Annotated in this window: 54 protein-coding genes and 1 pseudogene (2 of these 55 only partly in view); 17 read left to right on the forward strand and 38 right to left on the reverse strand. The window is 62.9% G+C overall.

Features of this window, described 5'->3' with window-relative positions:
- On the forward strand, positions 1-663 hold the 3' portion of the coding sequence (gene mazG, locus DH08_RS21140) for a nucleoside triphosphate pyrophosphohydrolase (RefSeq protein WP_192181220.1). Its footprint begins 162 nt before the window's first position; only the last 663 of its 825 coding nucleotides appear in the window; its start codon lies off the left edge, out of view; its stop codon occupies positions 661-663.
- A 6-nt stretch (positions 664-669) separates the two neighbouring features.
- Here the strand turns inward: mazG and hflX are convergent, their stop codons facing one another.
- The 8 genes from hflX to dusB all read right to left on the reverse strand — a co-directional run bounded on the left by hflX (position 670) and on the right by dusB (position 10917).
- Positions 670-2061: a GTPase HflX gene (gene hflX / locus DH08_RS21145; RefSeq protein WP_192181157.1), complete on the reverse strand. Its 1392-nt coding sequence runs from the start codon at positions 2059-2061 to the stop codon at positions 670-672.
- A complete protein-coding gene (gene hfq, locus DH08_RS21150) occupies positions 2062-2307 on the reverse strand; it encodes an RNA chaperone Hfq (RefSeq protein ID WP_006202172.1) in 246 nt (81 codons plus the stop codon).
- Positions 2308-2451: 144 nt separating this feature from the next.
- Positions 2452-3315 carry a D-amino-acid transaminase gene (locus tag DH08_RS21155; protein ID WP_192181158.1) on the reverse strand — a complete coding sequence of 288 codons (864 nt, stop codon included), beginning with the start codon at positions 3313-3315 and terminating at the stop codon, positions 2452-2454.
- A gap of 103 nt (positions 3316-3418) precedes the next feature.
- Complete coding sequence (gene ntrX, locus DH08_RS21160) at positions 3419-4780, reverse strand: nitrogen assimilation response regulator NtrX (protein ID WP_006202174.1); 1362 nt, start codon at positions 4778-4780, stop codon at positions 3419-3421.
- The gene (locus DH08_RS21165) at positions 4770-7103 is read right to left on the reverse strand and encodes a sensor histidine kinase NtrY-like (protein ID WP_428338792.1); all 2334 of its coding nucleotides are present in this window, start codon (positions 7101-7103) and stop codon (positions 4770-4772) included. Before DH08_RS21165 ends, ntrX begins: the two co-directional genes overlap by 11 nt.
- Positions 7104-7295: 192 nt before the next feature.
- Positions 7296-8756: a nitrogen regulation protein NR(I) gene (gene ntrC, locus DH08_RS21170; protein ID WP_192181160.1), complete on the reverse strand. Its 1461-nt coding sequence runs from the start codon at positions 8754-8756 to the stop codon at positions 7296-7298.
- Positions 8753-9898: a two-component system sensor histidine kinase NtrB gene (locus DH08_RS21175; RefSeq protein ID WP_192181161.1), complete on the reverse strand. Its 1146-nt coding sequence runs from the start codon at positions 9896-9898 to the stop codon at positions 8753-8755. The genes ntrC and DH08_RS21175 overlap by 4 nt, the downstream gene beginning before the upstream one ends.
- Positions 9895-10917: a tRNA dihydrouridine synthase DusB gene (gene dusB / locus DH08_RS21180; protein WP_192181162.1), complete on the reverse strand. Its 1023-nt coding sequence runs from the start codon at positions 10915-10917 to the stop codon at positions 9895-9897. Before dusB ends, DH08_RS21175 begins: the two co-directional genes overlap by 4 nt.
- A gap of 243 nt (positions 10918-11160) precedes the next feature.
- Between dusB and DH08_RS21185 the strand changes: the two genes are divergently transcribed.
- Together DH08_RS21185 and DH08_RS21190 are read left to right on the forward strand one after the other, a co-directional pair.
- Complete coding sequence (locus tag DH08_RS21185) at positions 11161-12381, forward strand: bifunctional 2-C-methyl-D-erythritol 4-phosphate cytidylyltransferase/2-C-methyl-D-erythritol 2,4-cyclodiphosphate synthase (RefSeq protein WP_192181163.1); 1221 nt, start codon at positions 11161-11163, stop codon at positions 12379-12381.
- The gene (locus DH08_RS21190; RefSeq protein ID WP_192181164.1) at positions 12378-12866 is read left to right on the forward strand and encodes a CinA family protein; all 489 of its coding nucleotides are present in this window, start codon (positions 12378-12380) and stop codon (positions 12864-12866) included. The genes DH08_RS21185 and DH08_RS21190 overlap by 4 nt, the downstream gene beginning before the upstream one ends.
- Here the strand turns inward: DH08_RS21190 and DH08_RS21195 are convergent.
- From DH08_RS21195 to eno, 11 genes are all read right to left on the reverse strand, one after another.
- Positions 12863-13318, reverse strand: coding sequence for a type II toxin-antitoxin system RatA family toxin (locus DH08_RS21195; RefSeq protein ID WP_192181165.1), 456 nt, complete (start codon positions 13316-13318; stop codon positions 12863-12865). The genes DH08_RS21190 and DH08_RS21195 overlap by 4 nt on opposite strands.
- 12 nt (positions 13319-13330) lie before the next feature.
- Positions 13331-14296: a lipoyl synthase gene (gene lipA / locus DH08_RS21200; protein ID WP_192181166.1), complete on the reverse strand. Its 966-nt coding sequence runs from the start codon at positions 14294-14296 to the stop codon at positions 13331-13333.
- Between the two features lie 136 nt (positions 14297-14432).
- The gene (locus DH08_RS21205; RefSeq protein WP_192181167.1) at positions 14433-14690 is read right to left on the reverse strand and encodes a GlsB/YeaQ/YmgE family stress response membrane protein; all 258 of its coding nucleotides are present in this window, start codon (positions 14688-14690) and stop codon (positions 14433-14435) included.
- Positions 14691-14792: 102 nt separating this feature from the next.
- Entirely contained in the window at positions 14793-16238 is a 1446-nt protein-coding gene (gene lpdA, locus DH08_RS21210; RefSeq protein WP_192181168.1) for a dihydrolipoyl dehydrogenase, read from the reverse strand.
- 19 nt (positions 16239-16257) lie between these two features.
- Complete coding sequence (locus DH08_RS21215; RefSeq protein WP_120015286.1) at positions 16258-16896, reverse strand: SGNH/GDSL hydrolase family protein; 639 nt, start codon at positions 16894-16896, stop codon at positions 16258-16260.
- Positions 16893-17318, reverse strand: a complete 426-nt coding sequence (locus DH08_RS21220) for a hypothetical protein (RefSeq protein WP_192181169.1) — start codon at positions 17316-17318, stop codon at positions 16893-16895. Before DH08_RS21220 ends, DH08_RS21215 begins: the two co-directional genes overlap by 4 nt.
- A gap of 14 nt (positions 17319-17332) precedes the next feature.
- A complete protein-coding gene (locus tag DH08_RS21225; RefSeq protein ID WP_192181170.1) occupies positions 17333-18700 on the reverse strand; it encodes a pyruvate dehydrogenase complex dihydrolipoamide acetyltransferase in 1368 nt (455 codons plus the stop codon).
- Between the two features lie 18 nt (positions 18701-18718).
- Positions 18719-20104, reverse strand: a complete 1386-nt coding sequence (locus DH08_RS21230; RefSeq protein WP_192181171.1) for a pyruvate dehydrogenase complex E1 component subunit beta — start codon at positions 20102-20104, stop codon at positions 18719-18721.
- Positions 20105-20119: 15 nt separating this feature from the next.
- Entirely contained in the window at positions 20120-21151 is a 1032-nt protein-coding gene (gene pdhA / locus DH08_RS21235; RefSeq protein ID WP_192181172.1) for a pyruvate dehydrogenase (acetyl-transferring) E1 component subunit alpha, read from the reverse strand.
- Between the two features lie 195 nt (positions 21152-21346).
- On the reverse strand, positions 21347-21670 hold the full coding sequence (locus DH08_RS21240; protein WP_192181173.1) for an FtsB family cell division protein: 324 nt from the start codon (positions 21668-21670) through the stop codon (positions 21347-21349).
- Between the two features lie 136 nt (positions 21671-21806).
- Positions 21807-23081, reverse strand: a complete 1275-nt coding sequence (gene eno, locus DH08_RS21245; protein ID WP_192181174.1) for a phosphopyruvate hydratase — start codon at positions 23079-23081, stop codon at positions 21807-21809.
- Positions 23082-23280: 199 nt separating this feature from the next.
- Here eno and DH08_RS36950 point away from each other — a divergent pair, with 199 nt between their 5' ends.
- Complete coding sequence (locus DH08_RS36950) at positions 23281-23403, forward strand: hypothetical protein (RefSeq protein ID WP_281034914.1); 123 nt, start codon at positions 23281-23283, stop codon at positions 23401-23403.
- Between the two features lie 72 nt (positions 23404-23475).
- Here DH08_RS36950 and DH08_RS21250 read toward each other — a convergent pair whose 3' ends face one another.
- From DH08_RS21250 to DH08_RS36955, 6 genes are all read right to left on the reverse strand, one after another.
- Positions 23476-23841: a PRC-barrel domain-containing protein gene (locus DH08_RS21250; RefSeq protein WP_006205401.1), complete on the reverse strand. Its 366-nt coding sequence runs from the start codon at positions 23839-23841 to the stop codon at positions 23476-23478.
- 87 nt (positions 23842-23928) lie between these two features.
- Positions 23929-24132, reverse strand: a complete 204-nt coding sequence (locus DH08_RS21255; protein WP_019858016.1) for a dodecin family protein — start codon at positions 24130-24132, stop codon at positions 23929-23931.
- 73 nt (positions 24133-24205) lie between these two features.
- Positions 24206-25036, reverse strand: coding sequence for a 3-deoxy-8-phosphooctulonate synthase (kdsA, locus tag DH08_RS21260; protein ID WP_192181175.1), 831 nt, complete (start codon positions 25034-25036; stop codon positions 24206-24208).
- The gene (locus DH08_RS21265) at positions 25033-25911 is read right to left on the reverse strand and encodes a VOC family protein (protein WP_192181176.1); all 879 of its coding nucleotides are present in this window, start codon (positions 25909-25911) and stop codon (positions 25033-25035) included. Before DH08_RS21265 ends, kdsA begins: the two co-directional genes overlap by 4 nt.
- A gap of 290 nt (positions 25912-26201) precedes the next feature.
- The gene (locus tag DH08_RS21270) at positions 26202-26489 is read right to left on the reverse strand and encodes a Dabb family protein (protein WP_192181177.1); all 288 of its coding nucleotides are present in this window, start codon (positions 26487-26489) and stop codon (positions 26202-26204) included.
- A 103-nt stretch (positions 26490-26592) separates the two neighbouring features.
- Positions 26593-26727: a hypothetical protein gene (locus DH08_RS36955; protein ID WP_282595053.1), complete on the reverse strand. Its 135-nt coding sequence runs from the start codon at positions 26725-26727 to the stop codon at positions 26593-26595.
- Between the two features lie 336 nt (positions 26728-27063).
- Between DH08_RS36955 and DH08_RS21280 the strand changes: the two genes are divergently transcribed.
- The 3 genes from DH08_RS21280 (at position 27064) to DH08_RS21290 (ending at position 31488) form a co-directional block, all read left to right on the forward strand.
- Positions 27064-28335, forward strand: coding sequence for an SAM-dependent methyltransferase (locus DH08_RS21280; protein ID WP_192181178.1), 1272 nt, complete (start codon positions 27064-27066; stop codon positions 28333-28335).
- A 253-nt stretch (positions 28336-28588) separates the two neighbouring features.
- A complete protein-coding gene (locus tag DH08_RS21285) occupies positions 28589-28882 on the forward strand; it encodes a hypothetical protein (RefSeq protein ID WP_192181179.1) in 294 nt (97 codons plus the stop codon).
- 557 nt (positions 28883-29439) lie between these two features.
- Positions 29440-31488: a family 16 glycosylhydrolase gene (locus tag DH08_RS21290; RefSeq protein WP_192181180.1), complete on the forward strand. Its 2049-nt coding sequence runs from the start codon at positions 29440-29442 to the stop codon at positions 31486-31488.
- 373 nt (positions 31489-31861) lie between these two features.
- Here the strand turns inward: DH08_RS21290 and DH08_RS21295 are convergent, their stop codons facing one another.
- Both DH08_RS21295 and DH08_RS21300 read right to left on the reverse strand, forming a co-directional pair.
- Positions 31862-33841: a bifunctional 2',3'-cyclic-nucleotide 2'-phosphodiesterase/3'-nucleotidase gene (locus DH08_RS21295; RefSeq protein ID WP_192181181.1), complete on the reverse strand. Its 1980-nt coding sequence runs from the start codon at positions 33839-33841 to the stop codon at positions 31862-31864.
- 139 nt (positions 33842-33980) lie between these two features.
- Positions 33981-35246, reverse strand: coding sequence for an NAD(P)/FAD-dependent oxidoreductase (locus DH08_RS21300; RefSeq protein WP_192181182.1), 1266 nt, complete (start codon positions 35244-35246; stop codon positions 33981-33983).
- A 167-nt stretch (positions 35247-35413) separates the two neighbouring features.
- Between DH08_RS21300 and DH08_RS21305 the strand changes: the two genes are divergently transcribed.
- The 3 genes from DH08_RS21305 (at position 35414) to DH08_RS21315 (ending at position 37687) form a co-directional block, all read left to right on the forward strand.
- Positions 35414-36091 carry a 5-formyltetrahydrofolate cyclo-ligase gene (locus DH08_RS21305; protein WP_192181183.1) on the forward strand — a complete coding sequence of 226 codons (678 nt, stop codon included), beginning with the start codon at positions 35414-35416 and terminating at the stop codon, positions 36089-36091.
- A gap of 117 nt (positions 36092-36208) precedes the next feature.
- Entirely contained in the window at positions 36209-36847 is a 639-nt protein-coding gene (locus DH08_RS21310) for a hypothetical protein (RefSeq protein WP_192181184.1), read from the forward strand.
- Between the two features lie 3 nt (positions 36848-36850).
- The gene (locus DH08_RS21315; protein ID WP_192181185.1) at positions 36851-37687 is read left to right on the forward strand and encodes a peptidoglycan-binding domain-containing protein; all 837 of its coding nucleotides are present in this window, start codon (positions 36851-36853) and stop codon (positions 37685-37687) included.
- Positions 37688-37692: 5 nt separating this feature from the next.
- On the opposite strand, the gene DH08_RS21320 is transcribed toward DH08_RS21315, so the two are convergent.
- Positions 37693-38166 carry an Lrp/AsnC family transcriptional regulator gene (locus DH08_RS21320; protein ID WP_006205413.1) on the reverse strand — a complete coding sequence of 158 codons (474 nt, stop codon included), beginning with the start codon at positions 38164-38166 and terminating at the stop codon, positions 37693-37695.
- Positions 38167-38324: 158 nt separating this feature from the next.
- Here DH08_RS21320 and ald point away from each other — a divergent pair, with 158 nt between their 5' ends.
- Positions 38325-39440: an alanine dehydrogenase gene (gene ald, locus DH08_RS21325; RefSeq protein WP_192181186.1), complete on the forward strand. Its 1116-nt coding sequence runs from the start codon at positions 38325-38327 to the stop codon at positions 39438-39440.
- Between the two features lie 409 nt (positions 39441-39849).
- On the opposite strand, the pseudogene DH08_RS21330 reads toward ald, so the two are convergent.
- The 7 genes and pseudogenes from DH08_RS21330 to DH08_RS21360 all read right to left on the reverse strand — a co-directional run bounded on the left by DH08_RS21330 (position 39850) and on the right by DH08_RS21360 (position 45212).
- Positions 39850-40318 (reverse strand): annotated as a pseudogene (locus tag DH08_RS21330) (DUF1203 domain-containing protein).
- 77 nt (positions 40319-40395) lie between these two features.
- Positions 40396-41199 (reverse strand): 4-hydroxy-tetrahydrodipicolinate reductase, encoded by an 804-nt coding sequence (gene dapB / locus DH08_RS21335; protein WP_192181187.1) that lies wholly within the window; start codon positions 41197-41199, stop codon positions 40396-40398.
- A 111-nt stretch (positions 41200-41310) separates the two neighbouring features.
- On the reverse strand, positions 41311-41868 hold the full coding sequence (locus DH08_RS21340) for an OmpA family protein (RefSeq protein WP_192181188.1): 558 nt from the start codon (positions 41866-41868) through the stop codon (positions 41311-41313).
- Positions 41869-41976: 108 nt separating this feature from the next.
- A complete protein-coding gene (locus tag DH08_RS21345) occupies positions 41977-42540 on the reverse strand; it encodes a GNAT family N-acetyltransferase (RefSeq protein ID WP_006205418.1) in 564 nt (187 codons plus the stop codon).
- Between the two features lie 5 nt (positions 42541-42545).
- Positions 42546-43397, reverse strand: a complete 852-nt coding sequence (gene sseA / locus DH08_RS21350; RefSeq protein WP_192181189.1) for a 3-mercaptopyruvate sulfurtransferase — start codon at positions 43395-43397, stop codon at positions 42546-42548.
- 37 nt (positions 43398-43434) lie between these two features.
- Positions 43435-44178: an alanyl-tRNA editing protein gene (locus tag DH08_RS21355; RefSeq protein ID WP_192181190.1), complete on the reverse strand. Its 744-nt coding sequence runs from the start codon at positions 44176-44178 to the stop codon at positions 43435-43437.
- Positions 44178-45212, reverse strand: a complete 1035-nt coding sequence (locus DH08_RS21360) for a cysteine synthase A (protein WP_192181191.1) — start codon at positions 45210-45212, stop codon at positions 44178-44180. Before DH08_RS21360 ends, DH08_RS21355 begins: the two co-directional genes overlap by 1 nt.
- A gap of 223 nt (positions 45213-45435) precedes the next feature.
- Between DH08_RS21360 and DH08_RS21365 the strand changes: the two genes are divergently transcribed.
- Both DH08_RS21365 and DH08_RS21370 read left to right on the forward strand, forming a co-directional pair.
- Positions 45436-46257, forward strand: coding sequence for an SDR family oxidoreductase (locus DH08_RS21365; RefSeq protein WP_192181192.1), 822 nt, complete (start codon positions 45436-45438; stop codon positions 46255-46257).
- A 153-nt stretch (positions 46258-46410) separates the two neighbouring features.
- Positions 46411-47385: an alpha/beta hydrolase gene (locus DH08_RS21370; RefSeq protein ID WP_192181193.1), complete on the forward strand. Its 975-nt coding sequence runs from the start codon at positions 46411-46413 to the stop codon at positions 47383-47385.
- Between the two features lie 93 nt (positions 47386-47478).
- Here DH08_RS21370 and DH08_RS21375 read toward each other — a convergent pair whose 3' ends face one another.
- Positions 47479-48894, reverse strand: a complete 1416-nt coding sequence (locus DH08_RS21375; RefSeq protein ID WP_192181194.1) for a DEAD/DEAH box helicase — start codon at positions 48892-48894, stop codon at positions 47479-47481.
- Between the two features lie 408 nt (positions 48895-49302).
- On the opposite strand from DH08_RS21375, the gene DH08_RS21380 reads away from it, so the two are divergent.
- Both DH08_RS21380 and waaF read left to right on the forward strand, forming a co-directional pair.
- Positions 49303-50835 (forward strand): acyl-CoA carboxylase subunit beta, encoded by a 1533-nt coding sequence (locus DH08_RS21380; protein ID WP_192181195.1) that lies wholly within the window; start codon positions 49303-49305, stop codon positions 50833-50835.
- 48 nt (positions 50836-50883) lie between these two features.
- Complete coding sequence (gene waaF, locus DH08_RS21385; RefSeq protein WP_192181196.1) at positions 50884-51909, forward strand: lipopolysaccharide heptosyltransferase II; 1026 nt, start codon at positions 50884-50886, stop codon at positions 51907-51909.
- 17 nt (positions 51910-51926) lie between these two features.
- Here the strand turns inward: waaF and DH08_RS21390 are convergent, their stop codons facing one another.
- On the reverse strand, positions 51927-53930 hold the full coding sequence (locus DH08_RS21390) for a hypothetical protein (protein ID WP_192181197.1): 2004 nt from the start codon (positions 53928-53930) through the stop codon (positions 51927-51929).
- Positions 53927-55459, reverse strand: coding sequence for an NAD(P)H-hydrate dehydratase (locus DH08_RS21395; protein WP_192181198.1), 1533 nt, complete (start codon positions 55457-55459; stop codon positions 53927-53929). The genes DH08_RS21390 and DH08_RS21395 overlap by 4 nt, the downstream gene beginning before the upstream one ends.
- 356 nt (positions 55460-55815) lie before the next feature.
- Between DH08_RS21395 and DH08_RS21400 the strand changes: the two genes are divergently transcribed.
- Both DH08_RS21400 and glnA read left to right on the forward strand, forming a co-directional pair.
- Positions 55816-56154 (forward strand): P-II family nitrogen regulator, encoded by a 339-nt coding sequence (locus tag DH08_RS21400; RefSeq protein WP_006205430.1) that lies wholly within the window; start codon positions 55816-55818, stop codon positions 56152-56154.
- Between the two features lie 51 nt (positions 56155-56205).
- Positions 56206-57007, forward strand: partial view of a type I glutamate--ammonia ligase gene (gene glnA, locus DH08_RS21405; RefSeq protein WP_192181199.1) — the 5' portion only. 608 nt of this gene lie beyond the right edge of the window; the window shows 802 of its 1410 coding nt (coding positions 1-802); it begins with the start codon at positions 56206-56208; its stop codon lies off the right edge, out of view.

Consider the following 57007-nt stretch of genomic DNA (forward strand, 5'->3'; position numbering starts at 1 on the left):
CTTGACGATCTGCGCGAAGAGCTCGGCGATCTCCTGCTGCAGGTCGTCTATCATGCGCAAATGGCGGAAGAATCAGGCGAATTCGCCTTCGGCGACGTAGTCCAGGCCATCACCACGAAGATGATCCGCCGCCATCCGCATGTCTTCGGCGACGAAGAAGCGCGCAGCGCCGGCATGGCCAAGGGCATGTGGGAGAAGATCAAATCGCAGGAGAAAGCCGAGAAGCGAGCTGCCCGTATCGCCCGCGGCCACGATCCGGAAGACCACGGCAAGGGGTTTCTGGACAGTGTGCCGGTCGCCCTGCCCGGCTTGACGCGCGCCTTGAAGCTTCAGGAGAAAGCGGCCCGAGTCGGCTTCGACTGGAGCGAAGCGGCGCCTATCCTCGACAAGATCGAGGAGGAGATCGCCGAGCTGCGCGAGGCTCTCGCCAAGGGCGACGCGGCACCCATCAAGGACGAGTTCGGCGACATGCTATTTGCCATCGTCAATCTCGGGCGACACCTCAAGCTCGACGCCGAAGCAGCACTCAGCGGCACCAACGAGAAATTCCGCTCGCGCTTCCACTATGTCGAGCGGGCGCTGGAAGCCTCCGGCAACACGCTGGAAAAGGCGACGCTGGACGAGATGGAAGCGCTCTGGCAGCAGGCCAAGGGCGCGAAATAACCAGGCTTACCCGTTGTTTTTACGGTGCAATCGGCTCTCGACCTCTTGCCGGGCGCTGTGCGTGGCCTTGAGCGAGATGGTCGCGCTGCCATCCTCATTGTCGGTCCGCGAAACGACATCGCCATTGCGGTAGAGCCAGTCGACGAGGCCGAACTGCGCCGGTTCGATCGTCACCGTCAATTCCCCCAGTTCGCCCGCCATCCGCGTCTCGATCAGCGCCTTCAGCGCGTCGAGCCCTTCGCCGGTGATGGCGGAAATAGCAATGGGCGGCGCCTTGCTGCCGTCATTACCATCGGCCAGCAGCCTGGCGCGGTTGCCCTCGTCGAGCAGGTCGATCTTGTTCCAGACTTCGATGACGCGCTTGGCATCGCCGGCATCGACGCCAAGGTCGGCCAGGATGCGCTCGACATCCTCGGCCTGCGCGGCCGTGTCGGGGTCGGAGATGTCGCGCAGATGGATGACCAGATCGGCCTCGACCACCTCTTCCAGCGTTGCCCGGAAGGCCGCGACCAGATGCGTCGGCAGGTCTGAGATGAAGCCGACCGTATCCGAAAGAATGATCGGCGTGCCGTGCGGCAGGCGCACGCGGCGTAGCGTCGGATCGAGCGTGGCGAACAGCATGTCCTCGGCCAGCACTCCTGCCCCGGTCAGCTTGTTGAACAGCGTCGATTTTCCGGCATTGGTGTAGCCGACGATCGCCACAACCGGGAACGGCACCTTCTTGCGCTTGGCACGGTGCAGGTCGCGGGTGCGGCGCACCGTTTCCAGCTCATGCTTCAGCTTGATGATCTTGTCCTGCAGGATGCGCCGGTCGGATTCGATCTGCGTTTCGCCGGGACCGCCGAGGAAGCCTGCGCCGCCGCGCTGGCGTTCGAGGTGGGTCCAGCTGCGCACCAGGCGGCCCTTCTGGTAGTTGAGATGGGCAAGCTCCACCTGCAGCGTGCCTTCCTTGGTCCGCGCGCGCTCGCCGAAGATCTCCAGGATGAGCCCGGTGCGATCCAGCACCTTGGCGTTCAGTTCCTTCTCCAGATTGCGCTGCTGCACGGGCGTCAGCGGATGGTCGACGATGACCACTTCGGCGTGGCCCTCTTTGACGATCTCGGCGAACTCCTCGACCTTGCCGCTGCCCAGCAAGGTCGCCGGGCGCGGATCGTTGACGGTGGCCACGGCCGTGTGGATCAGATCGAGGTTGATGGCGCGGGCAAGGCCGACCGCTTCGTCGTGGCGGGCCTCGGCCGAACGCGTCAGCCGCGGACGGTTCGACTCATCGTCGCTGCGCTGATGGCGGGTAAGCACAGGCACGATGACGACAGCCCGGGTCGGGCCTTTGGCTTCCGTCCCCGGCTGATGTGCCAATTTTCCGCGGACGCTGCGGTCCGCGTCTTTCTCACGAGCCAATCAGGCGCCCTGGCTTTCCTCGCCATCGAACATCTGAACCGGCTGGCTCGGCATGATCGTGGAAATGGCGTGCTTGTAGACAAGCTGGGAATGGCCGTCTCGACGTAGCAACACACAAAAATTGTCGAACGAAGTGACGACGCCGGTCAGCTTCACGCCGTTGATGAGGAAGATGGTGAGTGGATTTTTGCTCTTGCGAACTGAATTCAGGAACAGGTCCTGAAGGTTTTGCGATCGTTCCGCCATTGTTCTTGTCTTTCGCCGATCCCCTTCGGTTTGCAGCCAATGCGCCAAATTACCGGGCGCATGTCAAGCACGCAAACACCCTCTTGCCGTCAGTAACGACAAGCAGAACGAGATAAATTGATGTTCATTCCACCTGTGCGGTTATCAGGCTGGACTTTTTTCCGCAACGTCAAAAAAGGCTTGGCGCAACGAAAGTGTTACTGAGCCGGGGTGGCCGTTGGCGACGGGAGCACCGTCAATTGCCACCACCGGCATGGCGATCGTGGTCGCCGAACTGATGAAAGCCTCCCGCGCCGCCTTGGCTTCAGCCACCGAAAAGCCCCGCTCTTCGACCTTCAGGCCGAGCTTGGCGGCGACCTCGAACAGCGTCGTGCGGGTAATGCCGCGCAGGATGCCGTGCTCGGCCGGCCGCGTCACCAGCACCCCATCCCTGGTGACGATCCAGGCGTTCGACGAGCCACCTTCCTTGACCGTGCCGTCAGTGTCGATGAACCAGGCCTCCTGGGCGCCGGCCTCCTTGGCCTTCTGTTTGGCGAGCACGTTGGGCAGCAAGCCGACGGTCTTGATGTCGACCCGGTCCCAACGGTTCTCCGGCACGGTGATCACCTTGATGCCGGTCTCCGCCCTTTTGGCTGCAGCGGCCGGATCGGCCTTTCTGGCGGTCACCACCAGGGACCGCCTGGTGTCCGCCGCCGGGAAAACAAAATCGCGGCTGGCGACCCCGCGCGTCACCTGGACATAGACCAGGCCGTTGGCGACCTGGTTGCGGCGCACCACCTCGCGCAGGATAAGCGGCAGCACACCGCGCGTGACGGGCCACTCGATCGACAGCTCGTTCAACGAACGGTCCAGCCGTGCCAGATGGCGCGGCATGTCGACGATGAAGCCGCGCGCCACCTCGCAAACCTCGTAGACGCCGTCGGCGAATTGATAGCCGCGATCTTCGATGTGCACGGATGCGTCGGCATGGGCGACATAGCGCCCGTTCACATAGGCAATACGCGGCATGAGAAACCCTCGAGAAACGTCCCGGCCTTCTTAGGCGATTCCGCCGTGGCCGTAACCGGCAATCGCGTGGACCAGACCGGCCGGCCTCACGCGGGCCCCGCGGTCAGACGCCGAGCGACTTCAACTTGCGGTGAAGTGCCGAGCGCTCCATGCCGATGAATTCGGCCGTCTTCGAGATGTTGCCGCCGAAGCGGTTGATCTGGGCGATCAGATAGTCCTTCTCGAACTGTTCGCGCGCCTCGCGCAGCGGCAGCGCCATGATGTGCTGGTCGGACTGGTTCGGCGTGCGCGGCATGACGTCGCCGATCTCGGACGGCAACAGGTCGGCGGTAATCGGCGCATCGACATTGTCGCCGCGCGCCAGGATCATCAACCGTTCGACATTGTTGCGCAGCTGGCGCACGTTCCCCGGCCAGTTGTGCGCCTGCAGCACCGCCAGCGCGTCGTCGCCGATGCGGCGCGGCTTGATGCCGGCCTGGCGCGCGATCTGCTTCATGAAATTGTCGACCAGATACGGAATGTCCTCGCGCCGCTCGGCCAGTCCCGGAACCATGACCGGAACCACCGCCAGGCGATGATAGAGGTCCTCGCGGAAACGGCCGTCGGCAATCATCGCTTCCAGGTTCTGCGAGGTCGACGAGATGATGCGGACGTCGACCTTGACCCGTTTGGTGCCCCCTACCCGTTCGAACTGCTGCTCGACCAGCACGCGCAGGATCTTGTTTTGCGTCTCGCGCGGCATGTCGGCCACTTCGTCGATATAGAGGATGCCGCGATGCGCTTCCTCCAGCGCACCGACCTTGCGCTCGGTGCCGTTCGATTCGGTGCCGAACAGCTCGATCTCCATGCGCTCGGGCGTGATGTTGGCAGCGCTCAGCGTCACGAACGGTGCACCCTTGCGCGTCGACAGCGCATGGATGGCGCGCGCCGCCAGTTCCTTGCCCGAACCGGAAGGGCCGATGATCATGACACGGCTGTTGGTCGGCGCGACCCGCTCGATCGTCTGGCGCAACTGGCTCATCGCCGACGACATGCCGATCAGGTCGAAGGTCTCGCCGCTGCGCTGCTTGAGGTCCGAGACTTCGCGCCGCAGCTTCGAGGTTTCCAGCGCCCGTTCGGCGATGAGAATGAGCCGGTCCGCCTTGAACGGCTTCTCGATGAAATCATAGGCGCCGCGACGGATGGCCGACACCGCCGTTTCGATATTGCCATGGCCGGAGATCATCACCACCGGCAAGGTCGGATGCATCGTCTTGATCTCGTCCAGCAATGCCAGACCGTCCAGGCGCGAGCCCTGCAGCCAGATGTCGAGGAAAATCAGCCGCGGCGCTCGATCGGCGATTGCCGCCAGCGCACTGTCGGCATCGAATGCCGTGCGGGTTTCGTGACCTTCGTCGCTCAGGATTCCGGCGACGAGTTCGCGGATATCTTCCTCGTCATCGACGATGAGAATGTCAGACGCCATTACCGACCTTTTCAGTTTCTCTTTCGTTTTCCGCCTTGCTCTCGCCGCGCGACGGCGCGGCAGCAGCAGAAGGCGGCAGGATGATGCTGATCATTGCACCCCGCCCGCCATGGAAATCCCCTGGCGCGTCATGCAGTTCAAGCCGGCCGCCATGGTCCTCCACGATCTTCTTGACGATAGCGAGGCCGAGACCGGTCCCCTTCTCGCGTGTCGTCATATAGGGCTCGAGCAGCCTTTGGCGATTCTCGCGCGGCAAACCTTTGCCATTGTCGATGACGTCGATTCTGATGGCGCCATTCTGCCGTCCGGCTTGAATCCGGATTGTGCCGTCCGAACGATCTTTTGCATCAAGTCCGTCAATGGCCTCGGCAGCGTTCTTGATGACGTTGCCGAACGCCTGCGCCATCAGCCGGCTGTCGAAGGTACCCTTGAGCGCCTCGTTGCCGAAAATCCGCTCGAAGGCGATGTCGGAACGGCTGACCTCGATCAGGAACGAGGCCTCGCGCAGCGATTCGCGCAGATCGATGGCCTTCATCTCGGGTTTGGGCATGCGCGCGAAGGCCGAGAACTCGTCGACCATTCGGCCGATATCCTCGACCTGGCGGATGATGGTGTCGGTGCATTGATCGAAGACCTCGCGGTCTTCGGTAATGACCTTGCCGTAGCGGCGCTTGATGCGCTCGGCCGACAGCTGGATCGGCGTCAGCGGGTTCTTGATCTCGTGCGCAATGCGCCGCGCCACGTCGGCCCAGGCCGACGAACGCTGCGCCTGGACGAGGTCGGTGATGTCGTCGACGGTCACGACATAGGATTTCTCCTCCGCCCCGTCGTCGCCCGCCTCGATGGTGATCTGCACGTTGAAGGTCCGCTCCGCGCCGGCGCGGTAGAAGGTCACCTGCTCGCGATAGACCGGTTTGCCCGACTTGCGGCCGATCTCGAAGACACGGCCGACATGCGGCAACACCGCCGAAAGGTTCTGCCCGAGTGCTGCGGTGGCCGAAATGGCCAGCATCGTCTCGGCCGAGCGGTTGACGATGGTGACGATGCCATAGGGATCGACGCCGATGACGCCGGCGGTGACGCCCGCCAGCACCGCTTCCGAAAAGCGCCGCCGCTCGTCGATCAGGTCCTTGGCGGACAAGATCTCGTTGCGCTGCGATTTCAGCTCCAGCAGCATCTTGTTGAACGTGTCGCCCAGCGAGGCGACGTCGCCGTCGGAAGGCCTGACCGGCACCGCAACGTCGAGATTGCCAGTGGCGACCTCGTCGGCTGCACCAATCAACTGGCGGATCGGCCGCACCAGCCGGTCGGCGACGGCGATGCCGGTCCAGATCGCCGACAGGATGATGATCAGCGTCAGCGACAGATAGGGCAGCGCGAAGGCCACCTGCGAGGTGCGGCGATTGTCTTCCAGGCCGCGATACTCGTCGGTGTTGGATCGGACGATCTGACGTGCCTTGATCACTTCGGGATCGACCAGGCGGATCGTGTAGAGGTAGAGCCCTTCGATTTGGCGCAGCTTGACGATGGCGCCCATGATGTTGCGCGTCTTCGGCTCGATCAGCACCGGCTTGCCGTCGGCGGCGCTGGTCACGGCACCTTCCGGCGGCTCCGGCATGGCGAAATCCGCATCGGTCTTGGCGCTCATGACGAAGGAGCCGTCGGGCTTGATCAGCGCCGCATGCGCCAGCGACCGGCCAACCGCTTCCTTGTTCATCAGGTCGAGAAAACCGGTCCGGTCGAGGCCGTAGAGCGTGCGCGACGCGTCGAGATCGTAAGCCATCGACAGCGTCGTGCCCTGAAGATTGCGGGCGTTTTCCTGGACATAGGCGTCTGCAATCGACAGCGACGAATTGACGATCGTCTTGGTGCGGATCTCGAACCAGCGGTCGAGGCCGATATCGAGCGTGATCGAGGCGATGATCGCCACCATGATGGCCGGGATGGCGGCGACCAGCGCAAACATCGCCACAATGCGCACATGCAGCCGCGACGCCGCCTTGCCGTGCCGGCGCGCCATCACGATGCGGTGAACTTCACGGCTGACCAGCGCGATCAGGAACAGGACGAAGACGGCATTGAGCGCAATCAGCGCCAGCGTCGTCCTCTCGTTCGGTACGATCGGCGTGGCGCCGACCAGGATGGCAAAGGAAATCGCCGCCGTGACCAGCGCACCGGCAATCGCCACAACGCCAGGCAGCGCCAGCAGCCGGCGCCTGTCTTCGACACCGTGCCTGCTGAAAATCGGTTCGTTCAGTGTAGGGGCCTGAGTCGCCATGTCGCCGTTTAGAGCCAGTGATTGCGTTGGATCTATGCAACGCATTGTGGCGATTATGCAACAAGTGTGGCCGGGACGGAAATCTTTCCCCGGCTCATTCGCCTAAAGCGCCGGCTCCAGGACCTTTTTGTCCACAGGCACTACAGCGTATTCTCGAAAAGTGGAATCCGGTCTTCGGAAACAATCACGCTCAAACAAGGAGATAGAGCCCATCCCGACTCTATGGGATCAAACGCTCTAAGCCGGCCTTGAGGACTTGTAGACGTTGACGCCGAGCTCGCGGATCTTCTTGCGCAGCGTATTGCGGTTGAGCCCCAAGAGTTCGGCAGCCTTGATCTGATTGCCGCGCGTCGCCGTCATCGATGCCAGAACCAGCGGATATTCGACTTCGGATAGAATGCGCTGGTAGAGACCGGCCGGCGGCAGGTCGCCGGCAAAGGATGCGAAATAGCGCTGCAGGAAATGCTCCACCGCCTGGCCGATCGACAAGTCGTCCGGAATGAGATTGCCGCCGCCCGGAACGACCGGCCGCTCACCGGTCTTCAGCTCGGCCTCGATGATCTCGGCGGAGATCTCGTCCTGCGAATAGAGCGCGGCCAGCCTGCGCACCAGGTTTTCCAGCTCGCGCACATTGCCCGGCCACGGATAGCGCTTCATCAATTCGATGCCGCCGGTCGAGATGCGCTTGGTCTGCAGGCCCTCGCTGGCGCCGAGCTTGAAGAAATGCCGTACCAGGTCGGGAACGTCCTCGGAGCGCTCGCGCAGCGCCGGCAACCTCAGCGGCACGACATTCAGGCGATAGAAAAGATCCTCGCGGAACAGCCCCTGGTTGATCAGCGTGCGCAGATCCTTGTTGGTGGCGGCGACGATGCGCACGTCGGTCTTGATCGGCGTGCGCCCGCCGACCGTGGTGTATTCGCCCTGCTGCAGCACGCGCAGCAGGCGCGTCTGCGCTTCCATCGGCATGTCGCCGATCTCATCGAGGAACAGCGTTCCGCCTTCCGCCTGCTCGAAGCGGCCGGTGGAGCGGTTCTGCGCCCCGGTGAAGGCGCCCTTCTCGTGGCCGAACAGTTCCGATTCGATCAGGTCGCGGGGAATCGCCGCCATGTTGATGGCCACGAACGGTCCGCCACGGCGGCGGCCATATTCGTGCAGCGCCCGCGCCACCAGTTCCTTGCCGGTGCCCGACTCGCCTGAAATCATCACCGTCAGGTCGGTCTGCATCATGCGCGCCAGCATGCGGTAGATGTCCTGCATGGCGGCCGAGCGGCCGACCAGCGGCATCGTCTCCGGTTGCTCGTCGGCGCGCGCGTCGATTTTCGGCCGTCTCGGCTCGGCCAGCGCCCGGTTGACGATGCTGAGCAGCTCGGTCAGGTCGAACGGCTTCGGCAGATATTCATAGGCGCCGGTTTCGGAGGCCCGGATCGCGGTCATGAAGGTGTTTTGCGCACTCATGACGATGACCGGCAGCTCCGGCCGCGCTTTCTTGATGCGCGGCAGCATGTCGAAGGCGTTCTCGTCGGGCATCACCACATCGGTGATCACCAGATCGCCCTCGCCCGCCGCCACCCAGCGCCACAGTGTCGAGGCGTTGGAGGTCACCCGCACCTCATGGCCGACGCGCGACAGCGCCTGGTTGAGGACCGTGCGGATGGCCGCGTCGTCGTCGGCGACCAGAATATTGCCGCGAACGGTCATTTGCGGTCTCCTTCATTGTCATCGTCGGTGCCGAACGAGGTTTGCTTCCAGGCCGGCATCAGTATGCGGAATGTGGTTGCGCGCGGCGTTGAATCGCATTCGATGATGCCGCCATGCTCGCCGACCAGCTTCGCCACCAGCGCCAGGCCGAGGCCCGAGCCGTTCGGCTTGGTGGTGATGAAGGGATCGAACAGGATCGGCAGGATATCTTCCGAGACACCGGGGCCATTGTCGCGCACGCAGAATTCCAGCGGCAACGAGACGCGGTCCTGCGTTCCCGGCACCGAAACGCGGATGCCCGGCCGGAAGGCGGTGGACAGCACGATCTCGCCGCCCTGCGGGTCGCTGCCGATCGCCTCGGCGGCGTTCTTGACCAGGTTGAGGAATATTTGGATCAGCTGGTCGCGATTGGCGAAAACCGGAGGCAACGATGGATCGTATTCCTCCAAGATCTTGATCCGCTTTGCAAAACCGTTCTTGGCAATTGCCTTCACATGGTCGAGCACGACATGGATGTTGACCGGGTAGCGGTCGATCGGCCGCTCGTCGGAAAACACTTCCATGCGATCGACGAGCGATACGATGCGGTCGGTCTCGTCGGTGATCAGGCGGGTCAGCGCCCGATCCTCGTCGGAGGCGGAGAGTTCAAGCAATTGGGCAGCACCCCGAATACCCGACAGCGGGTTCTTGATCTCATGGGCAAGCATGGCGGCCAGCCCGGTGACCGAGCGCGCCGCGCCGCGATGCGTCATCTGCCGGTCGATCTTGTCGGCCATCGAGCGTTCCTGGAACATCACCACGACCGAGCCTGGAAACTCCGGCACCGGCGCGACGTAGAGGTCGACGACCTTTTCGATGCCGAGGCGCGGCGACGAGACATCGACGCGGTATTCGTTGACCGGCGCCAGGCGTTCGCGCACCTGGTCGACCAGCGTCAGCAGCGGACTGCCGAAAGGCACCAGCTTGGACAGCGTGTTGCGGGCCAGCATGGTGGCGCTGGAGCGAAAGAAATCCTCGGCGTCGGCATTGGCGTAGGTGATGAAGCCTTCGCCATCCACCATGATCACCGGGCGGCGGATGGTGTTCAGCACGATCTGGGCGGCATCCACCATGTCCGCCTCTTGAGCAACTGTGGCCTTCATGCAGCGCTCCGCTGGGTCACTGGTTCGCCGACGATCGAGAACGCGTTGCGCAGTTCGGCAATGACCCTGGCTGGCTCGAAGGATGTCAAAATGACCTTGCGCTGGTCGGGACCGACGCCGGCGGCGTGGCGTTCGAGGTACCAGCCAAGATGCTTGCGCGCCTGGCGCAACCCGCTTTCGCTGCCATAGAGCGTCAGCATGTCCTCATAATGGGCGATGATGTAGTCGGCGAGAGCCCGCGGGCTTTCCGGAATGCCTGTTGCCTCGCCGCCGGCCGCCGCGATGTTGCCTGCAATCCACGGCGCACCATAATGCGCGCGGCCGACCATCACCGCGTCGGCGCCCGACTGCTCCAGAATATCCGCCGCCTCGCCGGCCGAACCGACATCGCCATTGGCAACGACCGGGATCGACACCGCTTCCTTGACACGCGCGATGGCGCCCCAGTCGGCCTTGCCCTGGTAGAACTGGCAGCGCGTGCGGCCGTGTACTGTCACCATTCGGATGCCGGCCTGCTCGGCGCGACGCGCGAGCATCGGCGCATTCAGCGCCCCTTCGTCCCAGCCGAGCCGCATCTTGACCGTGACTGGCACTTCGACGGCGCCGACCACCGCCTCGATCAGCGTCAGCGCGTGATCGAGATCGCGCATCAGCGCCGAACCGGCATAGCCGCCGGTCACCTTCTTGGCCGGGCAGCCCATGTTGATGTCGATGATGTCGGCGCCCTCGCCCTCGGCTATGCGCGCGCCTTCGGCCATGTGCACGGCCTCGCGGCCGGCGAGTTGCACCATGTGCACCGGCAATCCGGAATGGCGGATGCGCAGATCGCAGCCCGCCCTGCCCTTGGCCAGTTCACCGCTCGCCACCATTTCCGAAACGACCAGCCCGGCGCCATGCGCATGGGCGCGCTGCCGAAACGGCTCGTCGGTAATCCCGGACATCGGCGCGAGAAAGACGCGATTGCGGATCGTCACGCCGCCGACGTGGAGCGGCACAGTCAGTTTGGTCAATTCAGGCATGCACAAAAACCAAGCATGTTCGATTGCTGCACATTCTCTAGCCAGAACGGCGACAATGTGCAACGCGGAATGACGCCACATTAAGGCGCATTTGGGAAAAATGCTGGCCTTCGGCTTTGGCCGCGACCAAAGCGCCGCGCGTCCTTGGACGCGCAAAGGACGCTTTGGAACTTCATAATTGGCGCACGATCTTTTCCGAAAACCGATTACACTTTTCGGGACCGTGCGCTAGGACCAATCGGCATGACGAACGCAAGTGAAAATCAAGTTTCGGACAGAGTCGCGGTGGTGATCGTCGCCGCCGGTCGCGGCGCGCGTGCCGGACAGGTCGATGGTCCGAAGCAGTATCAGAGCATCGGCGGCCGCGCCGTGATAACACGCACGCTGGACACGTTCCTGGCGCATCCAATGGTTGGCCAGGTCGTCGTCGCCATCCATGCCGACGACCGCGACCTCTTCCGCAAGGCGGCCGGCGCCAATGCCGACCGGGTCATCACTATTACGGGCGGCGATTCGCGCCAGGCCTCGGTACGGCTGGGGCTGCTCGCCTTGCGGGACCACGCGCCGGGCCGGGTCCTCATCCATGACGCGGTGCGTCCCTTCGTCGACGACGGCTTGATCGAACGCACCATCGAGGCCATCGGCGAACGCCAGGGGGCACTGCCAACGCTGCCCGTCGCCGATACGTTGAAACGCGAGTCGGCCGCCGGCATGATCGAAGAGACCGTGTCGAGGAACGGGCTTCACGCCGCCCAGACACCGCAAGGGTTTCCGTTCTGGCCAATCCTGGCGGCGCATGAAAAGGCGCATCAGCTGGGCAAGGCGGATTTCACCGACGATGCCGCGATCGCCGAATGGGCGCATATTCCGGTCAAGATCGTCCCGGGCTCGCCGGACAATGTGAAGCTCACCTGGGCAAGGGATATTGCTATGGCCGATCAGCGGCTCTCCGGCGAACGTCAGCGCTTTCCGGACATCCGCACCGGCAATGGCTATGACGTCCACGCCTTCGAGCCCGGCGACCATGTCACCCTGTGCGGCGTTGCCATTCCGCACGACAAAAAGCTGTCCGGCCATTCGGATGCCGATGTCGGCCTTCATGCCCTGACCGATGCGCTGCTTGCCACCTGCGGCGCCGGCGACATCGGCACGCATTTCCCGCCCTCCGATCCGCAATGGAAGGGTGCTGCGTCGCGTATCTTCGTCGAACATGCGGCTAAGCTGGTGCGCGAACGCGGCGGACGCATCGCCAACGCAGACATCACGCTGATCTGCGAGGCGCCGCGCGTCGGCCCGCACCGCGAAGCGATGACGGCAGCCCTTGCTTCGATGCTGGGCATTACGTCGGAACGAATCTCGATCAAGGCGACGACCAACGAAAAACTTGGCTTTGTCGGCCGCGAGGAAGGCATTGCAGCGATCGCCACCGCCAGCGTGGTGTTTCCGGGAGATGTGCCTGCATGAGCAACGCCGAACTCGCCAACGCCCTGCTCCAGGCCTGCCAGCAGCACGCCATCATGCTGGCGACGGCCGAAAGCTGCACCGGCGGCCTGGTCATCGCCGCGCTCACCGATATCGCCGGCTCTTCCGCCGTAGTCGATCGCGGCTTCATCACCTATTCCAACGAGGCCAAGATGGATATGCTCGGCGTCTCCGCCGCGACGCTCGACGCGCATGGCGCGGTCTCGCGCGAGACCGTCCTCGAAATGGCGGCGGGCGCGCTGGCGCATTCACGCGCAACCCTCTCGCTTGCCGTCACCGGCATTGCCGGACCGAGCGGCGGCTCAGCGGAAAAGCCGATCGGCCTGGTCTGGTTCGGGATAGCACTTGCAGGCCAGCCGGTTGTCGCCGAGCACCGGCTGTTCGGTCATAAGGGCCGCGAATTCATCCGCCACGAGACGGTGCGGCACGCGCTGCAACTCGGCCTGCGCGCCTTGGGCGAAAGTTAAGCCGGCTTCGCGCCGTAGATTACGTCCGCCCGCCTCTCGAAAGCTTCGGAAAACATGCGGAAGCCGCGGTCGAACATCGTGCCCATCAGCGCGCCCAAGATTCGGCTCTTGAACTCGTAGTCGATGAAGAAGTGGACCTCGCAGCCGCTGGTCGCCGGATCGAAGCGCCAGATGTTGCTCAGATATTTGAACGGGCCGTCGATGTATTTGACGTCGATGGTGTTCTCGTCCGGCTTGAGCAGCACCTGCGTGGTGAAGGTCTCGCGGATCGCCTTGAAGCCGATGCTCATATCGGCGACGAGAATGGTGCGGCCATCGCGCTCCTTGCGCGAGCGCACGGTCAGCGCCTCGCACAACGGCAGGAACTGCGGATAGGCCTCGACATCGGCGACCAGCCTGAACATCTCTTCCGGCGTATGGGCGACGCGGCGGGTGGCTTCGAATTTCGGCATGAAGACCGGATATCAGGCGGTTTTTCTGAGCTGCGCTTCGCGCGCCGCGCGCAGCCTGGCGAAATCGTCGCCGGCATGGTGCGAGGAGCGCGTCAGCGGGCTCGACGCCATCAGCAGGAAACCCTTGGTCCGGCCGATCGTCTCGAAGGATTTGAACTCCTCCGGCGTGACGAAGCGGATCACCGGATGGTGCTTCTTCGACGGCTGCAGATACTGGCCGATGGTCATGAAGTCGACATTGGCCGAACGCAGATCGTCCATCAGTTGCAGGATCTCGTTCCGCTCCTCGCCCAGGCCCACCATGATGCCGGACTTGGTGAAGATCGACGGGTCGAGCTCCTTCACCCGTTGCAGCAGCCGGATCGAGTGGAAATAGCGCGCACCCGGCCGCACCGTCAGGTAGTTCGACGGCACCGTCTCGAGATTGTGGTTGAAGACGTCGGGCTTGGCCGCCACGACGATCTCCAGCGCCCCATCCTTGCGCAGGAAGTCCGGCGTCAGGATCTCGATCGTCGTCGATGGCGTCGCCGCCCGGATCGCGCGGATGACCTCGGCGAAATGCTGCGCACCGCCATCGGCGAGATCGTCGCGGTCGACCGAGGTGATGACGACGTGGCTGAGGCCCATCTGCTTGACGGCATGCGCGACGCGCGCCGGCTCGTCGGGATCGAGCGCGGTCGGAATGCCGGTGGCGACATTGCAGAAGGCGCAGGCGCGCGTGCAGATCTCGCCCATGATCATGAAGGTGGCGTGCTTCTTCTCCCAGCACTCGCCGATGTTCGGGCAGCCGGCCTCCTCGCACACCGTGACCAGCTTGTGCGACTTCACGATCTCGCGCGTCTCGGCATAGCCCTTCGAGACCGGCGCCCTGACGCGGATCCAGTCGGGCTTGCGCAGCACTTCCTGGTCAGGCTTGTGCGCCTTTTCGGGGTGCCGCAGCCGCGGTGCATTGGCGATCGTGTCGAGAACAGTGACCATCTCAAACCCGGTTCATTGGCGAGCCCCTGTCCGGCGCTCGCGTTCCAACGTCATCTAAGGCTTTTCGGCGCAAAGAAAAAGGTCATGCCGGCGCATGACGGCAGGGCCTTTTTCGCATAGCAGATATCGATGCCGGCTAACGGCGCACCAGCCGTCCTACAAAGATCAGCAGGCAGGCACCGATGAAGCCGGTGATCAGATAGGCGAACCAGCCGACGCCGAAGGGCTCGATGCTGAGGGCTCTGAGGATTGCGTTCAGCACCACCGCGCCGACGATGCCCATGATGATGTTCATGAAGATGCCGGTGTTGCTCTTCATCACCATCTCGGCCAGCCAGCCGGCCAGACCTCCGATGAAGATGGCTGCAATCCAGCCCACGCCATTCACGTCCATATGCCCACTCCTCGTATGATGGGTGAAAATGCATCCGCAAACGAACTGCCTTGCCGTCGCGTTCCTCCGAGCATTGCGCGTGAGTCCCGCACGGCCAATTTATCATGCGTTGAGCGCCCGGCCATAGGCGTCGAGCACGCTCTCCTTCATCATCTCCGACAGCGTCGGATGCGGGAAGATGGTGTGCATCAGTTCTTCCTCGGTGGTCTCGAGGTTCATCGCCACGACAAAACCCTGGATCAGTTCGGTGACTTCGGCGCCGACCATATGCGCGCCGAGCAGCTGGCCGGTCCTCTTGTCGAAGATGGTCTTGATGAAACCCTGGTCCTCGCCGAGCGCGATCGCCTTGCCGTTGGCGCCGAACTGGAAGCGGCCGACGCGGATGTCCTTGCCTTCGGCCTTGGCCTGGGCTTCGGTCAGGCCGACCGAAGCGACCTGCGGGTTGCAATAGGTGCAGCCCGGGATCTTCAGCTTGTCGGTGGCATGCACGCCGGGGAAATTGGCGATCTTCTCGATGCAAACCACGCCTTCATGCTCCGCCTTGTGGGCAAGCATCGGCGGTCCGGCGACATCGCCGATGGCGTAGATGCCAGGCACGTTGGTCTTGCCATAACCGTCGACGACGACGCAGCCGCGGTCCGTCTTCACCCCGAGCGTTTCGAGACCGAGGTTCTCGATATTGCCTTGCACGCCGACGGCCGAGATCATGCGGTCGGCGGTGATCTTCTCGACCTTGCCGTCCTTCATCTCGACATGCGCGGTGACCGAATTGGCTGATTTCTCGACCTTGGTCACCTTGGCCTCGAGGATGATCTTCATCCCTTGCTTCTCGAATTGCTTCTGCGCGAATTTGGAGACCTCGGCATCCTCGACCGGCATCACCGCCGGCAACAGCTCGACCACGGTCACCTCGGCGCCCATGGTGCGGTAGAAGGAAGCGAATTCGATGCCGATGGCGCCGGAGCCCATCACCAGCAGCGACTTCGGCATCTCCTTCGGCACCATCGCCTCGAAATAGGTCCAGATCAGCTTGCCGTCCGGCTCGATGCCGGGCAGCGCGCGCGGCCTGGCGCCGGTCGCCAGGATGATGTGCTTGGCGGTGTAGGTGCCCTCGCCCTTGACGCCCTTCGGCGCCGGCGGCTGCGGCTCCATCGGCTTCTTGGCCGTCTTGGAGACGATGATCTCACCCGGCTTCGACAGCTTCGCCTCGCCCCAGATGACGTCGACCTTGTTCTTCTTCATCAGGAAGGCGACGCCGCCGTTAAGGCGCAGCGACACCTTGCGCGAACGGTCGACGACGGCGGCAGTGTCGGCGCTGACCTTGCCGTCGAGCTTCAGGCCGTAATCCTTCAGATGATCCGAATAGTGCATGATCTCGGCCGAGCGCAGCAGCGCCTTGGTCGGGATGCAGCCCCAGTTGAGGCAGATGCCGCCGAGATGCTCGCGTTCGACGATCGCCGTCTTGAAGCCGAGCTGCGCGGACCGCACCGCCGTGACATAGCCGCCGGGGCCGGAGCCGATGATGATGACGTCGTAGGATTCAGCCACGGGTTTTCTCCCTGATTTTCTAGAGTTCCAGCATCACGCGCACTAGCGGTGCCAGCGCCTTGCCGATGTTTCGCGTGTTTTCGGCATCGAGATGGACGCCGTCGAGCGGCGTGGTCGTTGCCACCGTGCCGGCATCGAAGAAGCCGCAGCCGGCCTCGTCGGCAAGTGCGGAATATTGCGGCGCCAGCCGTTTTGACGCTTCATCGCCGCCGGCAAACATTTCCTTGAATTCGGCATTGTCGGTGCGGCTGACCGCGGGCGGCGCGACGAGCAGGATCTGCGGCGCCGGCCAGTCGAACGGGTAGTCGTGGCCGCGCACGATATCGATCAGCCGCTGCATGCCTTGCTTGGCGGCGACCGGATTGCCGTGGATCCACGGCTTCATGTCGTTGGCGCCGAGCATGATGATGATCAGATCGAGCGGCGCATGCGTCATCAGCACCGTCGGCAAAAGCCTGGCACCGTTGCGATCGGCGCCGGCCAGGTGGTCGTCGAAGGCCGTGGTGCGGCCGTTCAGGCCGTCAGCGATGACCTCGATGTTGCCGCCCAAAGTCGCGCGCAGCACGCTCGGCCAGCGGTCTTCCAGCGCATGGCGGCCGAGGCTGGCGGCGTCATAGCCCCAGGTTAGCGAATCGCCAAAGCAGAGAATTGTCTTCATGCGCTTGTCCCACCCCTGCCGAACCCTGCCGCCGAGCCTTTGAGGCGCCAGCGCACGAACAGCCATTGCACGATGATCGCCACGACGCCGGGCAGGATCAGCCCGGCAACGATGGAAAGATCGCTTGCGGTCGCACGGTTCTCGGCCGGCACGGAAAACGTCCAGCCGGCGAGCGCCAGCAGAGTCAATGCGAAAACCGCAAGCAGCCAGCACAACATCCGGTCGACCGCTCGAACCGGCTCGGCGCGGAACTGGACCAGAAAGAAGATGACCGTCACGACGATGACGATCAGGGCCGTCGCCGCGAAGACCAGTATGTACTCTTCCGTCGCGCCGGTGAGGACGGCCAGTTCCTGCACCACCAGCCCGCCAGCCAGACCGGAAAGGATGAAGGCGAAAAGGCTGGTGAAGAATTTCCGCACCGCCTTTTCCTTTCCTAGACCAGCATGCCCATCGGGTTTTCGATCATGCGCCTGAAGGCGCCGAGCAGTTCGGCACCCAGCGCGCCATCGACGGCGCGGTGGTCGGTCGACAGCGTCACCGACATGACGGTGGCGATCTTGATCTCGCCATTCTTGACCACCGCCCGCTCCTCGCCGGCGCCGACCGCCAGGATCGTCGCATGCGGCGGGTTGATGACGGCGGCAAAGTCCTTGACACCGAACATGCCGAGATTGGACACCGCCGTCGTGCCGCCCTGATACTCTTCCGGCTTCAGCTTGCGGCTGCGCGCCCGGCTCGCCAGATCCTTCATCTCGTTGGAGATGGTGGACAGCGTCTTTTCGTCGGCATGCCGGATGATCGGCGTGATCAGGCCGCCGGGGATCGACACGGCAACGCCAACGTCGGCGTGCTTGTGCTTGACCATGGCGCTGTCGGTCCACGACGCATTGGCATCCGGCACCGCCTTCAGCGCCATGGCCATCGCCTTGATCACCATGTCGTTGACCGAGAGCTTGTAGGCAGGCGCCTCGCCCTTCTCGGTCTTCTTCACCGGTGCCGCAGCATTGAGCTGCGTGCGCAGCGCCAGCAGCGCATCGAGTTCGCAGTCGAGCGTCAGATAGAAATGCGGGATGGTGCTCTTGGCCTCGACCAGCCGCCGCGCGATGGTCTTGCGCATATTGTCGTGCGGGACGAGTTCGTAGGAGCCTTCAGCGAACAGTTTTAGCACCTGATCGTCCGACATCGCCTTGGGTGCTGCAGCCGCGGGTGCCGGTGCGCCGGCGGGCGCCGCCTTCGCAGCCGGGGCTGCCTTGGCGCCGCCGCCGGCAATCGCCGCCTCGACATCGGCCTTGACAACGCGGCCATGCGGGCCGGTGCCCGTCACCGCCGAGACATCGACGCCGGCGTCCTTGGCGATGCGGCGGGCAAGCGGCGAAGCGAAGGTGCGTTCGCCCCCGGCGTGACCATTGGCAACCGGAGCGGCTTCCGCCTTGGCCGGCGCAGGCGCCGCGGCAGCGGCTTCAGGCTTCGGCGCCTCGGCCTTTGGCGCTTCGGCTTTCGGAGCTTCAGCCTTGGGAACGGCATCGCCACCACCCTTCGCCGCAGCCCCTGCATTCTCGCCTTCGCCGGCAAGAATGGCGATCAGCGCGTTGACCTTGACGCCCTCGGTGCCGGCTGGAACGACCAGCTTGGCAACCGTGCCTTCATCGACGGCCTCGACCTCCATAGTCGCCTTGTCGGTCTCGATCTCGGCGATCACGTCGCCCGGCGAAACCTTGTCGCCTTCCTTGACCAACCACTTGGAAAGATTGCCCTCTTCCATTGTGGGCGAGAGCGCCGGCATGGTGATGTTGATTGGCATTTTTTCCTCCCGCCCGGCTCAGCGATACGTGACGGCTTTGACCGCCTCTACGACCTCGCCGATATTCGGCAATGCCAGCTTTTCGAGGTTGGCCGCATAAGGCATCGGCACGTCCTTGCCGGCGACGGTGATGACCGGCGCGTCGAGGAAGTCGAAGGCGCGCTGTGACACCTGGTTGGCGATATGGTCGCCGACCGAGCTCTGCGGGAAACCTTCCTCCACCACGATCAGGCGGTTGGTCTTCTTCACCGAGGCGATGATGGTGTCGAAATCGAGCGGCCGGATCGACCTCAGATCGATGATCTCGGCGTCGATGCCCATGCCGCGCAACTCGGCCTCCGCCTTGATCGCATAGGTCATGCCGATGCCGAAGGAGACGATGGTGACGTCCTTGCCCTGCTTGTGGACACGAGCCTTGCCGATCGGCAGCACGAAATCGTCAAGCTTCGGCACGTCGAAGGACTGGCCGTAGAGGATTTCGTTTTCGAGGAAGATGACCGGGTTCGGATCGCGGATCGCGGCCTTGAGCAGGCCCTTGGCGTCGGCGGCCGTGTACGGCATCACCACCTTGAGCCCGGGAACATGGCTGTACCAGGCGGCATAGCACTGCGAGTGCTGGGCGGCGACGCGGGCAGCCGCACCGTTCGGTCCGCGGAAGACGATCGGCGCGCCCATCTGGCCGCCGGACATATAGAGCGTCTTGGCGGCGGAATTGATGATCTGGTCGATCGCCTGCATGGCGAAGTTGAAGGTCATGAACTCGACGATCGGCTTCAGCCCGGCCATCGCAGCACCGACGCCGACGCCGGCAAAGCCATGCTCGGTGATCGGCGTGTCGACGACGCGCCGAGGTCCGAATTCCTGCAGCAGGCCTTGCGTGATCTTGTAGGCGCCCTGGTATTCGGCAACCTCCTCGCCCATGACGAAGACGTCGCCGTCGCGGCGCATTTCCTCGGCCATGGCATCGCGCAGCGCCTCGCGCACCGTGGTCGAGACCATCTCGGTGCCGGCCGGAATGTCCGGATCGGCGGCGACTTCGGCCTTCGGCGCCGCGGCGACAGGTGCAGCGGCCTCGCTCTTGGCCGCAGCCGGCGCTGGCGCCGCGACTTCAGCCTTGGCAGGCTCTTCGCCGATGCCTTCGCCGGCCTTGTCGACGTCTTCGCCGTCAACCGCAAGCACGGCGATCACCGCGTTGACCTTGACGCCTTCGGTGCCGGCAGGAACCACGATCTTGGCAATCGTGCCTTCATCGACGGCCTCGACTTCCATCGTCGCCTTGTCGGTCTCGATCTCGGCGATGACGTCGCCGGCGACAACCTTGTCGCCTTCGTTCTTCAACCACTTGGAAAGATTGCCCTCTTCCATGGTCGGCGAGAGAGCGGGCATGAGAATTTCGATCGGCATGTCCTTGCCCTCCCCTTACAATACGATGTCGGTCCAGAGCTCGGACGGATCCGGCTCTGCGTCGTTCTGGGCAAAATCGGCGGCGTCGGCGACGATGTCGCGGACTTCCTTGTCGATGGTCTTGAGCTCGTCCTCGCTTGCCCATTTCTTATCGATCAACCGCGCCTTGACCTGCTCGATCGGGTCATGCTCGGAGCGCATCTTCTGCACTTCTTCCTTGGAACGATACTTCGCCGGGTCGGACATCGAATGGCCGCGGTAGCGGTAGGTCTGCATTTCGAGGATCAGCGGACCGTTGCCGGAACGGCACCATTCGGTGGCAAGGTCGGCTGCAGCCTTGACCGCGCGCACATCCATGCCGTCGACCTGGATACCGGGAATCTTGAACGAGGCACCGCGATGCGAGAAATCGGTCTCGGCCGACGAGCGCGACACCGAGGTGCCCATGGCGTAGCGGTTGTTCTCGATGATGAAGATCACCGGCAGCTTCCACAGCGAGGCCATGTTGAAGCTTTCATAGACCTGGCCCTGGTTGGCCGCGCCGTCGCCGAAATAGGTCAGCGAAACATTCTTGTTTTCGCGATAGCGGTTGGCGAAGGCGAGCCCGGTGCCGAGTGACACCTGCGCGCCGACGATGCCGTGGCCGCCGTAGAAATGCTTCTCCTTGGAGAACATGTGCATGGAGCCGCCCTTGCCCTTCGACAGGCCGCCGCGGCGCCCGGTCAATTCGGCCATGACGCCGCGCGGCGACAGCTCCATCGCCAGCATGTGGCCGTGGTCGCGATAGGCGGTGATCATCTGGTCGCCGTCGATCAGCGCCATCTTCATGCCGGTGACGACGGCCTCCTGACCGATATAGAGGTGGCAGAAGCCGCCGATGAAGCCCATGCCATAGAGCTGGCCGGCCTTTTCCTCGAAGCGTCGGATGAGCAGCATGTGCCGGTAGGCGGCAAGCTCCTCGTCCTTGGTGAAGTCGGCTGGCTTGGGGGCTGAAAGTCCCGATGATTTGACGGATTTGGCAGGCGCTTTTCTGGCGGCGGTGGCCATGCATCACTCCCTGTTGGCGTCTCTTTGCGGACATTAGAGCAAGATGAAATCTGCTCTGAGGGAGATCAGTTCTCCCCACCGATTTGAGCAAGGCTAACACGCGGGAAAGCGTTTCGCCATGCAGAAAAATGCATGGCTGTCATGCGTCTAAGCGATTAAAATCATTGCAAATATCAACGATTAACTGAAATTCAGTTATTTCTCTGAAGCCGGCAGCATGATGGTGATTTCGTCGGCATGGGAGACATTGAGCGCCTTGCGCGCCTGCTCGTCAAGCATGTCCTTCTCCAGCGTACCTTCATGCATCAGCTGGACACGGCGCTCGAGATCGACCCGCCGCGCCTTGATGGCATCGAGCTTGCCCTGCAGATCGACCGCCTGGGCCGCGAGCTGGTACTTGGAGTAGATGCCGAATTCGCCATGGTAGGCGTGGAAGCCGAAATAGGCCAGGAACAGCACGCAGAGCGAGGGGATGATCAGCCGGCCGGTGTTTCTCTGCTTGTGCTGGCGTGTCCACATGGCGCTCGTCCTCTCAAAGCTTCTTTCTCGCCGATTGTGCTTAATGGACGGTTACGGACGGCCGGATTCGGCAGCGGCGAAAAATAAAAGGGCGGGAATGTTCCCGCCCTTTTCGCTACTGGACATGGTCCGGAGATCAGCTTTTCACGATCGACTTGCCGGCATAGCGCGCCTGCTTGCCGAGTTCTTCCTCGATGCGGATCAGCTGGTTGTACTTGGCCATGCGGTCGGAGCGCGACAGCGAGCCGGTCTTGATCTGCCCGCAATTGGTGGCGACCGCGAGGTCAGCGATGGTCGAATCCTCGGTTTCGCCCGAGCGGTGCGACATGACGGCGGTGTAGGCGGCCTTGTGCGCGGTCTCGACCGCATCGAGCGTCTCGGTCAGCGAGCCGATCTGATTGACCTTGACCAGGATCGAATTGGCGACACCCATGCGGATGCCGTCGCGCAGCCGCGCCGTGTTGGTGACGAACAGATCGTCGCCGACCAGCTGGGTCTTCTTGCCGATCAGGTCGGTCAGGATCTTCCAGCCTTCCCAGTCGTCCTCGGCCAGGCCGTCCTCGATCGAGATGATCGGATAGTCGGCCGCGAGCTTGGCCAGGTACTTGGCCTGTGCCTTCGGATCGCGGGTCTTCTTCTCGCCTTCATAGACGTAGTTGCCGTCCTTGAAGAACTCGGTCGCCGCGCAATCGAGGCCGAGCGCCACCTCCTCGCCCGGCTTGAAGCCGGCCTGCTCGATCGATTCCATGATGAAATCGAGCGCCGACGGCGCGCTCTTCAGGTTCGGAGCGAAGCCGCCCTCGTCGCCGACATTGGTGTTGTGGCCGGCATCCTTCAGCTTCTTGCGCAGCGTGTGGAAAATCTCCGAGCCCCAGCGCACGCCATCGCGCAGCGTCGGCGCGCCGATCGGCAGGATCATGAATTCCTGGAAGTCGATCGGGTTGTCGGCATGGGCGCCGCCATTGATGATGTTCATCATCGGCACCGGCAGCACATGCGCCTTGGCGCCGCCGACATAACGGTAGAGCGGCAGGCCGGCCGCTTCGGCGGCAGCCTTGGCGACCGCCAGCGACACGCCGAGGATGGCGTTGGCGCCGAGCCGGCTCTTGTTGGGCGTGCCGTCAAGCTCGATCATGGTCTGGTCGATATGGATCTGGTTTTCGGCTTCCATGCCGCCGATCGCCTCGAACAGTTCGCCATTGACGGCCTCGACCGCCTTGAGCACGCCCTTGCCAAGATAGCGGGGCCCGCCGTCGCGCAACTCAACGGCTTCATGAGCGCCGGTCGAGGCGCCCGACGGCACCGCGGCGCGGCCCATGGAGCCGTCTTCCAGCACCACGTCGACCTCGACGGTCGGATTTCCACGGCTGTCCAGGATTTCACGCCCGACAATGTCGATGATGGCGGTCATTTGCGATGTCCCCGATTGATCGATTGAAGCGTCGCGCCCCTCTTAGCCAAAGTGCTGCAAAAGGCAATCGGGCGGCTTGCAAATAGTGCCGCCGCGTCGATTCACGAAGCGCAAATTTCTGTCATCATAAGTCATGCGCGGCAAACTGGTTTCTGGTCTATGATTCTCCCGCGCGGGGCGAAACAGGAGGAGTTTCGCCATGTCCCAGTTGAGCGGTATCGTGAGTTTGTTCCTGATCGCGGCGGCGTTCCTGACATCGTGCGACAGTCAGAAGCCACCGCAGGGCGCGGTACAATTGTCGACCCTCAACGCGGCGGAGTAGGTTTTCTTCGCAGACAAAGGGCCCCCGGTCATTCGGGGGCCCTTTTCTTTTGCGGCTGGGTTGCCCAACCGGTCAGTGCCAATAGGGCTCAACCTTGTAGTAGTCATATGACGCATCGCGCGCCATCTCGCCGTCAGCGCCCGTCAATTCGTTGATGGAATAGGCCGGAGCGGATTTCAGCTGTTCCTTGGAGAACGGCACGACATAGCCGCCCTTGTCCTCGTCATAGTCGAGGCTCGCCCACGGAATGGCATGGTATTTCTCGCCGATGCCGAGAAATCCGCCAAAGCCGATGACCGCGAACATGATGCCGTTCGAGGTCTTGTCGAGCATGACGTCCTCGATGCTGCCGATGTGCGTGCCTTCGGTGTTGTAGACCGACGTGCCGATCACCCGCGAAGCGGCAATGGCTTCGGTGTGTCCCGTCTGGGTTGTCATGATGGTGCTCCTCTTTGTCTCTGCCACTATGCATTGACAATGAGGGGCGCTGACGAAGGTTCCAGACTTTTCTTCGGCGGTGGAAAGCTATTCGGCGAGAATGAACGTGACCTTCATATTGACTCGGTACGCGGCGATCTTGCCGTCCTCGACGACGATCTTCTGGTCTTGGATCCAGGCGCCCTCGACGTTCTTGAGGGTCTTTGCGGCGCGTGCAATTCCCTTTTCGATGGCGTCCTGAAAGCTCTTTTTGGACGATGATGTGATCTCGGTGACGCGGGCGACGGACATGGCTTCCTCCTGCCAAGACGCTCAGTTGCAGGGCAAGCCTACAACTGACCCCGGCAGACGACAAGCGCGGGTGCTAGCCCTTGGCGACTCGGTCGAACGCCATCAACCTTTCGAGCAGCGCCGGCAGATCCTTTAGCGGCACCATGTTGGGGCCGTCCGACGGAGCATTGTCGGGATCCTGATGCGTCTCGATGAACACACCGGCAACACCGACCGCGACCGCCGCGCGCGCCAGAGTCTCGACGAAGCGGCGGTCGCCACCGGTAGAGCCGCCCTGCCCGCCCGGCTGCTGCACCGAATGCGTCGCGTCGAAAATCACCGGCGCGCCGATCTCGGCCATGATCGGCAGAGCGCGCATGTCGGACACCAGCGTGTTGTAGCCGAACGAGGCGCCGCGCTCGGTGACCAGCACATTGGCGTTGCCGGATCCCGTCACCTTGGCGACGACGTTCTTCATGTCCCATGGCGCCAGGAACTGGCCCTTCTTCACATTGACCACCTTACCGGTCTTGGCGGCGGCGATCAGCAGATCGGTCTGCCGCGACAGGAAGGCCGGTATCTGCAGGATGTCGACATGCGGCGCGACTAGCGCGCACTGCTCCTCGGTGTGGATGTCGGTCAGAATTGGCAGCGAGAATTCCTTGCACAGATCGTCGAACACCGGCAGCGCAGCCTCGAGCCCGGCGCCGCGCGTGCCGCCGAGCGACGTGCGGTTGGCCTTGTCGTAGCTGGTCTTGTAGACGAGCCCGATGCCGAGCTTTTGCGTCAGTTCCTTGAGGGCGCCTGCCATGTCAAAAGCATGCTGGCGCGATTCAAGCTGGCATGGTCCGGCGATCAGCGACAGCGGTGCTGTGTTGGCGAACACGACCTTGCCGACGGTTACCGACGAATTGGGCTTGCTCATGGGGTCTCCCGAAAGATAAAGGCCGCGCCCTGCCCGGGCGCCGGCGGCACGACAATGTCATTGCCGCGTATGTTGTGTTCGACAGATCCGGCTGCAAGCAGCCTTGCTGCGGCGTCGGCACTGCCGACCGAAAAGACGATCGCCGCAAACCGAAGTTGCGATGGCGCGCCGGCCGGAATGCCGAAGCGGGTGGCAAAGGCGGCAGGATGCAGAATGGTCAGAGTTGCATTCGGCAACTCGAACACGTCGTCATCCTTGTTCGCCGAGCCGGTGGCGATCGAGATCAACCCGCGTTGCCCGGCGGGCAGATCGCTGACTGCCACGATCTCGACAATACCGGTGACGCCATTGCCATGGCCCTGCAGCGCCGTGCGGTCGATTTTCGGCGCATTGATCCGCTCGCAAGCGAACAGGAACGCGTCCGTAGCCGCGTCGCCTGCAGCGAAGGCCAGTTTGAAGGAGGCCATATCGCTCTTGCCGTTCACATCGGTGAAGGCCCGCGAAAAGCTCAGCTCGTCTCCCGCCGACAGGCCGGCTTCGACGTAGCGTGCGTGGTCCGCATCGGCGTCTGTCGTTCCGAAGACCAAGGCGCTGAACCCTTCATTGCCAAGGCTGTCGCGATAGAGACGGTCGCGTGCGACGAACACATTGCCCTCGGCGATCGCGCTCGCCGCTGTCTGTCCATTGCCGACCGCGAGCGGCTCCAGATAGGTGCCGTCGGCGAAGAAGACGCAGCAATTTTCCGTGCCGAACGGATGGATGCCGGTCGGCGCCACGACAAAGCCGAGCGAGGCAAGCCGCGCCCGCGCGACATCGAGGCTTGCGGTCGGCAGCACAAGGTGATCGAGCGGGTGAGCCGCGGGCGTTTTGGTCATGCGGGTGCGGTGTGCATCATTCCCAAGGCAGGTTCAAGAGCCTCACCTTGTGCCGCCTCGGCATCGGTTGCCGTTCCTGATCGCACTTGCAGTCACCGGCAAGCAACCCTAGCTCACAACCATGAAGAGAATCGTCCTCGTGGCAATGGCGATTGCGGCGATCGTGGTTGTCGCCGCGCTGGTGCTGAGCACGCGGCCGGGCGTCGACCCGGCCGAGACTTCCGCCGTCCAGACGGAATGAAACCGTTCATCCCTTGCATTCGAGGGCATTGCCTGCAGCCGAAATTCGCTCAGGCAGCCACGACATCGGCCGAATAACGCAATTCGCGCAATGGTTTGACCCGGCTGGTCGTCTCGGCGTAGAGCGGATGCGCCTTGTAGGCGGCGAGTGCGGCGTCATCTTCGAATTCGGCATAAACGACCACGTCGATCGCATCCGACAGCGGATCGACCTTGGTGTTGAGGGTCACTTCGAAGAGGCTGGAATACGGGATCTTGCCCAGCGCCATCAATCCGTCGCGCACGGCTTCCACATCCTCTTTGCGCCGGGCGCTGAAGAAAACGATATGCCGGATCAACAAAACCTCCTGATCGGTATGCGCGGGTGTTTTGTGCGAGCGCAGCCGTCGCGTCAACCGGCAACGATGTCGCGCCAGGTCCTTTGGGATGCCGATATCGAAGTTAGGCCGCGCCGGTGACGTAGCGCACGATGCGCGACATCTCCCTGACCGTGTAGTCGAGGTAGCGGCCTTGATTGTAGAGGCCGTCCCAGATCAGGAAGAAGGTGAAGGCGACGATCACGATTACATAGCGCATGGCTAAAACTAACGCATATGGGTAGGCGCAACCATAGCGATTCCGATCGCCACGGACACTCTCCAGCGGATTTTCGCAACGCCGGATTCGGTTGCCTGGCACTGCGGTGCTTGCCGCTTGCCTCTTGAAGTTCCCGCCGATGACGTGGAAGATTGTCGTGGGAATTCACAGGGAAGCGCGAAAACCCTTGAGGGGCGCGTTTTCATTCGAGCCCGCCCGCTGCCGAATCGGCCAGCTGCCGAGATCGGGGAGCGGAGTTCGAAGCCTGGCGAAGGAACCGCGAGAGGGTGGGAGCCGGCATATTGCGCCGGCTCTGCGGAAGTTCAGGGGCGTGACATGACCTGCAGCGAACACAAGAGCGGTGGCCTGGGCGGCATGGCTCCCGGCGACGCGGTAAGGCTCGACGAGCTCAACTTCGCCGAGATCGTCAAGGGGCTGCCGGCCAAGGCACGCATGGTCCTGTCGGCCGCCATGAACCTGCCGCGCGGCTCGCTCAAGGTCAGGATGCCGGACGGCCGCGCTGTGCTCGTCGGCGGCAAGGCGCCCGGCCCCGACGCCGAACTGGTGCTGAAGAACTGGCGCCTGCCCGGCCGCGCCTTTTCCGGCGGCACGATCGGCGTCGCCGAATCCTACATGGACGGCGATTGGGAAAGCCCTGACGTCACCAGTTTCCTGGAACTTTTCGTGGTCAACTCGGCCATCGGCGAGCGTGTCGCCGGCGGCGCCAGCTGGCTGATCAACACCGTCCAGCGCATCCGTCACTGGTTCAACGACAACACCCGCACCGGCTCGAAGCGCAACATTTCGGCGCATTACGATCTCGGCAATGCCTTTTACAAGCAATGGCTGGACCCGAGCATGACCTATTCGTCGGCGCTCTACGCCACCGGCGCCAACGATTTGGAAAGCGCGCAAGCCGCCAAATACCGCGCGCTGGCCAAGGACACCGGCATCGGCAAAAAGGACCATGTGCTAGAGATCGGCTGCGGCTGGGGCGGCTTTGCCGAGTTCGCCGCGCGCGAGATCGGCTGCCGGGTCACCGGCCTGACCATCAGCCGCGAGCAGCACGATTTCGCCAGCGAGCGCATCCACAAGGCCGGGCTGGCCGACAAGGTCGACATCAAGCTGCAGGACTACCGCGACGAGACCGGCACCTATGACCGCATTGCCTCGATCGAGATGTTCGAGGCGGTCGGCGAAAAATACTGGCCGGTGTTCTTCGCCAAGATGAAGGCCTGCCTGAGACCCGGCGGTACGGCGGGCCTGCAGATCATCACCATCAACGAGGATGCCTACGACACCTATCGCGCCCGCCCGGACTTCATCCAGCGCTATGTGTTTCCGGGCGGCATGCTGCCGACACCGTCGATCCTGAAATCGCTGGGGAGAGACCATGGCCTCGCCCATCTGCGCGAGCGCGTCTTCCCGGACGACTACGCCCGCACGCTCGCCGAATGGCGCCAGCGTTTCTGGGGATCCTGGGAAAAGATCGTCCCGCTCGGCTTCGACGACCGCTTCAAGAAGCTCTGGGAGTTCTATCTGCACTATTGCGAAGCCGGCTTCCGCGCCAGCTACATCGACGTCCGCCAGGTGGTCTACAAGGCCTGATGCGTAGCTAGAGCAATTCCAGGAAAAGTGCGTAGCGGTTTTCCGTCCGGAATTGCGTTAAAACAATAGAGCGGTTCTGCGTATCCGTGAAACGGTGAACGGCTCTAGGAGGGCGGTGGTCGCATGAGCACGGATTGCTCATGCGAACGTGATGAAACCGCGATCGGACACCGGGCGTTTCCCTCTGTCCGCCGCTTCGCACTGCATCATGTCAAAAACGAGCGCGGAGCGTCCTTGGCAACAGGAGGCTTCCTTGAACCGAACCCAGACCGCCGCCGGGCTGTTGCTTGCCGTGATATCGGCAACCGCAGCTCAGGCGAAATCATCCATCCCCACAGTCACCAATGACCCGCTGGGTGCGAACACCGCGGCAACCCTGACACCTGGAATCAGCGACCTCATCAACAACACGCCGACATCGTCCATCCCGGCGATCCATCACCCAAGAGGCATGACGCCCTTGACCGTTCCCAATGATCCGCTGGGCAATTCCATCCAGCCCGCGTTCCCCGGACCGGTCACCGCTCCCGCGACCAGCTCGCCCTAGCCGCAGCCTGACAGGCGGCCCAAGCAAGTTGACATTGTGGCTAATTAAACGGCGCGCCGCCATCGCGTCGAAAACCGCCCGATAAGCGCCAAGCGGCTTCGTCCTACTTTAGATCCGGAAGCTGACCGGCAGTTTTGAACTGTGGATCTTCAAGAGCCGACATTCAGGCCGGCTGGGGCATCGTCGTGACCTGACCCCTAATGGTCATTCCGGAGGCGAGATTGCAGGGCCGAATCGGATTGAGAAAACGGACGTTCGGCCATGCTATCTGCGCCGACCGTCGCGCCACCCCATTGGCGAGACGCTCGTGAGCCTCTTGAAACCCCGACTGAAGGCCGCCTCCGCCAGCCTACAGTGGATCGAATTAAACAAATGTTGACAAACGTAAGCCTACGGTGAAGGTCGCCTTAGGACGAACATTGCAAGTCCGGGGAATAATCCTGGGAGGAGTCCTACGACGTACTGGCCCCATTTGCGGCGGAATGGGTGTCCACTAAACGATTAAGCCTTGGTGGGGGGTCAACCGCGAAAATGTTGCGAGAACGAGGACCCCATCAATGGCTGCGATTGCTCTTCCTGGCGATTGGACCGGACAGTACAAAGGATCGGAGCTGAACCTCTCCAGTTTCAAGCTCTCCTTTTCCGACGAGTTCAATACGATGGATGTCGTGCCGAACAACGGCACCGGCAAGTGGTTCGCGCCTGTGCATGCCCCCTATGGGGCCGCCACGTTCATGTCGCCGGCGGGAGCAACGAACCCGTTCTCCGTCTCTGACGGGCAGCTGACCATTACCATGAAGCAGGTGGACGGCGGCTGGCAGTCGGGAACGATGCAAACGGTCAACAGCGCCGGCCAGGGTTTCGCGCAAGAGTACGGGTACTTCGAGATGCGCGCCGCCTTTCACGGCGGGGCGGGAGCCTGGCCGGCTTTCTGGATGCTGTCGCCCGATCAGACTGTGCCACGCGTCGAGGTCGACATCGTTGAAGCGTATGGCGGCGATCCCGATGGTCATCACCAGGCGGTGCACTTGAGCAATAAGGAAAGCCACGCTTCGAAAGGCAACTATACGGGCCTCGCCGGTTCGATGTTTGACGGGGCGTTTCACACCTACGGCGCGAGGATCACGACGGACTGGATCACCGTGTACTATGACGGCAAGGAGCTGAGCCGCTTTCCAATGAGCGAGTCCTTCCGCACGCCACTTTATATGCTGGTCTCGCTGGCCATGAATCCGAAAGAGGTCGAGCAGGCGTCCGGCACGTACAAGATGGTCGTCGACTACGTGCGCGCCTATGCCGCGCCGGACGTGATGGAGCAGCACCTGACCGGGACGGATGCGGCGGATATCCTGAACGGCGGCAGCTTTGATGACGTTCTGGACGGGAGAGCTGGTGCTGACAAAATGTCCGGCGGTTTCGGCAACGATACCTACCGCGTCGACAACGCATTCGACGTAGTCATTGAAACTGCCGGCGCTGGCATCGATCTGGTCATCACCTCGATGACGTATTCGCTGTCCGGCCAGAAAATAGAGCAGCTCACGCTCACCGGCGTTGCCGACATCGACGCGACGGGTAACGAACTCGACAACACGCTGGTCGGCAACGCCGGCAGGAACCTGCTCTCCGGTTTGTCCGGCGACGACACCCTGCGGGGCGGCGCCGGAGCCGATCGGCTCGACGGCGGAGTCGGAATCGACAAGATGGAGGGCGGCGCAGGCAACGATACCTACTATGTTGACAATGCGTTCGACCGCGTGGTCGAGGGCGACGCGGCGGGCAACGACCGGGTATTCAGCTCGATCACCTATTCACTGCCCAGCCATGTCGAAAATATGACTCTCATGGGCGTCGCCAACATCAACGCCCAAGGCAATTCTTCCGACAACGAGCTGACCGGGAACAATGGGAACAACCGGTTATATGGCTATGATGGCGCGGACCGGCTTGATGGCGGGAGCGGGGCCGACCTTTTGAATGGCGGTGCCGGCAACGATACCTATTATGTGGACAATGTGCTGGACAACGTCATCGACGAAGCGGGCCTCGACCAGATTTTCAGCTCGGTCACGTACTCACTGGCGGTCGATCGCCGGGAGGTAGAAAATCTGCGTCTGACCGGCAATGCCGACGCCGGAGCCACGGGAAATTCCCTCGACAACGTGCTCTACGGCAACGACAGCGACAACAAGATGGACGGCGGCCGAGGCAATGATACCGTGCTTGGGCAGGGTGGCAACGATGCACTAACGGGCGGCCTGGGTATTGACCAGCTTACTGGTGGCGCCGGTAACGATTCCTTCATTTTCAGCGCGCCGCTCTCGGTGGCCAACCGCGACATTATCACGGATTTCAACCATTCGGCCGACTCAATCAGGCTCCAAAATGCGTATATGGAGGCGCTTGGAGCCACCACCGGAGCCCTCGACCCAGACTACTTCTTCGCTGGAACCAGCGCCCACGACGCCGACGACCACATCGTCTATAACAAGGTTACGGGTGAGTTGTTTTACGATTCCAACGGAATTGCAGCAGGTGGCGTGACACAGCTCGCGACGCTGACGAACAGGCCGACGCTGCTCGCCGACGATTTTTTCGTGATCTGATCCGGCGCCTACAGCGGTGCGCGTGAAAACGAGATCACGCGCACCGCTGTAGCTTCTTGTTTGCGCATCGCTTTGTTCGAAAAGCCGGTGACCACTTTTTCGAGCGCTGCTCTAGACTAAGAGACGGTTCGCCTGGTGGAGAACGACCGCCTTGCATCATCGGCAGGGCGTTCACAGATGTCGCCTCGCACGTCAGCTGTTAGCGCAACCGCGACCTCGGCGTGGCATCAGCAATGTCCGCTTGTGGTAGGCGGTCAAGTCGGTCGGAATGACCGACATGCGGCGCAAAGCGGTCGTTCACATCGCAGCAGTCCGGTCAGAATTAGCCGGGCAATTGGTGGGCGTGCTATGTTCAGGTTGGCACCGCCGGGCTTCACAAAGCGATCCGGTATTTGGCAAACCCTGCCTCGCCCTCGCCTGCGGGCTCGATCTTCAGGGATTTCACCTCGGCGATGAAATCCTTCGCCTTGGGTCCGGTCTCGAACACGACGCTGGTTCCAGTCAACGGCGCGAACGACCAGTTGTCGTCGGCGGATGGGTTTATCGTACCCTCGCTGATGATGTAGCGCACGATCACGTCGCGGTTGGTGTCCGGCGCCTCATAGATGATCTTCGAGGCATTGATGTCGGGGAAATTGCCGCCGCCGCCAGCGCGGTAGTTGTTGGTCGCAACGACGAATTTCGCTGCGGGATCAATTGGCTTGCCGTCGAACATGAGATCGACGATGCGGTTCGAGCCGGCATTCGCCAGACCACCCTTGGCATCGTATTTCGGCGGCTGCGACAGGTCGATCTTGTAGCTGACGCCGTCGATCACGTCGAAATTGTAGGACGGGAAATCGGTATTGATCAGCGGCTCGTCCGCTTTGCCCGCCTCGATCCGGTTGAAGATGCCGGCCGACATCTCCAGCCATTCCTTGACTTGCGCGCCGGTGATTTCGACCGCCCGCACGGTGTTCGGATAGAGATAGAGATCGGCGACATTCTTGATGGCGATGTCGCCCACGGGAACGTCGGTATAGTAGTCGGCGCCGCTGCGCCCGCCGGCCTTGAAGGGAGCCGCAGCCGACAGCAGCGGCACGTCTTTCCACTGCGTGCTCTTCAATATGTCCTTGAGATACCAGCTCTGCGCCTGGTTGACGATCTGCACCGACGGATCGTCGGCGACCAAAGCGAAATAGGAATAGAGCGGCGCCGACGTCTTGCCGACCGGACGGCGCACATAGGCCAGCGTCGCCTCATGATCCTGCTCCAGCGCCGCAATGATGCGCTTGTCGTCGTTGACCGTCGCCTTGTTCTTGTTGTCGACCCGCTCGTAGATCGGCCGCGCCTCGGACGTCGCCGAAACGACCCGCCATTTCGAGCCGTCGCGCTCCAGCAAAAGATCGATCAGGCCCATATGCGAACCCCAGAACCCGCCCATCACGGCAGGCTTGCCCTGCAGCGTGCCCTTTTCGGTGTCGACGGCCTCGAGCGATTGAAAGTCCTTCTTGCCGGGGAAGACGAGATGCTGGTGGCCGGTGAACACGGCGTCGACACCTTCGACGCCGGCGACGAAGAAGGAAGCATTTTCCATCATGTCGCCTTGCTTGACGTCGATGCCGGAATGCGAAAGCGCAATCACGATGTCGGCGCCCTGCTCCTTGATTTCAGGCACCCAGGCCTTGGCCGCGTCGACGATATCGCGCGTCTTGACGTTGCCTTCGAGGTTTTTCAGGTCCCAGACCATGATCTGCGGCGGCACGAAGCCGATGATGCCGATCTTGATAGGCTGCTCGGCGCCGGAGCCATCCTTGATCTTCTTGTCGAGGATCACGTACGGTTTGAGGTAGAGCTTGTCGTCGCGCGGATTGGCTGCGAGCTGGGTGCCGCGGATCAGGTTGGCGCAAACGAACGGGAAATTGGCGCCGGCCATCACCTTGTCCAGGAACGAGAGGCCGTAGTTGAACTCGTGGTTGCCGAGCGTCGAGCATTCGTAGCCGAGCAGGTTCATGCCTTTCATGATCGGATGCAGGTCGCCGTCCTGCATGCCCTTCTCATAGGCGATGTAGTCGCCCATCGGGTTGCCCTGCAGCAGGTCGCCATTGTCGATCAGCATCGAGTTGACCGCTTCCTTGCGCACGGCATCGATCAGGGAAGCCGTGCGTGACAGGCCCATCGTGTCGTTTGCTTTGTCGGCGTAGTAATCATAGGGCAGCACGTTCACATGGATGTCGGTCGTCTCCATGATCCTGAGATGCGCCTGGTTGGCCTGGGCGCGGGCGGAGAACGGGTGCAGCATGATCAGCGCCCCGGTTGCGGCGGCACCCGCCAGCAGTGAGCGGCGGGAGACAGGGTGGAGCAGTTGGGACATTGTTTTTTCCTGTTTCGACAATGCGACAAGCCCTGCCCCGAAGCGAAAGCTTCGCGCCGAAATCCGGTCATGTCCATCTGGAATCCAGTCGATCAGCAAAAGGTGACGGGCGGATGAAACGCCTTCCCACCAGACAAGCTCAGCCCTTGTCGTCGTCGCCCTGGGTGATCAGCCGCGCACTGCGCTGGCCGGTCGCGTAAATCCATAGCCAGCTAAGCGAAACCGCAAGCCGGTTGCGAAAGCCGATCAGGAAATAGATGTGGGCGATGCCCCACAGCCACCAGGCGGGCCGGCCGGTAAGCTTGATCCAGCCGAAATCGCTCGCCGCGGCACGCTTGCCGATCGTCGCCAGATCGCCGTCATGCTTGTAGCGGAACGGCCGCGGCGTCGCGTTGCCGGCAAGCCGTGCCTTGACGGTCGCGGCGACATGCCAGCCTGCCTGCTTGGCGGCCGGCGCCACGCCCGGCACCGGCCTGCCATCCGGCCGCAACACATGCGCTGCGTCGCCGATGACGAAGATCTCCGGGCTGCCCGGCACCGTCAGGTCGGGCTCGACGAGCACCCTGCCCGCCCGGTCCGCAGCCGCGCCCAGCCATTCGGCGGCCGGCGACGCGGCAACGCCTGCCGCCCACAGGATTGTCCGGGCCGGCAGGACTGTGTCGCCGAAGACCACGCCCTCGGCATCGCAGCGTGTCACCGCGCGGCCGAGTTCCACCTCGACGCCAAGGCGCTCGAGCGCCTTCCTGGCATAGTCGGAAAGTTCAGGCGCGAAATTGGCAAGGATGCGGTCGCCGGCCTCGATCAGCACCACGCGCGTCTGGCGCGTGTCGATGTTGCGGAACTCGCCGCGCAGCGTGTCGCGCGCGAGTTCGGCAATGGTACCGGCCAGTTCCACGCCGGTCGGCCCGCCACCAACGATCGCCAGCGTCAAAAACGCCTTGCGCTTCTCCGGATCGGTTTCCCGCTCGGCCTGCTCGAAGGCCAGAAGTATGCGCCGCCGAATGGTGGTTGCGTCCTCGAGCGTCTTCAGCCCAGGCGCAAAAGGCTCCCATTCGTCATGGCCGAAATAGGCGTGGCGGGCGCCGGTGGCGAGCACCAGCGTGTCGTAGGCGACCGCGCTACCGTCGTCGAGCAGCACGCGCTTGCCAGCGCGGTCGACGCCACTGACATTGGCGAGCAGCGTCGTCACGTCCTTGCGCTTGCGCAAGAGATGGCGGACCGGCCAGGCAACCTCCGAAGTCGCCAGCGCCGTGGTCGCCACCTGATAGAGCAAGGGCTGGAAAAGATGGTGGTTGCGCTTGTCGATCATGGTGATGCGCACCGGCACACCTGATAGCGCGCGGGTGAATTCGAGGCCGCCGAACCCCGCGCCGACAACGACGACATGATGGCTGGCTTCGTTCATCTCATTCACCCCATGGGCGCGTAAATTCACCGGCTTGGATATAGGGATTTTTGTGCACTGCAACAATGCCTAGCCTGCCCGGGAGCCGCCGCTCGATGTCGTGAATGCACATGCCGGCCGGCTCATGCGGGGTATAGCCTCACCGGACTGGATGACGGGAGTGAAGCATGGCTAACGATCGTGACGGCGAAGGCCCGGCGCAGTATTCCTCGCCGCCCTGCTTCATGCACGAACTCGATCCGGAATTTAGCGCTCCTCTCACCGACTGGACCGATGTGCGGCGCTGGCGCAAGGCCGAGCGCGAGCGGCTGATCGCGGCGCGGCTGGCGGTTTCCGCAGACACACGCACGGCAATGTCGCAGCGCATCGCCGAAGGCCTCGACACCATGATCGGCGACATTGCCGGCCGTCTGGTCAGCCTCTACTGGCCGTTTCGCGGCGAGCCGGATTTGCGCCCATGGATGGCGTCCATCAACGAGCGCAGCGGCCGCACGGCGCTGCCCGTCGTGATCGAGAAGGGACAGCCGCTGGTCTTTCGCGCTTATGTCCCTGGGGACCGGTTGGAGAAAGGCGTCTGGAACATCCCGATCCCGTCCGAAGGCGATCCGGTGCTGCCGGACATCGTCATCTCGCCGATCGTCGGCATCGATCCCCAAAACTATCGCCTGGGCTATGGCGGCGGCTTCTTCGACCGCACACTTGCCGCGATGCCGTTCAAGCCTTTGGTCATCGGCGTCGGCTACGAACTGCAGCGCATCGCCACCATCTACCCGCAGCCACACGACATCCCGATGAGCGAGGTGGTGACGGAACTGCGAAGCGACAGTGGCAAGGTTGGAAGCTGAGCACCGCCTTCAGCGTTGACCGTGCAAAAGTGAAGACCCGATTGCCCGAAGGAGCAGAATGCACTTTGCACCTCTTTGCAGACATTGATAGACTGCAAACGGTGGGGGACAATCACGATGTTTGCAAGTTCGGCTCCTTACGTGGTCACGATTTTGATGTCGGTGATCACTTGGGTGTTGTCGACATACTATGAAGACATAAGTGCCACGCCCTATCTTCGCTACGAACTCAAAGAAGACGGTCGGAACGCGTCGCCGCCTTTCGTAGTTTATCGTTTCACCAATGACTCTCCGAAAGTGAGAATATCGGACGTCACGATAGGGCTTGATTGCCCCAAGAGTGAAGAATGCTTCGGCTCTCCAGGCGCACCGGCCCCCACTTATGCGCAGATGCTAAAGGTTCCTCCTTGGGCCATGTCCGACGCGATCGAGCCTACTTCACTCATTATCACGCAAAAAATCGACCTTCCGCCAGGGATGGCCTTTGAAATTCGAGCAGTCCTTAGATCCAAGGAAGTAAAACCTTTTCTTTATTTTCAGAGTAACCCAGACCAAAAAGCTGATTTGAAATTGGTTGGTTATTCCACGTTGGATCAGTTTGTTGCGAACAATTATCTGGGCATTGTAACTGTCTCATGGGTTGTTGCCTGTATAGTCATCATTGCAGCCTATCAAAATGCCGCCACGACCGCTGCCAATGCGGCCAGCAACCCCGAAAAGCCACAAACGATCCACCTCAAAATCATAGAGAGCTAGCCCATGCGCTTGTTCGGATATTTGGTGCTCGCGACGACCGCCGCAATGATGCCAACCAACCGCGCGTCAGCAAAGACGATTACTGTTTCGATTGTCGTCACGACCAACACGACTCCGCCCGTCGGGGTGCCCTCCCATATCTATAGAAAGACAGCTGCTACTGAGGAGCAGCTAATCACCGATACTGACGATTACGGAAAGGCGACATTGTCAGAAAAGGATTGTTCTGCCGACGTGCAATATCGCGTCCAAGCATTGGCTCTCATTCGTTTTCCAAGAAGTCGAATCCGGTGGGAGCCTTGTCGAGTGACCGGACAGATTGTTTTTCTTGTCGCCTCTTCGGGGGTTTCGTCGAACACCGAGAACTTCCTGAATGGCAAAATTCCAAAGGGATGGGCGGTCCCGCAAGGCTATGAGCCTGTCTTTGGCGACTTGAGAAAGGCAGTCGCCGAAGAACAATGGGGAGTTGCCGCGAAACTCAGCTCCCAGCTGGCTGATAGATATCGATCGGCAGGGCTTAAGGACGAAGCAAGCACCTTCGCCGAAATAGCGCTCGCCGGAACGGCCGTTTACGCCACGTCCCAGCAGCCCGACGGCGGCAGCACAATTCCCGACACTTTCCTGCAGCCCAAAGACCCCAACGCTACATCCGGTAGCGAAGTTCTCCTGTCTCCCGACGCCAAAAAGGCTGTCGCGGATTTTCAGAGTTCCTGCGGTTTGCAAACCGACGGCGTTGTTGGCTGGAAGACGATGGGCTGCCTGCCAGGAGGGTCAGGTTATACTTTGCCGAGCGTTGCAACCGTTCCCTTTGAGAATCTGATCAACAAGCCCAGGGTGTAGGCTTGTCAAGCCATCTCCGGCCTCAGCCCCACCGTCGTCCTGTCGACGATCTCGCGCAAGGCGAAGGACGAATTGATCTTCGTCACATGCGGCATGGCCGACAGCCATTCCTTGTGGATGCGCTCATAGTCGACGAGATCCTTGGCCGCGATACGCAGGATGTAGTCGTACTCGCCTGACATCAGGTGGCAGGAAAGCACGTTCGGGCAGCGCTTGATCGCGGCCTCGAAATCCGACAGCGTCTTCTCGAATTGCCCCGACAGCGATATATGCACGATCGCCGTCATCTGGTGGCCGAGTGCGGCATTGGAGAGCCGCGCGTGGTAGCCGCGGATGGTTCCGGATTTCTCCAGATTGTCCAGCCGCCGCGAACAGGCCGACTGCGACAGGCCAACCTTCTCGGCAAGCGCGGCGTTGGGTATCCGCCCATCCTTCTGCAAAGTCTCCAGAATGGCGATATCAATCCTGTCGAGCGGCATTCTTCGGGATTCCTTCGAAGATCCTGATATTTCGCGCAACGATTATCGAAACGCGCAGGCCAGCGCAAGCGCATTCGCAAACACCTGCGCAACGATTCGTGGTTCACTCACTTCATACAGGGAACGCGCCCTCAAAAGGGCCGGATCAGGAGAAGAAAATGCGCGTCGGCTGCCCCAAGGAAATCAAGAACCACGAGTACCGCGTCGGCCTGACGCCGGGCTCGGTCCGCGAATATGTCGCGCATGGCCATGAAGTGCTGGTCGAGACCGGCGCCGGTGCCGGTATCGGCGCCGACGATAACGCCTACCGCGCTGCCGGCGCTACAATCGCCAAGACGGCGGCCGACGTGTTCGCCAAGTCGGACATGATCGTCAAGGTCAAGGAGCCGCAGCCCAACGAGTGGGTTCAGCTGCGCGACGGCCAGATCCTCTATACCTATCTCCACCTGGCTCCGGATCCGGAGCAGACCAAGGGCCTGCTCGCCTCCGGCGTCACAGCAATCGCCTACGAGACCGTCACCGACGATCGCGGCGGCCTGCCGCTGCTGGCGCCGATGTCGGAAGTCGCCGGCCGCCTGTCGATCCAGGCCGGCGCCACCGCGCTGCAGAAGGCCAATGGCGGCCGCGGCGTGCTGCTCGGCGGCGTGCCCGGCGTGTTGCCCGGCAAGGTCACCGTGCTTGGCGGCGGCGTCGTCGGCCTGCATGCCGCCAGGATGGCGGTCGGCCTTGGCGCGGACGTCACCATCATCGACCGCTCGATCCCGCGCCTGCGCCAGCTCGACGACCTGTTCGCCGGCCGCGTCCACACCCGCTACTCGACCGTCGAGGCGCTGGAAGAAGAATGTTTTTCGGCCGACATCGTCGTCGGCGCCGTGCTGATCCCGGGTGCCGCCGCGCCCAAGCTGGTGACGCGCGAAATGCTCTCCGGCATGAAGAAGGGTTCGGTGCTGGTCGACGTCGCCATCGACCAGGGCGGTTGCTTCGAGACCTCGCACGCCACCACCCATGCCGAGCCGACCTACGAGGTCGACGGCGTGATCCATTACTGCGTCGCCAACATGCCGGGCGCAGTGCCGGTCACCTCGGCGCACGCACTCAACAATGCGACGCTGCACTATGGCCTGCAGCTTGCCGACAAGGGCCTGAAGGCGCTGGTCGACGACCACCATCTGCGCAATGGCCTCAACGTCCACAAGGGCAAGATTACCAACCGCGCCGTCGCCGAAGCGCTCGGCTACGAGCTGGTCGAGCCGAAGGCAGTGCTCGCCGCCTGATACCCAGGCAAAGAATTCCTCCTGTCGCCCGCCGGCTCATCCCGGCGGGTTTTTCTTTGCGTGGGAATTCGGATAACAAAAAAGCGGAGCCAAAGCCCCGCTTCCTCGATGTCGAGATTTGCCGCCGGTTCATCCGCGGTCGGCAATCGATCGACGACTACCTTTTAGCGCTCTTATGCGACGGGAGTGCGACAGTCGTCACCATCTTTCGCCCCGCCATGATCAAATACGCCCTGTGTGAAGCACTTCACATTCGGCGTTCGAAAACTATGCCTACACAGATGTCGTTCCCTGACGGCTCGAGCCGCTCCCAGACGCCGGCGAATACCAGGCTTTACCGGCGGCTTCGTCGCGACTATTTTTTCCCAACTGCCCGCCAGACTATCGGCGGGCATTTTTTTGCGCACCGTCAGCCGCGCTCGATCCGGCACTGGTAGCAATTGTTGCGCGCCGAGCGGACGTGGACGTAAGCGATGTCGTCGCGCTCGAACAGTGCCTCGGCGCGTGCCGCGATGGCAGTCGTCGGGATGACGCCGCCGCTGCCATAGACGATGCGGTCGTCGCTGCCATAGCCGCGCACGATATAGTCGCTGCTTTCGAGCATGTCGGGGCAGTGCCTCGGCCTCATCGGCACGCTCGCATTCCTGCGCATGCAGGAAGATCGGCCCGGTCTCGGCGTAAGGCTGCAGTTCCGGAAACGGCCGGTAGGCCAGGATCAGATAGGCATCGCCGGCGGCGACGTTCTTCAGGCAATGGCGGCACGGCACGCCGTCGCCGTCGGAAATGCCCCGCTCGGGCGTGTGGCCGTAGGCGTCAGGTCCACCGCGCTGCAGGGCTCTCACATCTTCCGTCGGCAGAGCTTTGAACTGGATGGTCATGGCAAAATCTCCGGTGTCGTTGACCGGAAATTATGCTGCCGAGAAACCGCTTCCCACCCGATTCCTGCCAAGGCGGATCAGTCCATCAGCGCATCGAGGCCACGCACCAGCCCGATGGTTTGCACCCGCCGGACGGCAAGCAGCGTGCCGGCAACATAAGGCCCGGCGGACGAACCCGCATCATGGCGGATGGTCAGCCGCTCGTCGGGCAGGCCGAACAGCGCCTCGCAGGACAGTATGTAGGACGGCAGACGCAGCGCATGCACCTGCACCCCCTCGCCCGCGCCGACAGCAGCACCGCGTGTCCCCGGCACGCCAGAGACCTCCGACACCGGCCGCGCGGTGGATGCCTTGCGGACATCAGCCAGCGCTTCCGCCAGCTCGCGCGCCGTGCCCGACGGCGCATCGGGCTTCCTGGCGCTGGCATAGTCGATGACCTCGACATCAGGCACATATTTCGCCGCCATCAGGGCAAAACGCTTCATCAGCGTGGCGGTGATCGAGAAATTCCCGGCCGCGATGACGCCGACCCGGTTGGCACGCGCCGCCGCATCGATGTCGGCATAGTCGGCGGCTCCGAGCCCGGACGTGCCGATCACCACATGCCGTCCCTTCTCGATGGCGAGCAGCACGTGGTCCTTCACCACATCCGGCTTGGTGTAGTCGACCAGCACGTCGGATGGCGCCTGCAGCGCCTGCGCCAGCGTGGCGGACGCGATCACGCCATTGGCCGGCACGCCGACCAGCAGGCCGGAATCTTGCCCCGCACCGCTGCGCGACACCGCGCCGGAGAGCACCATGTCGGCCTGCGCCGCGATCGCCGGCACCAGCGCCCTACCGACCCAGCCGGTCGCGCCTGCCAAAACCACCCGTATCGCCATCAACCGATCCTTTCGCCATCACCATTGGCCCCTGGACGATCAGCGTTATGCAAAGAGCCCGGCTCGTTCAAGCCGGGCTCTTTCAGCATTGCTCCAAAATTCTGGTCAGGCTCAGCGGATGAAATCGTCGAAGCGGCGCAGCGTCACCCGGCGATTGCGCCAGTTCTCGTTCTGCGTCGGCACCAGCAGGAACTCCTCGCCATAACCAACGGTATCCAGCGCACGACCCGGCACGCCGAATTCGCGCACCAGCGTCCGTTTCAGCGAGGCGGCACGCTGTTCGGACAGGATCTGGTTCGACTGGAAGGAACCGACAGCGTCGGTATGGCCTTCGATCAGCACCCGGGCGCGAGGATCGCGGCGCAGGATGCGCTCGAGCGCGTTGGCGATGTTTTCGATCTTGCCGTATTGCGAACTGGAAATGGCGGCCGAGCCGAAGGCGAAATTGATCGACTGGATGTCGATCGAGCGCGCCATGCGCCTGAGATCCGGCCGCCGCTTGAACTCGCGGATGGTGACGCGTTGGTTGGGGCGCAGCTTCACCCTGGGTGGTGCTTCAAGCTGGCGTTCGATCGTAGTGGCGGACGGAGTCGTCGCCTGAGCGGATGCCAGGCTCGGCATGGCAAATGCCGCAATCATCGCCACGGCAAATGTGCGTCGGGTCAGCATGTCTCTTCTCCTTCGGCGCCGCTCTGTGATCGGCGCGTTGATGCTGAAGGCACCATGGCAAAGACAGTCTGAAGCGCGGATGAACGGTAGGTTCAGCTTGGGGAGAAGCTAAGGCCGCATGACGCTGGCCGAACGCTCGGCGAAGGTCATCGGATGCACGATCTCCTTCTTTTGCGCCACCGGCGCAAAGCCGAGTTTCTGGTAGAGCGGCAGGGCCGCGGGATGGTCGAGCGTGCAAGTCTGCACCGTCACCCGCTTCGGCCCATGCGACCAGGCGGCGGCGATCGCCGCGCCCAGGAACCAGCGGCCGATGCCTTGGCCGGTGGCGTGCTCCATCATGCCGAAATAGGCGAGCTCGACTTCTTCCGGCAGATGCGGTTTGAGGTCGAAGAAACCGGCCGGCGCACCGTCGAGATAAAGCACCCTGATGTCGCGGTCTTCGCGATGCAGGCCGGCCGAAAGCTCTTCATCGTCCAGCCTCAGTACGTTGACCCAGTGCCATTTCCGCCCCACCCGATCCATCAAATAGCGGTAGAAATGCAGCGGAATATCCTTGACCTTCAGCAGCGCGATCTGGCGGTTGTACGGCACCGGCGGCGAGTAGGCCGGAGGCACATGCATTTCGAGAAACGTCACCGTGACGTCGATGTCTTCCAGCGCTCCGTTTTCCATCGCCGTCATTCCTTGCCCGTCACCACCGGCGTATCGCCAAGCCCGCCCCATTCGGTCCATGAGCCGTCGTAAAGCCTGTTGTCGGTATGGCCAAGCGTCTCCAGCGCCAGCGTGATCGCCGCCGCCGTGATGCCCGAGCCGCACGACGTGACGACCGGCTTCGACAGATCGATGCCTGCATCCTCGATCACCTTGCGCAGGCGATCCCTGGGCAGCAATTCGCCATTCTCGGCAAGGGCTGCAACCGGGACATTGCGCGCGCCCGGCATATGGCCGGAACGGACGCCGGCACGAGGTTCAGGCTCGGTACCGGCGAAACGGCCAGCGGAGCGCGCGTCGGCGATCTGGCTTTCCCGATTGTCGACGATGCTGCGCATTTCGGCGAGGCTGACGACACGGCTTGCGTCGAAATCGGCGTGGAAGATGCCAGGTGCGATCTTGGTCTGCTCCGCCGTCACTGGGCGACCCTCCGCCTTCCAGCGGTCGAAGCCGCCGCTCAGGATGTAGACCTGGAACACGCCCATGACCCGGAACATCCACCAGCCGCGCGGCGCCGAAAAATAGCCGGGGCCGTCATAGACCACGATCGTATCGTCGGCTGAAACACCCATGCTGCCAACATATTGCGCGAAATTCTGCGGCGACGGCAGCGTATGCGGCAGGCCGGACTCCGGGTCCGAGATCGCATCCTGGTCGAGAAACCGTGCACCCGGAATATGCGCCGCCTCATATTCGGCACGCGGGTCGCGCTTCTGCGCCGGCAGGTACCACGAAGCATCGATGATCGTCAGGCCCGGCTCCCCGAGGCGCTGCTGAAGCCAGTCCGCGTCGACGATGAAAGGACTATCCTCGGCCATTCTTTTTCTCCTGCTCGCCTGTGGCGGCAACTGACCTTCAGATCGCCGGCATAGGCCCGAAGCGTATACGGAAGCGCCGGTTCTCGCGGCCTTTCTTTTCGATCTTGCCGATATGGATCTCGCCGACTTCGCCCGTGCTCTTCACATGGGTACCGCCGCAAGGCTGGCTGTCGATCGAGGCATTCTCGCCGATGCAGACCAGCCGTATCCTGCCGGTGCCGACTGGCGGCCGCACATTCTTGGATTTCACCAGGCCGGGATTGGCCGCCAGTTCCTCGTCGGTGATCAGCCGGGTGAAGATCGGATGGTCGGCGCGCACCAGCTCCATCAGCCCCGCTGTCACGTCCTCCTTGGTGAAACCGGCATCCGGAATGTCGAAGTCGACGCGGCTGTCGTCCTCGGAAACCGCGGCACCCGTGATCGGGTACGGACAGACAACGGTGAGCAAATGGCAGGCGGCATGCATGCGCATCAGAAGGTGCCGTCGCTCCCAGTCGATGGCGAGCTTCAGCCGCTCGCCGACACCAGGAACCACCTGCTCCGGCGACGGTACATGGATGATCTCGTCCTTGGTCTCGCCGGTGATGGTGGCGGCAACGGCGATGCGGCTGCCGTCGGCGCGCTCCAGCGCACCGGTGTCGCCGGGCTGGCCGCCCGACGTCGCATAGAAGATCGTCCGGTCGAGGATGATGCCGCCGCGCTCGTTCACGGCGACGACCGTGGCATCAGTCGTCTTCAGATAGGCGTCGTCGCGAAACAGCGCTTCGGTCTGGTGTGCCATCACGCGACCTTTTCGAACGGCACCGAGATCTTGCTCTGGTCGTCCATCCAGCCCGGCGCCGGCAGTCCTTTCTCGCGCAGGAACTCAGGGTTGAACAGCTTCGACTGGTAGCGCGTGCCGTAGTCGCAAAGGAGGGTGACGATGGTGTGGCCGGGACCCAGTTCGCGCGCCAGCCTGATGGCGCCGGCAATGTTGATGCCGGTCGAGCCGCCGACGCACAGGCCTTCTTCCTGGATCAGGTCGAAGACGATCGGCAGCGCTTCCTCATCCGGAATCTGGAACGAAAAATCCGGTGTGAAGCCTTCGAGGTTGGCGGTGATGCGCCCCTGGCCGATGCCTTCGGTGATCGAGCTGCCCTCGGACTTCAATTCGCCACTGGTGTAGAAACTGTAGAGTGCCGCTCCCAGCGGATCGGCGAGCGCGATCTTGACGTCGTTGCTTTTGGCCTTCAGCCCCAGCCCAACGCCGGCCAGCGTCCCGCCGGACCCGACAGCCGACACAAAGCCATCGACCTTGCCGCCGGTCTGGGCCCAGATTTCCTGCGCTGTGGTGCGGATATGGCCGTCGCGGTTGGCGACGTTGTCGAACTGGTTGGCCCAGATCGCGCCGTTCGGCTCCGAACGCGCCATCTGCTCGGCGAGGCGCCCCGAGAGCCTCACGTAATTGTTGGGGTTCTTGTAAGGCACCGCCGGTACTTCGATCAGCTCGCCACCGAGCATTTTGATCGTGTCCTTCTTCTCCTGGCTCTGCGTGTCCGGGATGACGATCACGGTGCGATAACCGAGCGCCTTGGCGACCAGCGTCAGGCCGATACCGGTGTTGCCGGCCGTTCCCTCGACGATGACGCCGCCCGGCTTCAAAAGCCCGCGCTGTTCGGCGTCGCGGATGATGAACAGGCCGGCCCGGTCCTTGACCGACTGACCCGGATTCATGAATTCGGCCTTGCCCAGGATCTCGCAACCGGTTGCTTCCGACGCCTTGTTGAGGCGGATCAGGGGCGTGTTGCCAATCGCTTCGATCACAGAACGATGCATGGAGATTCCTTGTGTAGGTGCGGCGAGACCCTAGAAACCCGAAGCTTCGGTTTCAAGGCAAGAATTTGCCTGGACTAGCGGCATTTCGGGCACCGCAATTGCCAGGATGCGTCTCAAAACGGATGTGCTGGCAAAATGTTCATTTCCTCATCACGGGAAAAGCGCTCTTTTCATTCGATTTATCCGCCGCTAGAGCACTATCGACACATTCACAGGGCGCAGCATGACTCTCTATCGGGCCAACCCGAAGCACGGTGTCGCCTGGATCACCGGCGGCAGCAGCGGCATCGGCCGTGCATTGGCCAAGGACCTCGCGGCGCAAGGCTATGCCGTTGCCGTGACCGCACTGGACTGCGATCCGGTCGACACGCTGCTCGTCGAAACGGCGCAGATGCCAGGCCGCGTCACCTCCTTTCCTTGCGACGTCACCGACGAGCAGCGCATGGCAGCGACGGTCGCAGCAATCGAAAAGGATCTCGGCCCGATCGTGCTGGCCGTATTCAACGCGGGGAACTACATCGCCACCCCTGGCGAAGACCTGATCGTACGGGATTTCCGGCGGTCCTTCGAGGTCAACTATTTCGGCATCCTCAACGGCTTGGTGCCTGTCGTCGAGCACATGCGCGTGCGTTCGCGCGGCCATGTTGTCCTTGTCGGCTCGGTGACGGCCTATTCCGGCTGGCCGACCACCGCCGCCTATGGCGGCACCAAGGCGGCCATCAACATCCTGGCCGAGTCGCTGAAGTACGATTTCGACAAGATGAACATTCGCGTCCAGGTGATAAACCCGGGCTTTGTCGACACGCCGCTGACGGAAAAGAACATGCTGCCGATGCCGGGCCTGATGCCTGTCCATCGCGCTTCGCGCCGCATGGCGCGTGGCATCAGATCCGGCGGCTTCGAAGTCACCTTTCCCTACCACATAAGCTGGCCCCTGAAGCTGCTCGGTCTGCTGCCGCGGCCGGTCGGGCGCTGGGTGATCGGCCTGACGACCGCCTGGATGGCCCGGCCGCTCAATTTCGACCGCAAGCCGCCCGGCGAATAGCGATCGTCAGCGCGACCGCGCCGTCCACAAGTGGCGGCTTGCCGTCCACAGGTGGCGGCTGGCCGTCCACAGGTGGCGGCCGGCCGTCCACAGGCGCCCGTTGCCTGTTTGCAATCGCGCCCATAGGTTGAGAATTATTGCTTGGAGTCTTCAATGGGGCGACGGATCGTGCTTGCGGTGTTGGGCCTCGCCGTCGTTCTCGTCATGGCCTTCGTGCTTGGCCCGCGCGTTCCCGTCGACACCACGATCCGCTTCGATCCCAAGGGGATCGGCGACGATCCGCAGGCCTATCTGGCGCGCGAAGAGGCCGCCGTCCCCAATATCCGCGACGGGCTGGAGAAGGAAATCATCTGGGCCGACCCGATGGTTCACGCCAGGACAAAGCTGGCGATCGTCTACATCCATGGGTTTTCGGCGTCGAAGGGCGAGGTCCGTCCGCTGCCCGATGACGTGGCAGACCAGCTCGACGCCAACCTCTTCTACACCCGCCTCACCGGCCATGGTCAGGACAGCGCCGCAATGGCGCTGGGCAGCGTCAATGCCTGGATCAACGACTATGAGGAAGCGCTCGCCATCGGCCGGGCTATCGGCGACAAGGTGATCGTCATCGCCACCTCGACCGGCGGCTCGCTGGCGGCCTGGGCGGCGACGCAGCCGGATGCCTCGGACGGCGTCGCCGCGATCGCATTCATCTCGCCCAATTTCGGCGTCAAGGCTTCCGGTGCCGAGATCCTGACCATGCCGTGGGGCAAGCAGATCGCCGAGCTCGTCGGCGGCAAGGAGCGCAGCTTCCCGACGCGCAATGCGCTGCATGAAAAATTCTGGACCCACAAATATCCGATGGCGGCGACGCTGCCGATGGAGGCCCTGGTGGAGCTTGCCCACGGCGCGCCGGTGGAGAAGGCGACCATCCCGGCATTGTTCATTTTTTCGGATTCGGACAAAGTGGTGCGGCCCGACCGCACGCGCGAGATCGCCGGACGCTGGGGCGCCGCGCACGAACTGGTGCCGGTCGACGACACCGGCGATCAGGACAACCACGTCATTGCCGGCGACGCGCTGTCGCCATCGACCACGGCCTTCCTGGCGCAACGCATCGTCGTCTGGGTCAAGGCGCTCACTGAATAGACCCGAAACGAAAAGGGCGACCGAAGCATCGCTTCGATCGCCCTTGTTTTCAATCAGCGGCGATCGCGCCCAGGGCTCGACCGCACCGCCGGTTCAGGCCGCGCGGGTAGCCGGCCGCTTGCCGCCGAAACGGCGCTTGTTGTTGCCCTTGAACGGCTTGCGGCCCTCCGGGCGCTCGCCTTGCGGCTTGGCCGCGAACGGACGATCGCCGGCCGGCTTGTCGCCGAACCGCTTCTTGCCGAAACCGTTGTTGCCGCCCGGCCGCCTGCCGTCGCGACGGCCATTGTGGTCGGCGCGGTCCTTGGCCGGCTCGAAGCGCTCGTTCTTTTCAGCAGGATTGCGCTGCGGATCGGGGCTGCCGAGATGGTCGGCAACGATCGGCAGCTTGCTGCGGATGATGCGCTCGACCTGGCGCAGCTTGCTGTTCTCGGACGGATCGCAAAGCGTGATGGCGATGCCGTCCATGCCGTTGCGGCCGGTGCGGCCGATGCGGTGGACATAGCTTTCCGCTTCATCCGGCAGATCGAAGTTCACGACATGGCTGATGCCGGGCACGTCGATGCCGCGCGCCGCGATATCGGTCGCCACCAGAATGCGCACCGAACCCTCGCGGAAATCGTTGAGCGCCTTCTGGCGGGCGTTCTGCGACTTGTTGCCGTGGATGACGGCGGCCTTGAAGCCATCGCGCTCGAGATCCTTGGTCACCCTGTCGGCGCCATGCTTGGTGCGCGAAAAGATGATGACGGACCTCATCGCCTCGTCGGCGAGCATCTTGGACAGCACCTGACGCTTCTGCTTGGTGCGGGCAAAGACAACGCCCTGCACGATCTCGGCCGCCGCGGTGCTCTGCGGCGAGACCTCGATGCGAACCGGGTTCTTCAACAGGCCCTTGGCCAGTTCGGCGATTTCGTCCGGCATGGTGGCCGAAAACAGCGCCGTCTGGCGATCCGGCGCGGTCGCCTTGGCGATGCGCTTGACGTCGTTGATGAAGCCCATGTCGAGCATGCGGTCGCCTTCGTCGAGCACCAGCCATTTGGTGTCGGACAAAATGAGGTCACCCTCGCGCACCAGGTCGGTCAGACGGCCGGGCGTGGCGATCAGGATGTCGACGCCGGGAGCAACCTTCTTCACCTGGCTGAAGCGCGAGACGCCGCCGAGCACCAGCGCGGTCGAAACATGCGCGCCCTTGGCGAGGATCTTGATGGTGTCCTCGATCTGCACGGCAAGTTCGCGGGTCGGCGCCAGAATCAGGGCGCGGGTTGTCTTGGCGCGCCGCTTGGTGCCGAGCGCGATGATCTTCGACAGGATGGGCAGCGCGAAGGCAGCGGTCTTGCCGGAGCCGGTCTGGGCGATGCCGAAAATGTCACGGCCTTCCAGCTGCGGCGGGATTGCCTGGACCTGGATTGGCTTCGGATCGCTGAAGCCCGCGGCATGGGTCGCCTTGAGCAGCGCGCCCGAAATTCCAAGTGCTGCGAAACCGTTCAGTTCCGCGGTGTTTTCATTAGTCAAAATAATCTTCTTTCACGCGGCTCCTGGCCGCAAACATCAATGGCGGCAGGGCGCAACCTGCCGTCGAAAAATCTGTCATGAACGACAAGGCGGGCGGACGGGATCGTCCACTCGGCTGCGCTGTCGTGCCCGCAGGCATCATGCCACGGGGCTTTTTCGCCACTTTGTGATGTACCGGAAAGAGGGCCGATATACCGGAAAGAGGGAAAACAGACGCAACCAGTCTCATTTGTCGAGAAGGCCGGAATGTCCCGGCCCAAGCGCCTATGGGCTGCATATGGCTGAGTTCGCCCCGGAATGCAAGGGGCGTCATGTTGCAGTGCAGCAAAATCGAAGGCGCAAGCGGCGCTTGCGCTCGCTTGCGGGCATCATTACCACAAATGCAGCTTTCCATTTTGGGGACCGGCGATGAAGGACGTGCTGAAGGAACTCGAGCGCCGCCGCGAGATCGCCCGCATGGGCGGCGGCAAGGCGCGCATCGACGCCCAGCACAAGAAGGGCAAGCTCACCGCCCGCGAGCGCATCGACGTCTTCCTTGACGAAGGCTCGTTCGAGGAGTTCGACATGTATGTCGAGCACCGATCGACCGATTTCGGCATGGAGAAGACCAAGTTCGCCGGCGATGGCGTCGTCACCGGCTGGGGCACGGTCAACGGCCGCCCGGTCTATCTCTTCGCCAAGGACTTTACCGTCTTCGGCGGCTCGCTGTCCGAAGCCCACGCCGAAAAGGTGGTCAAGGTGCAGGAGATGGCACTGCGCAACCGCGCGCCGATCATCGGCCTCTACGACGCCGGCGGCGCCCGCATCCAGGAAGGCGTGGCGGCACTCGGCGGCTATGCCGAGATCTTCCAGCGCAACGTTCTGGCCTCTGGCGTCATCCCGCAGATTTCGCTGATCATGGGCCCGTGCGCCGGCGGCGACGTCTATTCGCCGGCCATGACCGATTTCATCTTCATGGTGCGCGATACGTCCTACATGTTCGTCACCGGGCCGGACGTGGTGAAGACCGTCACCAACGAGACGGTGACCGCCGAGAGCCTCGGCGGCGCTTCGGTTCATACGACCAAGTCGTCGATCGCCGATGGCGCCTATGACAATGACGTCGAGGCGCTGCTGCAGATGCGCCGGCTGGTCGATCTGCTTCCCGCTTCCAACACCGCGGAGCTTCCCGAGATCGAATGCTACCAGTCGGTGACCGATCACGATCTGTCGCTCGACCGGCTGATCCCCGACAACGCGAACAAGCCTTACGACATCAAGGAACTGATCCTCAAAGTTGCCGACGAAGGCGATTTCTTCGAGATCCAGCAGAGCTTTGCCAAGAACATCGTCACCGGCTTCGGCCGCGTCGAGGGCCGCACGGTCGGCTTCGTCGCCAACCAACCGATGGTGCTGGCCGGCGTGCTCGATTCCGACGCCAGCCGCAAGGCGGCACGCTTCGTACGTTTCTGCGACTGCTTTTCGATCCCGATCGTGACCTTCGTCGATGTTCCGGGCTTCCTGCCAGGTACGGCGCAGGAATATGGCGGGCTGATCAAGCACGGCGCCAAGCTGTTGTTCGCCTATGCCGAGGCGACCGTGCCGAAGATCACCGTCATCACAAGAAAGGCCTATGGCGGCGCCTATGACGTGATGGCGTCGAAGCATCTGCGTGGCGACATGAACTATGCCTGGCCGACGGCGCAGATCGCGGTGATGGGCGCCAGGGGCGCCGTCGAAATCATCTACCGCAAGGATATCGGCGACGCCGAAAAGATCGCAGCCCATACAAAGGCTTACGAGGACCGCTTCCTGTCGCCCTTCGTCGCCGCCGAGCGCGGCTATGTGGACGAGGTGATCATGCCGCACTCGACCCGTCGCCGCATCGCCCGAGCGCTGCGCATGCTGCGCAACAAGGACATGCAGAACCCCTGGAAGAAGCACGACAATATTCCGCTGTGAGGCGCACCGTCGACGCAGCCTTCTTCCCACCGAACAGGTAATCACCCATTGAGTCCTATCCTTGTCTTCTGCTTGCCGGCGATCGGCGATTTCGTTCGCTGCCATTCGGCCATTCAGGTCATCGCCGAACGGTTTCCCGGCCATCCCATCGATGTCATCACCTCGCCGCTTGCAGCACCCCTCGCGCGGCTGATGCCTCATGTCAGGAAGGCCTGGGTGCTGGAGAAGCGGCACTTGCAGGCTGGCTTCGGCAAGCGCATGCAGTTGGCCCGCCAGCTTCGCGAGCAGAACTATCGCGCATGCTATCTTCTCTCCAGCAGCACCAAGGCGGCCCTGGTGCCCTGGATGGCGGGCATCCCTGAGCGCACCGGCTATCCGCGCGAACTGCAGTTCGGCATCGTCAACCGCCTGCCGGCCGGCTGGCTGAAAAGCTTGGTGGCTTTCGGCCCGCGCAAGACAAGGCTGTTCGAGCAGGTCTGCGCCATCGCCATGCTGGGCGAGAGGCCGGCTGATGGAACGCCGCTGCCGCCGCCGCGGATGGTGGTATCGCCAGAGGAGTTGTCGGCTTGGCGCGTCCGGCATGGGATCGACTCGGCAAGGCCGGCGCTGGCGCTCTACACGTCGGACTTCGCCAACTTCCGTTCGTGGCCGCCGGAGCGTTTCGTCTCGGTCGCCAGGGATCACGCCAGGCGCGGCTGGTCGGTATGGATCGTCGGCGGTCCGCGCGAACGCGAAGCCGCCGCCCAGATCCGGGCAGCACTTCCGGAGGCGGTGGATTTCACATCGACCCCTGACATCACCGACGCCATGTGCCAGATCGCTGCCTCGACCGTCTTTCTCGGCGTCGATGGCGGCATCGCGCATGCGGCCGCGGCTTTGGGGGGGCCGTGCGTGCTGATCTTCGGATCGAACCGCTCCTACGAAACCGGTCCTGTGAACGACCAGGTCCGGTATGTCGAGCCGCCGATTTCGACACCAAGCTGGATCGAGCATACGCGAGACATCAGCGAGGAAAGGGTGCTTTCCGCCTTGGCGGACGCTGTGGCGCAAGCGCGCCGTCCGCAAGGCGCCTGACCTGGATAGCCGGCGCCCTATTCCTCTTCCGCCGCCCCGAACCCCGCGCCCATGGTGGCGCGCGCCGCACTCGCCCATGGCGTTGCATGGTTATCGATGCGCATCTGGAAGATGAAGTAGGTCGGCGAGCAGAAGCCGATGCCTTTCACCTTGCCGACACCAGGCGTGTCTGATGGCAGCGACTGGCACATATAGTCCTCGCGGCAAAAGTGATCGGCCGAGCAGGCGGGTCGATTGCCGCGATTGACCGCGCCGCCGAGGCATTGGTCGAAATTGTTGGTCGCCACGCAGGTATCGAACTTTTTCCCGCCGACCAGCCCGCAGATCTCGCCGGGCATCGGCTTGCCCGCCTTGAAGGCGGCAAAGGTGCGATCCTTGTCGTCGCAGCCGCGATAGGCGATGCCGGCCGGCACGCCGATCTTCGGCGGGCGGCACGTATAGGCGGTGCGTGAAATATCGGTCGCGAAAGCGGCGAACTGGCCGGTGATCTTGTAGCGATCGTTGAAAGGCTGCGCCGCATTGCTGGCGATCGAGCCGGTCAGGCATGGATGGCCGGAGAACATGTCCTTGCTGTCCTTGGGCAGCAGGCATTGCGCCAGCTTGGTGCGCACGCCTGAAGCGGTGGCCAGCGGCGTGCAGACGGTGCCGCCGCCGCACTGCCAGGTGGCGCCGAAGCGAGCGGCATCCTCCGGCACCAGGCACGGCATCGCCATCTCGGCCGGTGCGTAGTCGACCTCGCCTGCATCCGTCCAGGCGGCCGGCGGCGCGAAGGACAGCGGCCGGAACCGGTTCGGCTCCTTGCCTTCGACTGTGGCGCGCAGCCAGGCCTCGCGACGCGGTATCTCGGCATGCAGGTGTGGCGAGATGCCGACCTCGATGCGGTTGAGCGGCGACGTCGTTCTGTCGTCGAGGCCGATGAAATGAAAGCCGGCGGTGGAGCCCGCCTGATGACAGCCCTGGCAGGCGCCGTTGTCCAGCCGCTCGACCAGCGCCTCCGGCGTGCGCACCAGCTTCAGCCCGGAATAATCGATCTCGCCGAAATCCGTTGGCTGGAATAACTGCGTAAACGGATGGTTGGCCTGCCTGGCGCTGCCGAAGGTCGACCACGAGATCACCTTTTTGGCCAGGAATTCATCGGGGATTTCGTAGACGCCGAGATCGACCGCCGCGACATTGGCGCTGACATAGTCGGCAAGCCTTTTCTTGAGCGCGGCGTCTTCCGTGAGCCGCGCCGTATCCGGCGTGTTTTCCAGCGGCTTCTCGGTGATAGCGGCGCCGTCAAAGTCGAATATCCGCATCAGATAGGCAGCCTGGCCGCCGAACTCTGTCTCCTGGCCGGAGGGAAAGCGGACCACCTGTGCGTTGAGCTCGAGCTGCTTGAAGCTGAGGCCAGCCTTGTCCAGCGGCCCTCCAACAAGCCAACCGGCATCGACGCTCTCGTCGAGCTGGGGCGTCCATCGCCCGGCAACACCGACGCAGCCGCCATCGGCATCCGGCGCGGCATTGTAGACGGCATTGAAATTGAACGGCAGGCGTGAGGCCAGCACCTTGCCGTTCTTCTTGAAGCTGTAGGCAAGCCGGTAGATGAACCGCACCTCGCCACAGTTGCTCTCGCCCTGCACATCGGCGAAGTCGCGCCGGTCCAGCCGGTTGACGACGCCGACCAGCCGGAAGCGCGCCGCGGCCGTCTTCAGCCAGCGCATGTCCATGATGCGGCCGACATTGCCGTCGGTCACCTCATAGAGCGTCCGCCCGCCGGCCTTCATTTCCGCCCGCAAGGCGGCGACGTCGCCTGCCACCGTGTCGACGATCGCGTGATAGGTCGGCGACTCGTCATAGAGGGTTTTCAAATCATCCTTGCCATCGACGGCGAAAACTCCGGCAAAGCCAAAACCCCTGGCATCGAGGGCGGCGAGAATCGCCGGATCGTCGACCATGGTCACCGGACCCTCGGCGCGCGCCACCTGCGCCATCAAGAGCGCCACAAGAAATCCGGCAATCAGCGCGAAGCGGTGGGTCATCCAGCGATTCCCTTGCGGCTGCCGATCAACGCGCGCAGCACCGGCACCATGGCAAGCGGCAGGCCCTCGGCGATCAGCCCGGGTCCGAAGCGGCTACCCGCCTCGGCATGGATCCACACCGCCGCACAGGCAGCCTCGAAAGGCGGCATGCCCTGCGCCAGCAGTCCGGCGATGATGCCCGCCAGCACATCGCCAGACCCAGCGGTGGCGAGCCAGGGCGCACCATTGCTGTTAATCGCCGTCCGGCCATTTGGTGCTGCGATGACCGTGTCGGCGCCCTTGTAGACGACGATCGCATTGGCACGTGCGGCAGCCGCGCGCGCCTTGGCCAGCTTGGACAGGCTGTTGTCCCCCGCGATGTCCGGAAACAACCGGCCGAACTCGCCCTCATGTGGCGTCATCACCAGAGCCGGGGCTGCCGGTCGGCGCGCCGCTTCGAACAGCGTATCCGGCTCATCGCGAAATGAGGTGATGCCGTCGGCATCGAGCACCAGCCCGTCGATCGAGCCGGCGGCACCTTGCCGTCCGGCACCCAGTACCGCCAGGGCAAAATCCCGGGGCCTGTCACCAACCCCAAAACCGGGACCGAGGACGAAGGCCGATGGTCGCCGATCGCCGATGAAATCGTGCACGTCCTCGACCGTATCGGCCTTGCGCAGCATGATCGAGGTGAGATGCGCGGCGTTGACCTGCATGGCGTTCGCCGGCGACAGCACCGTCACCGCCCCTGCCCCGCTTCTGGCAGCGGCAAGCGCCGACAGCCGCGCAGCACCCGTCGCCGATGGCCCGCCGGAAAAGACACCGGCATGGCCGCGTCTGTATTTGTGTGCATCGACCGCGGGCACGGGAAGCGTGTCAAGCCAAAGCGCCGGCACGTTCTCGAAGGCCAGCGTCTTGAGTTGCGCAATGATCTCGGCCCCGATGCCGATGTCGGCAAGCACGACCTCACCGCACCGCTCGCACCCCGGCAGCAGCAGATGGCCGGGCTTCTTGCGCGCGAAGGTAACGGTGGAGTCGGCACGGAACGCCTGCCCCAGTACGTTGCCGCTTTCGCCGGAAACGCCGGATGGCAGGTCGACGGCGACAACAGGCAGGTTCAGCGTCGTGACGATTTCGACTGCCCGGGCTGCATCGCCCGACAGTGGCTTGGACAGCCCTGCCCCGTAGAGCGCGTCAACCACGACCGCGTTCTTCTCGGCGCTGAATGCCGACAGCGGCCGGGGCGCGACCGGGCATTCGGCGGCGGCTATGGCCGCATCGCTGCCCGCCCTGGGCGGACCGGACGCCCACAACCGGATATCGACGCCGCTGTCATGCAGCACGCCGGCAACGACATAGCCGTCGCCGCCATTATTGCCGGGACCGCACAGCACGTGCACACGTGCCGCGGCCGGATAGCGCGCCAGTACAACCGCGGCCACCGCTTCGCCGGCACGGCGCATAAGGCCGAAGCCATCCAGCGGGCCGGCGGCGATCGCCAGCCGGTCGGCTTCGCCCATTTCGGCCGGAGACAGAAGTTCGTTGCTCATGGATTGCCGTCCGCATTTCAATCGAGCATTGTCCAGTTTTCAGTCTGACGCAAACGCCGAGAGGCGGATTGCGAGAGCGAAAGCATCGTTGGAGGAACGAAGCGCCGCGCAAACTGCCCGCAAAATATACGGATTGCCTAAATATTGGGCGGACAAGCGCAACCGTAGTGACTAGGCTTTGGGAGTCCATGCCGCATCCAATGCCGCGAATGACGCGGATGTGCATCCCGGTGCGGCATGGTGTTGAAATCGCGTGATACCGCTTCGTTTCAGCCGAAATTGGCACAGTTCGTGCTTGAAGGAGGCGCAAGCGGGGCTCACAACCCGTCTTTTTGGCAGTGGAGGCCATTTTTTACATGAAAAAGATCGAAGCGATCATCAAGCCGTTCAAGCTAGACGAAGTGAAGGAAGCGCTTCAGGAGGCCGGGCTGCAAGGCATCACCGTCACCGAGGCCAAGGGCTTTGGCCGGCAGAAGGGCCATACCGAACTTTACCGCGGCGCGGAATATGTCGTCGATTTCCTGCCCAAGGTGAAGATCGAGGTTGTGCTCGGCGACGACGCGGTCGAAGGCGCGATCGAAGCCATCCGCAAGGCGGCGCAGACCGGCCGTATCGGCGACGGCAAGATCTTCGTCTCCAACATCGAGGAAGTCGTTCGTATCCGCACCGGTGAAACGGGTATGGACGCCGTCTGAGCTTTCTGATTTCAGTTTCCTCGAACCGTCAGCACACAGGGAAGAAATGACATGACGACAGCCAAAGACATCATGAAGCAGATCAAGGACAACGACGTGAAATTCGTTGACCTGCGCTTCACCGATCCGAAGGGCAAGCTGCAGCACGTGACGATGGATGTCGTCGAGGTCGAGGAAGACATGTTCGCCGATGGCGTCATGTTCGACGGCTCCTCGATCGCCGGCTGGAAGGCGATCAACGAGTCCGACATGGTGCTGATGCCCGACCCCGACACGGTGCATATGGACCCGTTCTTCGCCCAATCGACCATGGTCATCCTGTGCGACATCCTCGATCCGGTCTCCGGCGAATCCTACAACCGCGACCCGCGCGGCACCGCCAAGAAGGCCGAAGCCTACATGAAGTCGGAAGGCATCGGCGATCAGATCTTCGTCGGCCCGGAAGCCGAGTTCTTCGTCTTCGACGACGTCAAGTACAAGGCCGACCCTTATAACACCGGCTTCCGGCTGGATTCGACCGAACTTCCGTCCAATGACGACACCGATTACGAGACCGGCAACCTCGGCCACCGTCCGCGCATCAAGGGCGGCTATTTCCCTGTGCCGCCGATCGATTCCGCGCAGGACATGCGCTCGGAAATGCTGACCGTGCTCGCCGAAATGGGCGTACGCGTCGAAAAGCATCACCACGAGGTCGCCGCCGCCCAGCACGAGCTCGGCATCAAGTTCGACACGCTGGTCCGCAACGCCGACAAGATGCTGATCTACAAGTATGTCGTGCACCAGGTCGCCAATGCCTACGGCAAGACGGCCACCTTCATGCCGAAGCCGATCTTCGGCGACAATGGCTCAG

It is taken from the genome of Mesorhizobium amorphae, assembly GCF_014843845.1.
Taxonomy (GTDB): Bacteria; Pseudomonadota; Alphaproteobacteria; order Rhizobiales; family Rhizobiaceae; genus Mesorhizobium; species Mesorhizobium amorphae_A.

Bases quoted from the DNA above. Each gene is read 5' to 3' on its own strand.
- hfq (WP_006202172.1), bottom strand. From the start codon at position 2,307: ATGGCGGAACGATCGCAAAACCTTCAGGACCTGTTCCTGAATTCAGTT.
- DH08_RS21155 (WP_192181158.1), bottom strand. From the start codon at position 3,315: ATGCCGCGTATTGCCTATGTGAACGGGCGCTATGTCGCCCATGCCGAC.
- ntrX (WP_006202174.1), bottom strand. From the start codon at position 4,780: ATGGCGTCTGACATTCTCATCGTCGATGACGAGGAAGATATCCGCGAA.
- DH08_RS21165 (WP_428338792.1), bottom strand. From the start codon at position 7,103: ATGCGTTGCATAGATCCAACGCAATCACTGGCTCTAAACGGCGACATG.
- ntrC (WP_192181160.1), bottom strand. From the start codon at position 8,756: ATGACCGTTCGCGGCAATATTCTGGTCGCCGACGACGACGCGGCCATC.
- DH08_RS21175 (WP_192181161.1), bottom strand. From the start codon at position 9,898: ATGAAGGCCACAGTTGCTCAAGAGGCGGACATGGTGGATGCCGCCCAG.
- dusB (WP_192181162.1), bottom strand. From the start codon at position 10,917: ATGCCTGAATTGACCAAACTGACTGTGCCGCTCCACGTCGGCGGCGTG.
- DH08_RS21185 (WP_192181163.1), top strand. From the start codon at position 11,161: ATGACGAACGCAAGTGAAAATCAAGTTTCGGACAGAGTCGCGGTGGTG.
- DH08_RS21190 (WP_192181164.1), top strand. From the start codon at position 12,378: ATGAGCAACGCCGAACTCGCCAACGCCCTGCTCCAGGCCTGCCAGCAG.
- DH08_RS21195 (WP_192181165.1), bottom strand. From the start codon at position 13,318: ATGCCGAAATTCGAAGCCACCCGCCGCGTCGCCCATACGCCGGAAGAG.
- lipA (WP_192181166.1), bottom strand. From the start codon at position 14,296: ATGGTCACTGTTCTCGACACGATCGCCAATGCACCGCGGCTGCGGCAC.
- DH08_RS21205 (WP_192181167.1), bottom strand. From the start codon at position 14,690: ATGGACGTGAATGGCGTGGGCTGGATTGCAGCCATCTTCATCGGAGGT.
- DH08_RS21215 (WP_120015286.1), bottom strand. From the start codon at position 16,896: ATGAAGACAATTCTCTGCTTTGGCGATTCGCTAACCTGGGGCTATGAC.
- DH08_RS21225 (WP_192181170.1), bottom strand. From the start codon at position 18,700: ATGCCAATCAACATCACCATGCCGGCGCTCTCGCCCACAATGGAAGAG.
- DH08_RS21230 (WP_192181171.1), bottom strand. From the start codon at position 20,104: ATGCCGATCGAAATTCTCATGCCCGCTCTCTCGCCGACCATGGAAGAG.
- pdhA (WP_192181172.1), bottom strand. From the start codon at position 21,151: ATGGCCACCGCCGCCAGAAAAGCGCCTGCCAAATCCGTCAAATCATCG.
- DH08_RS21240 (WP_192181173.1), bottom strand. From the start codon at position 21,670: ATGTGGACACGCCAGCACAAGCAGAGAAACACCGGCCGGCTGATCATC.
- eno (WP_192181174.1), bottom strand. From the start codon at position 23,081: ATGACCGCCATCATCGACATTGTCGGGCGTGAAATCCTGGACAGCCGT.
- DH08_RS36950 (WP_281034914.1), top strand. From the start codon at position 23,281: ATGTCCCAGTTGAGCGGTATCGTGAGTTTGTTCCTGATCGCGGCGGCG.
- DH08_RS21250 (WP_006205401.1), bottom strand. From the start codon at position 23,841: ATGACAACCCAGACGGGACACACCGAAGCCATTGCCGCTTCGCGGGTG.
- DH08_RS21255 (WP_019858016.1), bottom strand. From the start codon at position 24,132: ATGTCCGTCGCCCGCGTCACCGAGATCACATCATCGTCCAAAAAGAGC.
- kdsA (WP_192181175.1), bottom strand. From the start codon at position 25,036: ATGAGCAAGCCCAATTCGTCGGTAACCGTCGGCAAGGTCGTGTTCGCC.
- DH08_RS21265 (WP_192181176.1), bottom strand. From the start codon at position 25,911: ATGACCAAAACGCCCGCGGCTCACCCGCTCGATCACCTTGTGCTGCCG.
- DH08_RS36955 (WP_282595053.1), bottom strand. From the start codon at position 26,727: ATGCGCTATGTAATCGTGATCGTCGCCTTCACCTTCTTCCTGATCTGG.
- DH08_RS21280 (WP_192181178.1), top strand. From the start codon at position 27,064: ATGACCTGCAGCGAACACAAGAGCGGTGGCCTGGGCGGCATGGCTCCC.
- DH08_RS21290 (WP_192181180.1), top strand. From the start codon at position 29,440: ATGGCTGCGATTGCTCTTCCTGGCGATTGGACCGGACAGTACAAAGGA.
- DH08_RS21295 (WP_192181181.1), bottom strand. From the start codon at position 33,841: ATGTCCCAACTGCTCCACCCTGTCTCCCGCCGCTCACTGCTGGCGGGT.
- DH08_RS21300 (WP_192181182.1), bottom strand. From the start codon at position 35,246: ATGAACGAAGCCAGCCATCATGTCGTCGTTGTCGGCGCGGGGTTCGGC.
- DH08_RS21305 (WP_192181183.1), top strand. From the start codon at position 35,414: ATGGCTAACGATCGTGACGGCGAAGGCCCGGCGCAGTATTCCTCGCCG.
- DH08_RS21310 (WP_192181184.1), top strand. From the start codon at position 36,209: ATGTTTGCAAGTTCGGCTCCTTACGTGGTCACGATTTTGATGTCGGTG.
- DH08_RS21315 (WP_192181185.1), top strand. From the start codon at position 36,851: ATGCGCTTGTTCGGATATTTGGTGCTCGCGACGACCGCCGCAATGATG.
- DH08_RS21320 (WP_006205413.1), bottom strand. From the start codon at position 38,166: ATGCCGCTCGACAGGATTGATATCGCCATTCTGGAGACTTTGCAGAAG.
- ald (WP_192181186.1), top strand. From the start codon at position 38,325: ATGCGCGTCGGCTGCCCCAAGGAAATCAAGAACCACGAGTACCGCGTC.
- dapB (WP_192181187.1), bottom strand. From the start codon at position 41,199: ATGGCGATACGGGTGGTTTTGGCAGGCGCGACCGGCTGGGTCGGTAGG.
- DH08_RS21340 (WP_192181188.1), bottom strand. From the start codon at position 41,868: ATGCTGACCCGACGCACATTTGCCGTGGCGATGATTGCGGCATTTGCC.
- DH08_RS21345 (WP_006205418.1), bottom strand. From the start codon at position 42,540: ATGGAAAACGGAGCGCTGGAAGACATCGACGTCACGGTGACGTTTCTC.
- sseA (WP_192181189.1), bottom strand. From the start codon at position 43,397: ATGGCCGAGGATAGTCCTTTCATCGTCGACGCGGACTGGCTTCAGCAG.
- DH08_RS21355 (WP_192181190.1), bottom strand. From the start codon at position 44,178: ATGGCACACCAGACCGAAGCGCTGTTTCGCGACGACGCCTATCTGAAG.
- DH08_RS21360 (WP_192181191.1), bottom strand. From the start codon at position 45,212: ATGCATCGTTCTGTGATCGAAGCGATTGGCAACACGCCCCTGATCCGC.
- DH08_RS21365 (WP_192181192.1), top strand. From the start codon at position 45,436: ATGACTCTCTATCGGGCCAACCCGAAGCACGGTGTCGCCTGGATCACC.
- DH08_RS21370 (WP_192181193.1), top strand. From the start codon at position 46,411: ATGGGGCGACGGATCGTGCTTGCGGTGTTGGGCCTCGCCGTCGTTCTC.
- DH08_RS21380 (WP_192181195.1), top strand. From the start codon at position 49,303: ATGAAGGACGTGCTGAAGGAACTCGAGCGCCGCCGCGAGATCGCCCGC.
- DH08_RS21390 (WP_192181197.1), bottom strand. From the start codon at position 53,930: ATGACCCACCGCTTCGCGCTGATTGCCGGATTTCTTGTGGCGCTCTTG.
- DH08_RS21395 (WP_192181198.1), bottom strand. From the start codon at position 55,459: ATGAGCAACGAACTTCTGTCTCCGGCCGAAATGGGCGAAGCCGACCGG.
- DH08_RS21400 (WP_006205430.1), top strand. From the start codon at position 55,816: ATGAAAAAGATCGAAGCGATCATCAAGCCGTTCAAGCTAGACGAAGTG.